Origin of the sequence: Herbaspirillum sp. C7C2, from assembly GCF_022627865.1 — a bacterium.
Lineage (GTDB): Bacteria > Pseudomonadota > Gammaproteobacteria > Burkholderiales > Burkholderiaceae_D > Herbaspirillum > Herbaspirillum frisingense.
In genome coordinates this window covers 1-57,671 of sequence record NZ_JABXGI010000013.1, presented here as the reverse complement: position 1 = coordinate 57,671, position 57,671 = coordinate 1, and the positions used below count along the sequence as shown (strand labels likewise).

Below are 57,671 nucleotides of genomic sequence, written 5' to 3'. Positions count from 1 at the left end.
TTCTGGAACGGGATCAGCACATTGTCCATCAGCGGCATGGTCATGTAGGGCGGCACCAGCGTCGCCGCCGTCGAGGCCAGCGTCAGCAGGAAGCCCAGCAGCAGCGACCCCTTGTAGGGCTTGGCAAAGCGCGACAGGCGGAACAGCGCCCAGGTGGACGGCGGCGCCTCCTTGGTCTCGGGGCAGATGGCACAGGTTTCCTGGCCTTCCGGCAGGACCGCCTTGCAGGTCGGGCAGACGTCGCCCTCTTCCTCGACCTGCACGCCCGAGGCCAGCAGGTCGCGTTGCTGCTCGAACAACTTGATCAGGCGCAGCGCCTGCGGGTTCTGCGCCAGCGTGTAGCGCCAGGCCGCCAGGCGGCCGGTGCCGTCGCACAGTTCCAGCGTGCCCACGCCGGCGTGGTCGTGGTGCTTCATTTGCAGATCGGGCCCGTAGGTCCATTCCTGCCAGACGCGACCGTCGGCAGAGCTGGAGAGCAGGCGGCGTTCGGTCGCCAGCACCAAAGAGCGGGAGAATTGCAACTGGGCGTCCAGGTCCAGCTCCAGCCAGGCCAGCACGGCTTCGCCGGGCGCCAGGCGGGCAGCAGTTTCCGTTTGCCAGCGCTCGGGCAGGCTGGCGGTCGCGGAAGGATGTGAGTCAGTAGTCATGTAACGGCAACGTTGAGGCCCGAAGTGAGCAGTTTGGCTATTGTTTTATGGATGAGCAGGTCTCGCCGGACCGCTTGCAACGCCTCAGCGGCGAGCAGCGCGCGATTATAGCGCAGCGCCCCGCAGCCCCTGCCTGCGTCGCGCACCCCGGATAGGCGACAAGCTTCACCCGATAACGCGAGAACCGGCAAAACGGTGCACCAGAGCAGAGATTCAGCGCAATTTTCCCGCCAAATGCGAATGCCGGGAGCGCCTGAACACCGCGTTTTTTGCGCCGGGCGTGCCACGGGGAGAAACAGTCTGCGACAATATCGTTCACTTCCCATCCCCCAGCATCAGCCTACAGATGACTTTTATGCCCTTTCTGCGCCCATTTGAGCGGTCTCCCGGATCGGGGCCAGGCCGCCAGCGTTCTTCCCGACAAGAAAATCCGGGGTCGTTCTGTCGTATCCAGTAAACCAAACGCCGCCCTGCGCGTTAGTGAACCATGCGTTATTCTGACAGAGTGCTGACCGGTCTGCGCCGGGCTTCATCTGAGGGCGGCGACAAATGCATCTGCAGTACAGGCAGCATGGGCAAAACGGACAAGCTCCAGCATTTCAGAATTTCAGCAGCTTCGGCAATCCAGGCTTAGGCCAACACAGCGGCACACCAACCACACATGAAAAATATCGAATTCCTCCGTTTCCTGAACCTCAAGGGTCCGAACATCTGGACTTACCGTTCCGCTCTCGAAGTGTGGATCGATATCGGCGAACTGGAAGACTGCCCCTCCAACACCATTCCCGGCTTCCCGGACCGCCTGACCACCTGGCTGCCGACCCTGATCGAACACCGCTGCAGCTATGAAGAGCGCGGCGGCTTCGTGCGTCGCCTGCACGAGGGCACCTGGCCCGGTCACATCCTGGAACACGTCACCCTGGAACTGCAGAACCTGGCCGGCCTGCCCGGCGGCTTCGGCAAGGCCCGCGAAACCAATGTGCGCGGCGTCTACAAGGTGGTGGTGCGCGCCCGCCATGAGACCGTCACCCGCGCCGCCCTCTTTGCCGCCCGCGATCTGGTGATGGCCGCCATCGAAGACCGTCCCTACGACCTCGACGGCACCCTCTCCAAGCTGCGCCGCATGGTCGACCGCCTGTGCCTGGGTCCCAGCACGGCCTGCATCGTGGACGCCGCCGACGAGCGCCGCATCCCCACCATCCGCCTGTCCGAAGGCAACCTGGTGCAACTGGGCCACGGCTGCAAGTCGCGTCGCATCTGGACCGCAGAATCAGACCAGACCAGCGCCATTGCCGAAGGCATTTCACGCGACAAGGATCTGACCAAGTCGCTGCTGGAAACCTGCGGCGTGCCGGTCCCTGAAGGTAGTCTGGTGGAAAGCCCGGAAGACGCCTGGGAGGCCGCCCAGGACATCGGCCTGCCGGTGGTGGTCAAGCCCTGCGACGCCAACCATGGCCGCGGCGTCTTCATTGACCTCAATACCCGCGAAGAAATCGAAACCGCCTACAAGGTCGCGCTGGAAGAAGGCAGCGGCGTGCTGGTCGAACGCTTCGTGCCGGGCCTGGAACACCGCCTGCTGATCGTTGGTGGCAAGCTGGCCGCCGCCGCCCGTGGCGAACCCATCTTCATCGTCGGCGATGGCAAGTCCACCGTCCAGGACCTGCTGGACGAGCTGAACCGCGACCCGCGTCGTGGCCTGCTGGAAGAACACCTGCTGGACCCGGTGCTGCTGGAACGCGAACCGGCCGCCGCGCTGGAACTGCAACGCCAGGGCCTGACCACCGAATCGGTCCCCGCCGCCGGCCGCCGCATCCTGCTGCTGCGCAACGGCAACGTCTCTTCCGACATCACCGATCTGGTCCACCCCAGCGTGGCCGCCGCCGCCTCGCTGGCCGCCCGCATCGTCGGCCTTGACATCGCCGGCGTGGACATCGTGGCCGAAGACATCTCGCGCCCGCTGGCCGACCAGGGCGGTGCCATCGTCGAGGTCAACGCCGGCCCCGGCCTGCTGATGCACTTGAAGCCCTCCGACGGCAAGCCGCGTCCGGTCGGCGAAGCCATCATCGACAACCTGTTCGGCCCGGAAGAAAACGGTCGCATCCCCATCGTCGGCGTCACCGGCACCCACGGCAAGACCACCATCTCGCGCCTGATCGCGCGCATCGTGCACCTCTCGGGCAAGCATGTGGGCCTGGCCTGCGGCGATGGCCTGTACTTCGGTGAACGCCAGATCGAGCGTGGCAACCGCGCCAACTGGGACGCAGCTCACCGCGTGCTGTTGAACCGTGCGGTGGAAGCCGCCGTGTTCGAGAACGGCAGCGCCTCCATCCTGGCCGAAGGCCTGGCCTATGACCGCTGCCTGGTGGGCGTGGTCGCCAACATCGACCCCGACGACAGCCTGCCCGAGTTCTACATCGAGAACGCCGAACAGATCGCCACCAAGGTCAAGCGCACCCAGGTGGACCTGGTGTTACCCGATGGCGCGGCCGTGCTCAATGCCGACGACCCGCTGGTGGCGGACATGGCCCAGCTGTGCGATGGCGAGGTGATCTTCTTCGGCACCGACCCGGCCTCCGAACTGCTGGTCGGCCATCTGAAGGAAGGTGGCCGCGCCGTGTTCCTGCGCGATGGCGACCTGATCCAGGCCGACGGTGAACGCGAATGCAAGGTCAGCTCGGTGGATGCCATTCCGCTGACCGAAAACGGCGCCGTCGCCTACCAGGTCGAGAACGTGCTGGCCGCCGTGGGCGCAGCCTGGGCGCTGGGTATCAGCCCCGAGGTCATCCGCGCCGGCATCGAGCTCTTCGGTACCGAACGGGCCGAAGAGCAAGGCCTGAAGTTCAAGAGCCAGGTGGCCTGAGCCATCGGCTTGGACTGCATCCGCACTGCAAGACAGACAGATTCAAGATCAAGAGACACCTAGGAAAACTTGTCCATGGACGTATCCCGCATTCGCGCCCTGCGCGGCCCCAATCTCTGGAGCAGACACACTGCCATCGAAGCCATCGTTTCCTGCCCGGAACACGAGCGCGTCATCGACGACATGCCCGGCTTCGAACTGCGCCTGCGCGCCCGCTTCCCGCAAATCGGCTTCCTCGAACCCGACGGCGGCAAGCAGGTGGTGTCGATGGCCCACGCGCTGGCTGCCGCAGCCCTGGCGCTGCAATCGCAGGCCGGCTGTCCGGTGACCTTCAGCCGCACGGTGTCCACCGTCGAGACCGGCATCTACCAGGTGGTGGTGGAATACAGCGAAGAGGAAGTCGGCCGCCTGGCCTTCGACCTGGCGCTGGAACTGGTGCAGGCAGCCCAGGCTGATGCGCCCTTCGACCTGACCGCCGCGCTTACCCGCATCCGCGAGCTGGACGAAGATGTCCGCCTGGGGCCCTCCACCGGCTCCATCGTCAATGCCGCCATCAAGCGTGGCATTCCCTATCGCCGCCTGACCCAGGGCAGCATGGTGCAGTTCGGCTGGGGCAGCCGTCAGAAGCGCATCCAGGCCGCCGAGACCAGCAACACCAGCGCCATTGCCGAATCCATCGCTCAGGACAAGGATCTGACCAAGATGCTGCTGCACGCCGCTGGTGTGCCGGTGCCCAACGGCCGCGTGGTCACCACGGCCGAAGACGCGCTCAAGGCGGCCGAGGAAATCGGTTCGGCCGTGGTCATCAAACCGCTGGACGGCAACCAGGGCAAGGGTGTGGCGGTCAACATCAGCACCCCGGAACAGATCACCCGCGCCTTCAACAACGCCGCCCTGATCAGCGATGAAGTGATCGTCGAGCGCTACCTGCCCGGCCACGACTTCCGCCTGCTGGTGATCGGCAAGACCCTGGTGGCGGCCGCCCGCCGCGACCCGCCGCAAGTCATCGGCGATGGCGTGCACACCATCCGCCAGCTGATCGACCAGGTCAACGCCGACCCGCTGCGCGGCGATGGCCACGCCACCTCGCTGACCAAGATCCGCCTGGACGACATCGCCCTGCTGGTGCTGTCGGGCCAGAACCTGGAACCCGAATCCATCCCCGCCCAGGGAGTACGCGTGGTCCTGCGCAACAACGCCAACCTGTCCACCGGCGGCACTGCCACCGATGTCACCGACGACGTCCATCCCGACGTGGCGGCACGCGCCATTGCGGCGGCCCAGATGGTGGGGCTGGACATCTGCGGCGTGGACGTGGTCTGCAACTCGGTACACATGTCGCTGGAAGAGCAAGGCGGCGGCATCGTCGAAGTCAATGCCGCGCCAGGCCTGCGCATGCATCTCTCGCCCTCCTACGGCAAGGCGCGCGATGTCGGTGAAGCCATCGTCTCGACCATGTACGACGATGGCGACGATGGTCGCATCCCCGTGGTGGCCGTGGCTGGTACCAACGGCAAGACCACCACCGTGCGCCTGATCACCCATCTGCTGGCCAAGACCGGCCTGCGCGTGGGCATGACCAATACCGATGGCGTCTATATCGACGGCCTGCGTACCGACACCGGCGACTGCAGCGGCCCGCGCAGCGCCCGCAACGTGCTGTTCCACCCGGAAGTCGATGCGGCCGTGCTGGAAACCGCACGTGGCGGCGTACTGCGTGAAGGCCTGGGCTTTGATCGCTGTGCCGTGGCCGTGGTCACCAACATCGGCATGGGCGACCACCTGGGCCTGTCCTACATCAGCACCGTGGAAGACCTGGCCGTGGTCAAGCGCGTCATCGTCGAGAACGTCGCACCGACCGGCACGGCCGTGCTCAATGCAGCCGATCCGATGGTGGCCAAGATGGCGGCCTCCTGCCCCGGTTCGGTGACCTTCTTCGCGCTCGATCCCAGCCACCCCATCATGGCCACCCATCGCGCCCAGGGCCATCGCATCGTCTATCGCGATGGCGACGCCATCGTGGCCGCCCAGGGCAGCTTCGAAAAACGCCTGAAGCTCGCCGGCATCCCCCTGACCCGTGCCGGCGCCATCGGCTTCCAGGTCGAGAACGTGATGGCTTCGGTCGGCGCGGCATGGGCCCTGAACCTGGACTGGGAGCAGATCACCGGCGCCCTGGCCAGCTTCATCAGCGACAGCGGCACCGCACCGGGCCGCTTCAATCTGTTCGATTACAAGGGCGCCACCCTGATCGCCGACTACGGCCACAATCCGGACGCCATCCAGGCCCTGATCAAGGCTGTCGACAGCATGCCCGCCAAGCGCCGTTCGGTGGTCATCAGCGGTGCCGGTGACCGGCGCGATGTCGACATCACCCGCCAGACCGAACTGCTGGGCGATGCCTTCGACGAGGTGGTGCTGTATCAGGACCAGTGCCAGCGCGGCCGTGAAGATGGAGAAGTAATCGCCCTGCTGCGCCAGGGTCTGGAAAAGGCCAGCCGCACCAGCGACATCAAGGAAATCGACGGCGAATTCATCGCCATCGATACCGCCCTGGCGTCGCTGCAACCGGGTGACCTGTGCCTGATCCTGATCGACCAGGTGGAAGAGGCGCTGGCGCACATCGACGCCCGCGTGAAGGAAAGCCACTGACCACGACCGTACACCCGCCTGGCGGGTGATGTAAAAGGCGAAAAAGCATCCCGGCGCCGTGCCGGGATGCTTTTTTTACGACTGCCTCAAGCGCAAGGCCGGGACTCAGTCGTCCTGATTGGGGTCAAGCTCGGGGAACAGCACTTCGGTAAAGCCGAACTGGCGGAAGTCGCGAATGCGCATCGGGTACAGGATGCCCTGCAGATGGTCGCACTCGTGTTGCACCACGCGGGCGTGGAAACCCTCCACGGTGCGGTCGATCAGCTTGCCGTTCTGGTCCACGCCTTGGTAGCGCAGACGGCTCCAGCGCGGTACCACGCCGCGCATGCCGGGCACCGACAGGCAGCCCTCCCAGCCCTCCTCTTCCTGGTCGGACAGGGGCGTCAGGATGGGGTTGATCAGTACCGTCTCGGGCACGGCCGGGGCGTCCGGATAGCGCTGGTTGTGGCCGAAGCCGAAGATCACCAGCTGCAGATCGATACCGATCTGGGGCGCCGCCAGTCCCGCACCGTTGACGGCGCGCATGGTCTCGAACATGTCATCGACCAGCCGCGCCAGCTCGGGCGTGCCGAACTCGGTCACCGGCTGCGCCTGGCGCAGCAGGCGTGGGTCGCCCATCTTGAGAATCTCGCGTATCGCCATTCATTTTCTCCATGAAAGACGCCCGGTCGGGCCGGGCGTCAGGGTGTGAGCACATCAAGGCATCATCATGGTCCCGCCATGCGAGCTCATCTTCAGCGCTGCTTGTTCGCCACTTCCTGCAGGTACTCGGAAAAGGCCGGGCCGGTTTCCGGGTGCTTCAGGCCCATGGCCACCATGGCCTTCAGGTAACCCAGCTTGGAACCGCAATCATAACGCTGCCCTTGGTAACGATAGGCCAGAACCGACTCGGCCTGCATCAGCTTGGCGATGCCGTCGGTCAGCTGGATTTCGCCGCCGGCACCGCGGGGGATGTTTTCCAGGTAGTGAAAGATGCGGCTGTTGAGCACATAGCGACCCACCACCGCCAGCGTGGACGGTGCCTCTTCCGGCGCCGGCTTCTCGACGATGGCGTTGATGCGTTCCAGATCGGGCTGGTAAGGCGTGGCACTGACGATACCGTATTGGCGGGTATCGCTCTTGGGCACTTCCTGCACGGCCAGCATGCTCATGCCTTCGCGGGCATAGATGTCGGTCATCTGCGCCAGCACCGGCTTGACACCGTCGTCGGTATCCATGAAGTCGTCGGCCAGCAGGATGGCGAAAGGTTCCTCGCCCACCACCGGACGGGCGCACAGCACGGCGTGGCCCAGGCCCAGTGGTTCGGACTGGCGGATGAAGATGCAATTGACGTTCTTGGGTACCACGTTCTGGACGATTTCCAGCAGCTTCTTCTTGCCGGCCGCTTCCAGTTCGCTTTCCAGCTCATAGGCCTTGTCGAAGTGGTCTTCGATGGCGCGCTTGTTGCGGCCAGTGATGAACACCATCTCGGTGATGCCGGCGGCCACCGCCTCTTCGACAGCGTAATGGATCAGCGGCTTGTCGACGATGGGCAGCATTTCCTTGGGCTGTGCCTTGGTGGCGGGCAGGAAGCGGCTGCCGAGACCGGCGACGGGAAAGACTGCTTTCTTGATCTTCTTGATCATCATGACTCCGAGGTAGGAATAGGTCTTGGTAGTGCGTTATCGTCTGCTTTGGCAGAGCAGCCCCGACTGAACGGGAATGTCATGGTGGCGCATTGTATATGAATAAAAAGACAAGGTAATTACGCCGGGTTGTCAGCGTTGTCAGCGTTGTCAGCGTCGCCGCCTTCACTGTCCGCATCGCCCGCACCACCCTCGCCTGCACACAGTGCCTTCAGAGCGTCCTCGTCCAGGATGGTCAGCCCCAGCTCTTCGGCCTTGGCCAGCTTGCTGCCTGCGTCGGCGCCGGCCACCACGTAGCTGGTCTTCTTGGACACCGAGCCCGACACCTTGCCGCCGGCCGCCTCAATCAACTGCGAGGCCTGGTCACGCGACAGGTTGGGCAGGCTGCCGGTCAACACGAAGGTCTTGCCGGCCAGATGCTTGGCGCCGGCCTCCACGCCCGCACTTTCGGGCCAGTGTACGCCGACTGCACGCAATTGCTCGACCAGTTCCACGTTGAGCGGATCACTGAAGAAGGCGCGCAGCGAACTGGCCACCACCGGGCCGATGTCGGCCACTTCCAGCAATTGCTCTTCGCTGGCCACCAGAAGCTTGTCGATGCCGCCGAAATGGCGTGCCAGCTCCTTGGCTGTGGCCTCGCCCACGTGGCGGATGCCCAGCGCATAGATGAAGCGCGCCAGCGTGGTGGTCTTGGACTTCTGCAGCGCGTCCAGCACGTTCTGTGCCGATTTCTCGGCCATGCGGTCCAGTTCGGACAGTGCCGACAGGCCCAGCCGATAGAGGTCAGCCGGGGTGTTGACCACCTTGCGATCAACCAGTTGTTCCACCAGTTGCTCACCCAGGCCTTCGATATCCATGGCGCGACGCGAGGCGAAGTGCTGCAGGCCGCCCTTGCGCTGGGCGGCACACTTGAGCCAGCCCCCGGAGCAACGCGCCACCGCCTCATCCTCCGCACGCACGATGGGCGAGCCGCACACCGGGCAGGCCGTGGGCATGACGAAGGCACGGGCGTCGGCCGGGCGCTTCTCGGGCACATAGGCGACCACTTCCGGGATCACGTCGCCGGCACGCCGCACGATGACGGTGTCGCCGATCTGGATGTCCTTGCGGCGCACCTCGTCCTCGTTATGCAGGGTGGCATTGGTGACCGTCACGCCGCCCACGAAGACCGGATTGAGGCGCGCCACCGGCGTGATGGCACCGGTGCGACCGACCTGCACCTCGATGTCCTGCACCACCGTCAGCGCTTCCTGCGCCGGGAACTTATGGGCCAGCGCAAAGCGCGGCGCGCGCGAAACAAAGCCCAGGTATTTTTGCTGGTCCAGCCGGTCAACCTTGTAGACCACGCCGTCGATCTCGTAGGGCAGGCTGTCGCGCTTGGCGCCGATGCCGCGGAAGAAATCCAGCAGCCCGGCCGCACCCGTGACCACGGCGCGCTCCTTGCACACCGGCAGGCCCAGTTCCTGGTACCAGTCCAGCAGTGCCGAATGCGAAGCCGGCATCTCGGCACCTTCCAGCACGCCGATGCCATAGGCGAAGAAGCGCAGCGTGCGCTGGGCGGTGATGCGCGAATCCAGCTGGCGCAGGCTGCCGGCAGCGGCATTGCGGGGGTTGGCAAACTCCTTCTGCCCAGCATCGCGCTGGCGCTGGTTCAGGCGGGCGAAATCGCTCTTGTACATCAGCACTTCGCCGCGTACGTCGATCACCTGCGGCACCTGTTCGCCATGCAAGCGCAGGGGAATGGCGCGCACTGTGCGGATGTTGGCGGTGACGTTTTCGCCGGTCGTACCGTCGCCCCGCGTGGCAGCCTGGACCAGCACGCCGTTTTCGTAACGCAGGCTGATGGCCAGGCCGTCGAACTTCAGCTCGGTGGCATAGCGCACTTCCTGCAGGCTTTCCAGCCCGTCGCGCACCCGCTTATCGAAGGCTTCGATGTCTTCATCGGAAAAGCCATTGCCCAGCGACAGCATCGGCACTTCATGGCGCACCGGCTCGAATTGCGGCAAGGGGCCTGCCCCGACGCGCTGGGTGGGCGAGTCCGGGGTGAGCAGTTCGGGGTGGGCAGTTTCCAGCGCCTGCAGTTCCTGGAACAGCCGGTCAAATTCGGCATCCGGAATGCTCGGCTGGTCCAGCACGTAGTAGCTGTGATTGTGGCGATTCAGGTCGGCGCGCAGCGCGAAGGCGCGCACCAGCCAGTCTGGCGCCCCTTGCGGGGGCCGGCCGGCGGAAAACAGATCTGCTTGCATCGTGGAGGAGTAGGAACGGGGCCTTAGCTGAACAGGCGCAAGGCACGGGTGGAGCCGGCTGCGATCTCGGCCGATTCCATGGCGCTGTAGAAGGCGGCGACCTGTTCGGCGATATCGGCCAGGGCTTCATCGGAAAGGGGCTGGTCGCTGTCGTCGACGATCACGCCACCCAGGCGCTGGGCCAGCGAACGGGCGCAGGCCACCAGGGCGCCATAGCCGTCACGTGCCGGGGACACCCGCGGCACATCCAGCAGCAGCGTCAGGCGGTCGGTGGTCTCGTCGGTCGGCGTGGCATTGGTGGAGAGTGCAAAGAGTACTTCGCCCTCGCCGTCCTGCATCACCAGGAAGCCTTCGGTGCGACGGTCGAAGCCCTGACGGGTCAGCGCCGCCAGCAGCGTCGCCAGGCTCCACGGCGCACCTTGCGAGCGCACATTCACCGACAGCTGGACATCATGGTCGGCGATGAACTGGTGCAGCGCCTGGGCGGTACGGATCACGTCGGGCATGTCCGGCAGTTCCGGTTCGCCTGAGAGCGAATCGGTCAGGTCACGCAGGCGCATGACCAGTTCCGAGTATTCGATTTCGTTGAGGGCATTGCTGCGGTTGGCCAGCTGCGCACCAGCCAGCAACGCGGTGTAGATGCCGCCATGGGCCACGGCTTCCCAGTCGCCCTCGGCGGTGCGGCCGATGAAGTGCACCGGCTTGTTGCCGACATGGCGCAGGTTCTGCAGCAGCGGCAGCAGCTTGTCGCCGCGCAGGGGGTTGTCCAGGGCGATGGGGATGTTGCAGTCGATGAGTTCATCGACCGGTAGCTCGCGGCGCGGCGCCAGGCGCGCCTGCATTTCGGGCGGCGGCGTGAAGGCGGGCGCGGCTTCGATCTGGTCTTCGGCACCGGCGATGACCTGGGCCACGGTCGATTGCGGGGCTTGCGCCAGGGCCTCGCCCAGCACCGCCTCGTCGGCGACGCGGGGCAGCTCGCCGGCCGGCGGCTCGCCCAGGAAGGGTTCACGCGGCTCGAACTCGGCCTGGTCCTGGTAAGCCTTCACCGGCGCCGGCACGGGCTTGCGCTCGGGAATATCGTAGAGGGAGGGCTCGGTGCGCTCGGCCGTTTCCTCGGCCAGGGCCGAGGAGCCGGCAGCGGCACGCTCGCCCTGCGGCGCGGCGAACACCGGTTCAATGGCCGAGGGCTCGTCCGGCGACATCAGCACATCGTCATGGGACGAAGAGAAGGCGCGCTCGACGGTCTTGCGCGCCTTGTGTTCCTGCCATTTGTTGTAGGAGATGACACCGACGACGAAGACGCCGCCGAGAATGATCAGGCTGGTCTGGAGATCCATCATCATGCTGCACGACCTTTCAGGCTATCTGGCTGGGGGGCGCCATCATGGGCGCCGCAGGGCATGGTCGGCTGGGAGAAGCTGCTCATCGAAGAAATCCGAATCCTATCAATCCAAGAAGGCCGACCGCGGCCGCCGGTAAATGCGCGTCCGTCGCTGCCACGCTCGGCATTGCTGCGCCGCCATCGGCGTCGGCCAGGCAGGCGGACATCGGGCGCGTCGGACAGAAGGAGTACGGCAAGATCGCGGTCAAGATATTGTTATTTTCCATGGCCCGTGGGGGCCGAGAATCGAAGCTACTGCGAACGCTGCGGCAAACGCAGCGCCGACCCGACACCGGCTGGGCAGACGCCCGGACCGGGCCGATCGACAAGTTTTTCAGGGTACGGTCGCGCCCCCTGCTTGTCAAGCCGACAAAGACCTTGGCACTGCTAGCAAAAGGCATCCCGCACCCGACATCAGGCCGCCTGCTCGGCGCTGGAGAAGTTGGCGGCCGACTCCATGTCCACCGCCACGATGCGCGACACGCCCTGCTCCTGCATGGTCACCCCGATCAGCTGCTGCGCCATTTCCATGGCGATCTTGTTGTGGGAGATGAACAGGAACTGGGTATGGTCGGACATGCGCTTGACCATGTTGGCGAAGCGTTCGGTGTTGGCATCGTCCAGCGGCGCGTCGACCTCGTCGAGCAAGCAGAACGGCGCCGGGTTCAGCTGGAACATGGAAAACACCAGTGCGGTCGCCGTCAGTGCCTTCTCGCCACCCGAGAGCAGGTGGATGGTGGCGTTCTTCTTGCCCGGCGGCTGCGCCATGACCTGTACGCCGGAATCCAGGATCTCGTCGCCGGTCATGATGAGCTTGGCCTGGCCACCGCCGAAGAGCACCGGGAACAGCTCCGAGAAGTGGTGATTGACCTTGTCGAAGGTGTCTTGCAGCAGGTCGCGGGTTTCCATGTCGATCTTGTGGATCGCATCCTGCAGGGTGGTAATGGCTTCGTTCAGGTCGGCATGCTGCGCATCCAGGAAGTGCTTGCGTTCGGAAGCCGTGGCCAGTTCATCCAGCGCGGCCAGGTTGACCGCGCCCAGTGCCGCGATGGCATTGGTCAGGCGGGTCACTTCGCCTTGCAGGTAGGACGGGCGCATGTCGCTGGTCAGCTTCTCGGACAGCGCGGCCTCGTCGGCCTGGGTCTGGGCCAGGGCTTCGGAGAACTGTTCCTGGTTCAGGCGCGCGGCCTGTTCCTTCAGCTGCAGTTCGGTGATGCGGTCGCGCTGCGGCTGCAGGCTGCGTTCGGCCTGCATGCGGCTTTCTTCATGCGAGCGCAATTGCTGGGACAGCTGGTCCAGTTCGTGACGGGCATCGGCCAGTGCGCGTTCCTGCTCGCTGCGACGGTCCAGCAACTCCTGCAGGCCGGCCTGGGCGGCCTGGTCGTCCAGGCTTTCCAGCTCCAGCGAGCCTTGCTGCATGCTGGCGAACAATTGCGCCGCCTGTTCCAGGGCGGTGGCGATGCCGCGCTTCAATTCCTCGATCTTGTTGCGATGCGACTTCTCGGCGAACTCGGTCTCCTGGGCCGCACGCTCCAGTTCGCGCAGGCGGGTCCGCGCGTCGTTGAGCTGCTGCTCCTTGTTCAGGTAATCGGTCTGGCCGTTTTCGTGCTGCTCCTGCAGCTCGGCCAGTTCGATATCGAGTTCCTCGAAGCGCGCCTCGGATTCGGCCTGGACCTGCTGCTGCTCGGTTTCCTGCATGCCGATTTCTTCCAGGTCGGTGGCGATCTGGGTGCTGCGCTGGTTGAAGCGCTCCTGCACCTCGGCCAGCTTCATCACTTCGATCTGCAGGCTGTGCGCCGACTGGGTCAGGGAGTTGACCCGCTGGCGCAGTTCCTGCAGGCGCTGCGAGGCGCCCGACAAGGCCGCCTCGGCGCGCACGGCGCGGCCCTTGGCTTCCTCGGCCAGCATGGACTGGGCGCGCTGCTGCTTGGTGATGTTCTCGATTTCCTGCTGGCGCGCCAGCATGCCGTCCTGCTCGGAATCGGAGGCATAGAAGCGCACGCTGGAATTGCTCACCACATGGCCCTGACGGGTCACGAAGAGGCCACCCAGCGGCAGCTTCGAACGTTCGGCAAAGGCGGTAGCCGTGTCGTCGGCGATGTAGATGTGGTTGAGCCAGTCGTTCATCAGGGCGCGCAGGCCCGGATCGTTCAGCTGCAGCAGGCCCACGAAGGGCTTCAGGCCGGCGACCGGCTGCGCTTCCGGCTGGGCCAGCCCGGCATTGGGGGCGTACAGCGCCAGCTTGGCCGGCGGTGCATCGCTGAAGAAGGCCTTGGCCCAGTCCAGGTTGGACATTTCCAGGGCCGACATGCGCTCGCGCAGCACCGCTTCCAGCGCGGTTTCCCAGCCGGATTCGATGTGCAGCTTCTGCCACAGGCGCGGCAGTTCGGCCAGGCCGTGCTTTTCCAGCCAGGGCTGGACCTTGCCTTGCGCCTGCACGCTTTCCTGCAATTGCTTCAGGGCGCTCAGGCGTGCTTCCAGCTGGGCGTTGGCCGAGGTTTCCTTGCTCACCAGTTCCTGGGCGGTGCGGCGCTCTTCTTCCAGGCGCGGCAACTGCTCCTGCGCCTCTTCGAGATACATGCTGGCCTCTTCCAGCGAGGCCTGCTTCTCTTCCAGCTGCATGCGCAGGTTGGACAGGTGCGTCTCGTCGGGCAGGGCCATGCCATTCTTTTCCTGCATCAGCCGCTCGCGGCGCACCGCCAGGCCGGAGAGGATGTTGGAGGCATTGCGCTGGTGCGTCGATTGCAGCTCGATCTGCTGCTGCACCTGCATGATCTTGCCGCGCGATTCGGTAGTCTTCAGTTGTGACTCGCGCCAGGCGGCTTCCAGCGAGGGCAGGCGGTCGCTGGTGTCCTGCACGGCGTGCTGGGCCTGCTCCACGCGCATGCCGAATTCTTCCAGCTGGATCTCGGCCTCGGCCAGTTCTTCCTGCTGCTGCGTGCCCTGGCGCTGCCACTGGTCACGCTGCGCGCCCAGGGAGTTCAACTGGGCCTGCAGGCGGTTGCGCGATTCGATGACGAACTTGATCTGCGCTTCCAGGCTGCCGATCTCGGAGTTGGTCTGGTATAGATGGCCCTGCGCCTGGTGCAGGCGATCGCCGGCGCCATAGTGGGCCTGGCGCATGTGTTCCAGTTCGGTCTCGACGTGGCGCAGCTTGGCGGTCTGCTCTTCCAGGTCGATCTGGGCGCGTTCGATTTCCTTGAAGAACTTTTCCTGCTCGGCCTTGGCTTCGTTCTTGCGCAGCAGCCACAGCAGCTTCTGCTTTTCTTCCTGGTCGTTCTGCAGCTCGTGGAATTTCTTGGCCACGGCGGCCTGGGCTTCCAGCTTTTCCAGGTTGGCGTTGAGCTCGCGCAGGATGTCTTCCAGGCGGGTCAGGTTTTCGGTGGTGTCGTGCAGGCGGTTCTCGGTCTCGCGGCGGCGCTCCTTGTACTTGGAGACGCCGGCGGCTTCTTCCAGGAAGATGCGCAGCTCTTCGGGACGCGCTTCGATGATGCGCGAGATCATGCCCTGGCCGATGATGGCGTAGGCGCGCGGGCCCAGGCCGGTACCGAGGAAGATGTCCTGGATGTCGCGGCGACGCACCGACTGGTTGTTGATGTAGTAGGACGAGGTGCCGTCGCGGGTCAGGGTGCGCTTGACGGCGATTTCGGCATATTGGCCCCATTGGCCGGCCGCCTTGCCGGCGGAATTGTCGAACACCAGTTCGACCGAGGCGCGCCCGGCCGGCTTGCGGTGGGTGGAGCCGTTGAAGATGACGTCCTGCATCGACTCGCCGCGCAGTTCCGAAGCCTTGGACTCGCCCAGCACCCAGCGCACGGCGTCGATGATGTTGGATTTGCCGCAGCCGTTGGGTCCGACCACGCCTACCAGCTGCCCCGGAACCTGGAAATGCGTAGGCTCGACGAAGGACTTGAATCCAGATAATTTGATGGAAGTTAGACGCACGTTATCGACAAATTAGAACAATTGAGGGAAAGCGGGAATTTTGCTTCCGGGAAGGCCGGTATCATAACATCGCCAGCCCCCGCCACGGCCAAAAACGGCCCTCGCCCAAGCCCTGGCCGGCGCTGTCACCGCCCCTTCCTCGCCCAATCAAAAACGCTGCGCCGACTTGCATCGGCACAGCGTCAAGCGCTATCTACGGCGGCAGCAAGGATCAGAAGGTTTCCCAGTCGCCGTCATCGCCGGTGGGCGCCGGCTTCTTCCCGGCAGCAGCCGGCTTGGCCGCCGGTATGGCCAGCGCGGCAGCCTTGGCGGGGGCTGCCGGGTTCGCCGGAGCGGCCGCCTTCGGGGTCGGCTTGAAGGCCGGAGCGGACGCCGGCTTGGCCGCCATTGCCGGGACCGGGCGCGCAGCAGCTTCCGCGGCGGAGGCCTCGCCTTCGACCTGGAAGGTGGCCACGGCCGCCTTCAGGCGTCGCGCCTGCTCTTCCAGCGAGCCGGCTGCGGCGGCGGCTTCCTCGACCAGAGCCGCATTCTGCTGGGTCACCTGATCCATCTCGCCAATGGCCAGGTTGACCTGTTCGATGCCGCGGCGCTGCTCTTCGGAAGCGGCCGAGATTTCACTGACGATATCGGTCAGGCGATGCACCGCCGAGACCACCTCGCCCATGGTTTCACCGGCGCGGGCCACCTGGTCGGAGCCACTGCCCACGCGCTGCACCGAATCTTCGATCAGGGCCTTGATTTCCTTGGCAGCCTGGGCACTACGCTGCGCCAGCGAGCGCACCTCGGAAGCCACCACGGCAAAGCCGCGGCCCTGCTCGCCGGCCCGCGCCGCCTCGACGGCGGCGTTCAGGGCCAGGATATTGGTCTGGAAGGCAATGCCATCGATGACGCCGATGATGTCCGAAATCTTGCGCGAACTTTCAGTAATCCCTTCCATGGTCTGCACCACCTGCCCCACTACCTCGCCCCCGCGCTTGGCGATTTCCGAAGCGTTGTTGGCCAGTTGCCCGGCCTGGCGGGCGTTGTCGGCGTTCTGCTTGACGGTGGCGGTCAGCGAATCCATGTTGGACGCGGTGGTCGCCAGTGAACCAGCCTGCTCTTCGGTACGCGAAGACAGGTCCAGGTTGCCGGCCGCGATCTCGTGCGCACCGACGTCGATGGCATCGGTGCCCTGACGGATGCCCTTGATCACCCCGGCCAGGCGTTCGCGCATGGTCGCCATCTCGTAGAGCAAGCTGCGCTTGTCACCGGGCCGGGTATCGACTTTCACGGTCAGGTCGCCATTGGCAATACGGGTGGCGATGCCCACCGCATAGGCCGGCTCGCCGCCCAGGCTGCCGGTGATGCGGCGGATGATGGCCAGCATCATCACCGACACCACCACGCCCACCACCAGCAGGATGCCCAGGAGCCGGATCAGGTCGCTGCGGAACTGTGCCTGTACGTCGCTCAGGAACACGCCGGTGACGATGAACCAGTCCCAGGTCTTGTTGTGCACGACATAGCTCATCTTGGGGGTGCGGTTGCTGTCATCGGTACCAGGCAGGCGCCCCATGTACTGGACGAAGCCTTGCTGCTTTTCCTGGCCGACCTTCATCATCTCGACGTAATAGGCCTTGCCCTCGGAATCCTTGCGATCGGCCACGTTCTTGCCGATCATGGCCTTGTTGGAGGGCAACATCAACACCACCGGGCGGGAATCGAAGATGAAAAGGTAGTTGTCACCGTCATAGCGCATGGCGGCGATGCGCTCCAGCGCGTTCTTCTGCGCCTCTTCCTTGGAAATCTTGCCGGCGGCGACATCGGCCACATAGCTGTTGACCACCCCATTGGCGGCCTCGACCACGCGACGCAGGCCGTCCTTGCGTTCGTCCATCATGTTTTCACGGGCGCTGAAGGCCGACCAGGCGGCCAGCAGCAACAGACCTACCCACATCACGACCAGCGCAGACAGTAGCTGCGCCTTTAGGCTTTTCATTCTTGTTCTCCGGGGTTCAGTGCCAGCCTTGTGAGCCGGCCAGTTTTGGCGAGCGCCCACAATACCCCCGAAAGCTTGCTGACAATCCGCTGAATACACCCGCTACGCAGGCCTGATTTTCGGGATTGCACATTTCATAACGTGGCCGCAACATGGACTGAACACCTGCGCAGCCCGCTTGCCGGCAACCGGACCTCTTGTCTCTCATGCATGTCATCGTATCAATTCGCCAGGCGACCATCGGCGCGGCAATGACGGTATAATCGCAAGCTTTCCCAGCCCTTTGCCGTGGCCGTCCTTCCTGCCTGATGATCGCGTTCTCGCTGATGATCCTGCCAGTTGCCGGCCCGGGCAGCTTTACTCCAGCCCCAGCGACGTGAATCCCCTACTCGACCAACTGCAGCCCTATCCCTTCGAAAAGCTCAAGAAGCTCTTCGCCGGCATCACGCCCGATCCCGCCTATCGTCCGATCAGCCTGGGTATCGGCGAGCCCAAGCATCCGACACCGGAATTCATCAAGCGCGCGCTGACCGACAACCTGGCCGGCCTGGCGTCCTACCCGGCCACGCTGGGCAGCGATGCCCTGCGCGGCGCGATTGCCGACTGGCTGCAGAATCGCTATGGCATCCCGCGCCCTGATCCGGCCACCGAAATCCTGCCGGTCAATGGTTCGCGTGAGGCACTGTTCTCGCTGACGCAGACCGTGATCGACCCCACCAGGCCCGGCGCGCTGGTGATGTGCCCCAACCCGTTCTACCAGATCTACGAAGGCTCGGCCTACCTGGCCGGGGCCCAGCCGTACTTCGTCAATTCCGACCCGGCGCGCAACTTTGCACCGGACTTCAGCCAGGTGCCGCAGGAGGTGTGGGAGCGCGTGCAGCTGCTGTTCGTCTGCTCGCCCGGCAACCCCACGGGCGCGGTGCTGACGCTGGAAGACTGGAAGGAACTGTTCGCCCTGTCGGATCGCTATGGCTTCGTGATCGCTTCCGACGAGTGCTATTCGGAAATCTACTTCAAGCAGGAGCCGCCGCTGGGTGGCCTGGAAGCCGCCCATAAGCTGGGCCGCGACTACCGCAACCTGATCGCCTTTTCCAGCCTGTCCAAGCGCTCCAACGTGCCAGGCATGCGCTCAGGCTTCGTGGCCGGCGATGCGGCGATCCTGAAGAAATTCCTGCTCTACCGCACCTACCATGGCGGCGCCATGAGCCCGGTGATCCAGGCAGCGTCGGTGGAAGCCTGGAAGGACGAGACCCACGTCCAGGACAACATCGCCAAGTACGTCACCAAGTTCTCGCAGGTCACCCCGCTGTTGCAGGAAGTGCTGGACGTAGCGCTGCCGGACGCGGCCTTCTACCTCTGGGCGAAGGTCGACAAGCTGGTCGCCATCAGCGACACCGAATTCGCCCGTCGCCTGTACGCCGAATATAATGTCACGGTGCTGCCCGGCAGCTACCTGGCGCGCGAGGCGCATGGCGTCAATCCGGGCGCCGGTCGCATCCGCATGGCGCTGGTGGCCGAAGTCGAGGAATGCCTGGAGGCGGCGCAACGCATCGTCGCCTTTACCAAGAAACTCGCCGGCAAGGGCTAAAAGCCCGCCGACAAGCGAGACCAATACCCCTTTCACCCAACCGTTCATAGATACCAACATGACACAGTCCATTCAGCAAATCATCGATCAGGCGTGGGAAGACCGCGCCAGCCTGTCCCCCAAGAGCGCTCCGGCCGACATCCGCAATGCAGTCGCCGAAGTGATCGCAGGCCTGAACGATGGCACCCTGCGCGTCGCCAACCGTCAAGGCGTCGGCCAGTGGGAAGTCAACCAATGGGTGAAGAAGGCCATCCTGCTGTCGTTCCGCCTGGAAGACAACGTGCCGATGTCGGCCGGTACCGGCTACCCGCAGTTCTACGACAAGGTGCCCACCAAGTTCGCCAACTACACCGCCGAAGATTTCGCCAAGGGTGGCTTCCGCGTGGTGCCGCCGGCTGTGGCCCGTCACGGTTCCTTCATCGGCCGCAACGTGGTGCTGATGCCCTCCTACGTCAACATCGGCGCCTATGTCGATGAAGGCACGATGGTCGACACCTGGGCCACCGTCGGCTCGGCTGCGCAGATCGGCAAGAACGTTCACCTGTCCGGCGGCGTCGGCATCGGCGGCGTGCTGGAGCCGGTGCAGGCCGGTCCGGTCATCATCGAAGACAACTGCTTCATCGGTGCCCGTTCGGAAGTGGTCGAAGGCGTCATCATCGAAGAAAACTCGGTGCTGTCCATGGGCGTGTACATCGGCCAGTCCACCAAGATCTACGATCGCGAAACCGGTGAAGTGCATTACGGCCGCGTGCCGGCCGGTTCCGTGGTGGTACCGGGCAACCTGCCCTCCAAGGATGGCAAGTACAGCCTGTACGCCGCGATCATCGTCAAGAAGGTCGATGCCCAGACCCGTTCCAAGACTTCCATCAACGAACTGCTGCGCGGCGAGTAATCCCGCCTTGCGGCTTCATTGAAGTCCTGCATCACCACGCGCCGCGCCGGTCGTCTCGTACACCGGCGCGGCGTCGTGTTCTAGTGGCCCCGATTGCAAAGCGCGAGAACGAGCATGAGCGACAAGATCACCCTCTACGGCATCCCCAACTGCGACACCGTCAAGAAGGCCCGCGTGTGGCTGGACGAGCAAGGGATCGCCTTCCATTTCCACGATTTCAAGAAGGCCGGCCTGGAGGCCGCACAGGTGCAAGCCTGGTTGAAGGACGTGGAGCGCGACGTGCTGGTCAACCGCAAGGGGACCACCTGGCGCGCCCTGCCTGACGAACGCAAGGCCGCCATCACCGATGACGCTGCCGCAGTTGCACTCATGGTGGAAAACCCCTCGGTGGTGAAGCGCCCGGTGCTCTTCGACGGCAAGCACTATCACGTCGGCTTCAAGGCCGATCAGTATCAACACATTTTCGAGAAATGATCATGAGCAAGACGCTGGCCCTGACCCAGGAATTGATGTCCCTTTCTTCCGTCACCCCTGAAGACAAAGGCTGCCAGGCGCGGCTGGCGGAATTGCTCGCGCCCCTGGGCTTCGTCTGCGAGACCATCCAGTCCGGCGACGTCACCAACCTGTGGGCGCGCAAGGGAACAGCCCAGCCGCTGGTGGTCTTCGCCGGCCACACCGACGTGGTGCCCACCGGCCCGCTGGAGAAGTGGCAGTCGCATCCCTTCCAGCCGACCCTGCGCGAGGGCCGCCTGTATGGCCGTGGCGCCTCCGACATGAAGACCTCGATCGCCGCCATGGTGGTGGCCTGCGAGGAGTTCACCGCGGCCCATCCGGATCATAAGGGCTCGATCGGCTTCCTCATCACCAGCGATGAAGAAGGCCCGGCCATCGACGGCACCGTGGTGGTCTGCAATGCCCTGAAGGCACGTGGCGAGCAACTGGACTACTGCATCGTGGGTGAGCCGACCTCGGCCAAGACCCTGGGCGACATGATCAAGAACGGCCGCCGCGGCACCATGTCGGGCAAGCTGACGGTCAAGGGCATCCAGGGCCACATCGCCTATCCGCAACTGGCGCGCAACCCCATTCACCAGGCCGCGCCGGCGCTGGCCGAGCTGGTCGCCGAGCAGTGGGATGCGGGCAATGAGTACTACCTGCCGACGTCCTGGCAGGTCTCCAACATCCACGGCGGCACCGGCGCCTCCAATGTGATCCCGGGTGAAGTGGTGATCGACTTCAATTTCCGCTTCTCCACCGCCAGCACCGTGGAGGGCCTGCAGCAGCGCGTGCATGCCATCCTGGACAAGCATGGCCTGGAATACGACCTGAAGTGGACGGTCGGCGGCCTGCCCTTCCTGACCCCGCGCGGCGACCTGTCGGACGCGCTGGCCAAGGCGATCAAGGACGAGACCGGGCTGGAGACCGAACTGTCGACCACCGGCGGCACCTCCGATGGCCGCTTCATCGCCCAGATCTGCCCGCAGGTGATCGAGTTCGGGCCGCCCAACGACAGCATCCACAAGATCGACGAGCACATCGAGGTGCGCTACATCGATCCCCTGAAGAACATCTACCGCAAGACGCTGGAAAACCTGCTGGCCTGAGTGCCCGGCATTGAAGAGAACATCATGACCCCCAACAATTTCTCCACCGTCCGCGACCTGCTGCGCTACGCCGTGACCCGTTTCAACACCGAACAACTGTTCTTCGGTCACGGCAGCAGCAATGCGCTGGACGAGGCAGCCTACCTGATCCTGCATACGCTGAAGCTGCCGCTGGACCAGCTCGATCCCTTCCTCGATGCGCGTCTGCTGCCCGAGGAAATTGCCTCCGTCATGCGGGTGATCGAGCGTCGCAGCAAGGACCGCGTGCCGGCCGCCTACATCACCAACGAAGCCTGGCTGGGTGCCTATCGCTTCTACGTCGATGAGCGCGTGATCGTACCGCGTTCCTTCATCGCCGAATTGATTCCGCAGCATTTCTCGCCGTGGATCCAGGACCCGGAAGCCATCGTGAATGCGCTGGACCTGTGTACCGGTTCGGGCTGCCTGCCGGTCTTGCTGGCCGACGCCTTCCCCCATGCGCAGATCGATGCCGTCGATATCTCCGCCGATGCACTGGCGGTGGCGCGCAAGAACGTGGACGAGTACCAGCTGCAGGATCGCATCACCCTGGTCGAGTCGGACCTCTACACCAAGCTGCCGGCCCGCAAGTACGACCTGATCATCAGCAATCCGCCGTATGTGAATTCCGGTTCCATGGCCAAGCTGCCGCAGGAATACCTGCGCGAGCCGCAGCTGGCGCTGGCCGGCGGCGAGGATGGCATGGACCTGGTGCGCAAGATCGTCGCTGGTGCCGCTGAACGCCTCACGCCCGAAGGCGTGCTGGTGGTCGAGATCGGCAACGAACGCGCCTTTGCCGAAGCCGCCTTCCCGGAACTGGAACTGACCTGGCTGACCACCAGCGCCGGTGACGACATGGTGTTCCTGGTCACGGCCGAACAACTGCAACTGGGCTGAACTGCCAGGCCCGCCCTGCTCCACCGCGTTCCACTGATTGTGAATCACCGATGATCCGTTTCCAGCAAGTCTCCCTCCAGCGCGGCGTCAAGCCGCTGCTGGAGAATGTCGACCTGACGCTCAACCCGGGCGACAAGATCGGCCTGATCGGCGCCAATGGCGCCGGCAAGTCCAGCCTGTTCGCCATGCTGCGTGGCGAACTGCACGCCGACCAGGGTAATATCGATTTCCCGGCACGCTGGCGCATGGCCTACGTGGCACAGGAAACGCCGGCGCTGGACCGTCCGGCCATCGAATACGCCATCGATGGCGACGCCCACCTGCGTCAGCTGGAAGCCGATCTGGCCCGTGCCGAAGCGCAGCCCGATGACAAGCACGACGGCAATCACATCGCCGAACTGCACACCGCACTGGCCGATGCCGACGCCTATACGGTGCGCTCGCGTGCCGAGCAATTGCTGCTGGGCCTGGGCTTTTCGCTGGAACAGATGGCGCGCCCGGTGGCCAGCTTCTCGGGTGGCTGGCGCATGCGCCTGAACCTGGCGCAGGCGCTGATGTGCCCGTCCGACCTGCTGCTGCTGGATGAACCGACCAACCACCTGGACCTGGATGCCATCATCTGGCTGGAAGACTGGTTGAAGCGCTACCCGGGTACCCTGCTGATCATTTCCCACGATCGCGATTTCCTGGATGGCGTGGTCAATGTCATCGTTCATATCGATGATCGCAAGCTCAAGCGTTATTCCGGCAACTACAGCGGCTTCGAGCGCCAGCGCGCTGCCCAGCTGGAACTGATGGCTGGCATGATCGAGAAACAGCAGCGCCAGCGCGCCCACCTGCAATCCTTCATCGACCGCTTCAAGGCCAAGGCTACCAAGGCGCGCCAGGCGCAGAGCCGCATGAAGGCGCTCTCCAAGATGGAAGAACTGGCGCCGCTGCGCGCGGCGGCCGAATTCTCCTTCGAGTTCCGCGAACCGCTGTCGGCGCCCAACCCCTTGCTGGTGATGGAAAAGGTCAATGCCGGCTATCACATCGAGGGCAAGAACGGCGCACCGGATGAAGACAAGATCATCGTGCACGGCATCGACTTTTCGCTGCAGAACGGCCAGCGCATCGGCCTGTTGGGCGTCAACGGCGCCGGCAAGTCCACGCTGATCAAGACGGTGGCAGGCGAGATCGATCCCTTGTCCGGCACGGCCCGCCTGGGCAAGGGGCTGGTGATCGGTTACTTTGCCCAGCACCAGGTGGAGATGCTGCGCCATGACGAATCGCCGCTGTGGCACCTGACGCGACTGGCGCCGGATGTGCGCGAGCAGGAGTTGCGCAACTTCCTGGGCAGCTTCAACTTCAACGGCACCATGGCCTCGTCCTCCATCGCGCCCTTCTCGGGTGGCGAAAAAGCGAGACTGGCCCTGGCGCTGATCGTCTGGCAGCGCCCCAACCTCTTGCTGCTGGACGAACCGACCAACCACCTCGACCTGGAAACCCGCGAAGCCCTGACCATGGCCCTGGCGCAGTTCGAAGGCACGCTGGTCCTGGTGTCCCACGATCGTCACCTGTTGCGTGCCACCACCGACCAGTTCCTGATCGTGGCAGAGGGCAAGCTGCAAGACTTCGACGGCGACCTGGACGACTACAAGGACTGGCTCTTCAAGACCAAGCTGGCCGCACGCAATGATGCCGCTGCCGCAGCGCCTCTGCCCACGACCAGCCAGGTGGTGGATGCTGCTTCATCGGCCAGCAATGTGGACCGCAAGGAGCAGAAGCGACTGGAAGCCGAGCAGCGCCAGAAGATGTCGGCGCTGAAGAAACCCATCGAGACGCGCATCAAGCGGCTGGACGAACAGATCGCCAAGCTCAATGCGCGCAAGGCTGACATCGATGCGCGGCTGGGAAGTGCCGATATCTACGATGCGGCCAACAAGGAAGAACTGAAGACGCTCATCACTGACCAGGCCTATTGCAGCAAGGAGCTCGAACAGCTGGAGAACGAGTGGCTGGAGCAGCAGGAAGCGCTGGAGCAACTGCAGGCCTGATGCCGCCTGGCTGGGGGCCGGCATAAGCTTTCTACATCAAAGTCTTAAGCCTGCCCTTGCAGTTCGGCAAAACGAAGGCATCATGGCGACCTGGCTGCATTTTCGTGGCGATTGTTTTCGAAAGGAAATCGACAAATGAACAAGAACATCAAGCAATGGCTGCTGGCTGGCGTTGGCGCTGCACTGCTGGCCTCTTCCCTGAGCGTTTCCGCAGCTGACCTGCTGCAATCGGTCAAGAGCAGCGGCACCCTGAAAGTGGCGCTGGAAGGCAATTACCCGCCGTTCAACTTCAAGGACGCCAAGACGGGCGAGCTGACCGGCTTCGAGGTCGACGTGGCCAAGCTGCTGGCGGCCAAGCTGGGCGTGAAACCCGTCTTCACCACCACCGAATGGAGCGGCATCCTGGCAGGCCTGGGCGCCGGCAAGTATGACGTCATCATCAACCAGGTGGGCATTACCGACGAACGCCAGAAGGCCTTCGACTTTTCCGATCCCTACACCCTCTCCAGCGCCCAGTTGATCGTGCGCAAGGATGAGAAGCGCGAATTCAAGAGCCTGGACGACCTGAAGGGCAAGAAGCTCGGCCTGGGCCAGGGCACCAACTTCGAACAGAAGGCCAAGGCCGTGCCGGGCATCGACGTGCGCACCTATCCGGGTTCGCCGGAATACCTGGCTGACCTGGCCGCTGGTCGCATCGACGCCGCCTTGAACGACAGCCTCCTGGTCGGCTACATCCTGAAGTCGACCAACCTGCCCTTGAAGGCCGGCAGCCCCATCGGCACCGTCGACAAGATCGGCATTCCCTTCCGCAAGGGCAACCCGGAATTCAAGGCCGCGCTGAACAAGGCCCTGGCCGACATCAAGGCCGACGGCAGCTTCAAGGCCGCTTCCGAGAAGTGGTTCGGCATTGACGTGAGCCAGGCGCCGAAAGCACAATAAGGCGCGCTCACCGGCGCTCCATGCCGCCCGGCGCTGACCGGGCGGACCGACTTATCCCCGCATTGCGGGGATAATTTTTTATATCGAATGCCTATGGAAATCCTGGAACTGCTACAGCAAGCCGCCCCCACCCTGGCCAAGGGCGTGGGCTATACCCTGCTTTTTGCACTGGCGTCCATGGTGGGCGGACTGGTGCTGGGTTTCGTGCTGGCCGTGGCGCGCATCGTTCCCTGGCGCCCAATCCACTGGCCGGCTGCGCTCTACGTCAGCATGATGCGCGGCACGCCCTTGCTGGTGCAGATCTTCGTGGTGTATTACGGCCTGCCGGGGATCGGTATCGAGTTCTCGCCGCTGACGGCCGGCGTCCTGACCCTGAGCCTGAACGCCGGGGCTTACCTGTCGGAAAGCCTGCGCGGTGCCATCCTGGGCGTTACCCGAGGTCAGTGGAACGCATCCTACAGCGTCGGGCTGACCTATTTCCAGACCTTGCGCTACATCATCGTGCCGCAGGCGGTGCGTATCGCCGTCCCCTCGATGAGCAACACCCTGATCAGCCTGATCAAGGATACCTCGCTGGTTTCCGTCATTACCGTCACGGAACTGATGCTGGCCACCAAGGAAGTGATCGCCGTGACCTTCCGCCCGCTACCGCTCTATCTGGCGGCAGCGGCGATCTACTGGATGCTCAGCCTGTGTTTCGAGGCCCTGCAGCATCGTCTGGAAAAGAAACTAGGCAAGGCGCACCAGATATAGATCGGGCGAGGTCTTGCGCAGGCGCAGCGAGCACTGCGATCAGTGAACGCAAAAAAGCCCGGATGTTGTGCATCCGGGCTTTTCGCATTTGTGGATCGGGGCGGGAATCTTTCCGTGCCGACGACATCCATGAATCAGCAATCAACTCTAGCGTTTGACGCGGTAGATGTCCTGACCGACCTCGTTGATCTGGCGCCGCAGTTCACGCCGTTCATCGGCGCTGAGCTTGCCGTTGCGGCGCTGATCCTGATCGCTGGCGATCTGATTGCGGTGATCCTGCGGGTTGAAATCACCCGCGTGCTGACGGAAGTCGCCCGGCTGCCCCGGCATCGGCCGGCCACCCTGTGGTGGGGCTGCCGACGCGGCCGCTCCCACACCGAGCGCCAGCATCACTGCCAGACATAGCTTGTTGACGACTGCAATCTTCATAATGTGCGTATTTTCCGAGGACAGAGAATCAAAAGGGAAAGCACTGACGACATGGCTTTCGTGCTTGATTCCAGTTTAGGCCGCAGGCCGCGATGGTATAAGATGATTAAGGTAAGGTATGTAACAGTTTGTAATGGATCATCCGCACTGACTTGCTCAAAATCGCCAAGACGCTACCATAGGCAACATGAATACAACTACTGGCAACAATAGTAATACGACAACATCCGCCAATCAATTCAAAGTATTGGTGGTGGATGACGATATCCGCCTGCGCGACCTGCTGCGTCGCTATCTGACCGAACAGGGTTTCAACGTGGTCACGGCCGAAAACGCCCAGGCCATGAACAAGCTCTGGATCCGTGAGCGCTACGATCTGCTGGTGCTGGACCTGATGCTGCCCGGCGAAGATGGCCTGGCGATCTGCCGCCGCCTGCGCGGCGCCGGCGACCAGACCCCGATCATCATGCTCACCGCCAAGGGCGAGGACGTGGACCGCATCATCGGCCTGGAAATGGGTGCCGACGACTACCTGCCCAAACCGTTCAATCCGCGTGAGCTGGTGGCCCGCATCAACGCGGTGCTGCGCCGCAAGGGCCCGGACGAACTTCCGGGTGCGCCTTCGGAGACGCCGGAAACCTTCGAATTTGGCGATTTCATCCTTGATCTGGGGACCCGTACCCTGAAAAAGAACGGCGAAACGATTTCCCTCACCACCGGCGAATTCTCGGTACTGAAGGTCTTTGCCCGTAACGCCCGCCAGCCGCTGTCGCGTGAAAAACTGATGGAAATGGCGCGCGGTCGCGAATATGAAGTCTTCGACCGCAGTCTGGACGTGCAGATTTCCCGCCTGCGCAAGCTGATCGAGCCGGATCCGGCCAATCCCTTGTACATCCAGACCGTCTGGGGCTTGGGCTATGTCTTCATCCCGGAAGGGAAACCGCGCTGATCGCCCGCTTCACCCCTGACCTGCAGGCCGTTTGCCGATGAAAGCCCGACCCCAATCAGGATGGTTCAGCAACGGCCTGTTCTGGCGTACCTTCTTCCTCCTGACCTTCCTGATCACCGCCAGCATGGTGGCCTGGGTGGCCAGTTTCCGCATGGTCGAACGCGGCCCGCGTGCGGAGCAGCTGGCCGCCCAGATCGTCTCGGTCGTGACCATCACCCGCGCTGCGCTGACCCACTCGGCGCCGGAGATGCGACGCGAACTCCTGTTCGACCTGGCCAGCAATGAAGGTATCCGCATCTATCCGCTGGAAAAGACCGACCGCATCGTCCCGCCGGAAGACTCACCCATCGTCCCCGAACTGGAGTACTACGTGCGCCAGTCGCTGGATGAGAACACCACCTTCGCCTCCAGCGTGAACGACGTCGAAGGGTTCTGGATCAGCTTCAACATCGATGACGACCAGTACTGGCTGATGCTCGACCGTGGCCGCCTGGATCGCACCTCCAGCCTGCAATGGCTGGGCTGGGGCTCGATTGCACTGTTCCTGTCGCTGATCGGCGCGGTCTTCATCTCGACCCTGATCAACCAGCCGCTGGCGCGCCTGACGGCTGCGGCCCGCGCCATCGCCAAGGGGCGGCAACCGGAGCCGCTACCCGAGTCCGGACCGACCGAGATCGAGGAAGCCAACCGCAGCTTCAACCAGATGGTGGCCGACCTTAATCGCATCGAGTCCGACCGGGCCCTGATCCTGGCCGGCATCTCGCACGACCTGCGCACCCCGCTGGCGCGCATGCAGCTGGAAGTGGAGATGGCCAACCTCTCCGACGAATCGCGCGATGGCATGCATTCGGATCTGGCGCAGATGGATAGCATCATCGGGCAGTTCCTCGACTACGCCAAACCTTTTGACACCAGCAATCTGGAAACCATCGACCTGGCCAGCCTGCTGGAAGACGTTGCCAGCAACTCCGGCCGGCTGTCCGACGTGAAGATCACCGCCCAGATCACCCCGGCCACCGAAGTCGCCGGCAATGGCACCGAGCTGGCGCGGGTCTTCAGCAACCTGGTGGAAAATGCCCGCCGCTACGGCAAGACGCCGGGCACCGATTGTGCGGAGATCCATCTGCGCAGTCGCATCGAAGGGCATCACGTAGTGGTGGATGTGTTCGATCATGGCCCGGGCGTGCCGGAGAATGAATGCGAGCGCCTGCTGCGCCCGTTTACGCGGCTCGATACCGCGCGCGGACAGGCCAACGGTTCCGGACTGGGCCTGGCGATCGTCAACCGCATCGTGCTCAAGCACAATGGCAAGCTGAGCTTGAAGGGTCATGAAGAAACCCGTGGCGGCCTGCTGGTGCAGATCACGCTGCCGCTGAAGGGGCATCGTCGCCATGCGTGAGCGCGCCGGGCTGGCCAGCATGATGCTGCTGGCCGGTAGCGCCCTGCTCCCTGCTCTGGCACCGGCCCAGAGCTATGCTGATCGCATCCTGAGCCTGCCGCAGGGCGGCACGGAAAACCGCCGCCCCATCATCATCGTATCGCCCGTCACGCCGACAGCGCCCTCACCCGTAGTACCAGCCGCCGCCACGAATGGCCCCAGCGGCGCCTACGCCTCGGACGAAGCGGGTCCGGACATCCGCGCCCGCAATGCCGACTATCTCACGCAGTTCAAGGTGGTGGGTCAGATCCCGCCGGGCGCCACCATCAGCAAGGTCAGCTGGCGCTACACGGTAGCGCGCAAGCCGGCCGGCTTTGAAGCCCGTCTCTGCTGGAAGGATGCGGCCCTGTGCTGGGATGTCAGCCATGCCGACAGCGGCAGCACCGACTTCTTCAACGGGCGCGATGCCAGCCTGCCTTTCCAGCTCTACTACGGCGTACGCGGCAGCACGCGCACCGGCGAAGCGCCGGTCAAGGGCGAGGTCAACCAGGTCATCGTGACCTTCGATATTCCCCGCTGAGCGCTGCCTTATCGGCCTGGGCAAGCGACTCAGGCCGCCAGATCGTCGATCTCGCGTGCCTTCTGCAGGGCATCGTCGATGCGTTCCACCGCAATCACCTTCAAGCCCTCGATAGGCTGCTTGGGTGCGTTGGCCTTGGGAATGACGGCGATCGAGAAGCCCAGTTTGGCGGCCTCGCGCAAGCGTTCCTGACCACGCGGTGCCGGACGGATTTCGCCGGCCAGCCCTACCTCGCCAAAGACCACCAGGCCCCGTGGCAGGGGTTTGTTGCGCATCGATGAATTGATCGCCAGCAGCACCGCCAGATCGGCCGCGGGCTCCGTAATCTTCACTCCACCCACAGCATTGATGAACACATCTTGGTCAAACGCTGCAACTCCCGCATGACGATGCAGCACGGCCAGCAACATGGCCAGCCGGTTCTGCTCCAGGCCGACCGAGAGACGGCGGGCGTTGGGCACATGCGAACTGTCGACCAGGGCCTGGATTTCCACCAACAGTGGACGTGTACCTTCCTGGGTCACCATGACGCAGGAGCCAGGCACCTGATTCTCGTGCTGCGAGAGGAACAGGGCGGACGGGTTGGACACGCCCTTCAAGCCCTTCTCCGTCATCGCGAACACGCCCAGTTCGTTGACCGCGCCGAAGCGATTCTTGAAGGCACGCACCAGGCGGAAACTGGAATGGGTATCGCCCTCGAAATACAGCACCGTATCCACGATGTGTTCCAGCACGCGGGGGCCGGCCAGTGCACCTTCCTTGGTCACGTGGCCAACCATGATGATGGTGATGCCGGAGGTCTTGGCAACCCGCGTCAACTGCGCCGCGCATTCGCGCACCTGCGCAACCGAGCCGGGCGCCGACGTCAATGCATCCGAATACACGGTCTGGATGGAGTCGATCACGGCCACTTCCGGCTTGTGTTCGGCCAGGGTGGCGAGGATCTTTTCGAGCTGGATCTCGGCCTGCAGTTGCAGTTCGCGCGCATCCACCGCCAGCCGCTTGGCGCGCAGGGCAATCTGCGAGCCGGATTCTTCTCCGCTGACGTAGAGCACCTTCTTCAGCTTGGAGATATTGGCCAGCGCCTGCAGCAGCAGGGTCGACTTGCCGATGCCGGGATCGCCACCGATCAGAGCCACCCCGCCCGGCACCAGGCCGCCGCCCAGCACCCGGTCGAATTCCTCGATGCCGGTGCCGAAACGCGGCACGTCGATGGCCTCGATGTCGGCCAGGCTGAGCACCGGGGCGGTCTGCGCCAGGCTTTGCGGCGTCGAGGAGTAACGATTGCCACCGGCCGGCTCCACCAGGGTCTCGACCAGGGTGTTCCACTGTCCGCAGGACGGGCACTGGCCGGCCCATTTGTTGCTGATCCCGCCGCATTCCGTGCAGGTGTAGTTGGTCTTGAGCTTCGCCATTGTCGCCTTGCTGTTCCTTATTGCGTCCCGGGCACCTGTCTCGGCTTTTTCCGGTCTGTTTCCGGTCTATTCCCGATCTGTTCCCGGATTACTCTACTTCGCGCACGGCCACGCGTGGGGCCAGCGCGCACATCAACTCGTAACCGATGGTGCCCGCAGAAAACGCCACCTCGTCGATGGGCAGGCCTTGCCCCCACAGCTCGACATGGCTGCCCACGCCTGCACCGGGGATAGCGGTCAGGTCGACTTCCAGCATATCCATCGATACCCGGCCCACGGTGGTCGTCTTCACGCCATCGACCAGTATCGGTGTACCCGTGGGTGCGTGGCGCGGATAGCCATCGGCATAACCGCAGGCCACCACCCCCAGCCTCATCGGCTTGTCGGCCACGAAGCGGCTGCCGTAGCCGACCGCCTCCCCGGGCTGGACATCCTGTACGCCGATGATCCGGCTTTCCAGCGTCATGGCTGCGCGCAGTCCGAAATCGGCCGCCGTGCCGCCACCCGGGGTACCGCCATAGAGCATGACGCCCGGCCGGATCCAGTCATGCGCGAGTTCGCCATGCATCAGGTCGGCCGCCGAATTGCACAGGCTCCTGGCACCGACCAGGCCCTCCGTGGCGGCCTGGAAGCGCCGCACCTGTTCCTTCAGCGGCAGCGCCGGGTTACCGGCATCGTCGGCGTTGGCGAAGTGGGTCATCATGGTGATGCTGCGCACCCCGGCGATCTTCTGCAGGCGTGCATAGGCAGCGCGGAAGACGTCGGGCTGGAAACCCAGGCGGTTCATGCCGCTGTTCATCTTCAGGTGGACATGCCAGTTGGCTTCACCCGCGTAGGCCTCCAGCAGGGTGATCTGTTCTTCGCAGTGGACGGCGAACTGGATGTCGTGACGCGCCAGCACCGGCAGGTCATCGGCATCGAAAAAGCCTTCCAGCAGCAGGACGGGCTTGGTCCAGCCGAGTTCGCGCAGGCGCACCGCATAGTTGGGTTCCACCAGTGCCAGACCATCGGCGGCTGCAAATCCGCGCATGACGCGCTCCAGTCCGTGACCATAGCCATTGGCCTTCACGACGCCCCAGACCTTGGCCCCGGGAGCATGGGCGCGGGCAACGGCCAGATTGTGTTGAAGAGCGGAAAGGCTGATGGAGGCAACGATCGGTCTTGGCATGATGTCGGGGTAGGCTGATGACGGTGGGCAAATGACAGGCAACGCATGCGGCGAGGCGACAGGCCCGCCAGGGGCCTGCTTCTCGCGCTTGGCCCGGAAGTTTTTGCCTGGCGCGGAACAAGCGGGCATTTTACCGGACGAACATCTTTCTGGTTTGACTTATGACGGAGAGCTCATGGTTTCATGGTATAAAGCTAGCCGGACATCATTTGTTATACATCTTGGACAGGGATGAATCGCGGTTTCTATACCATCATGGCGGCGCAGTTCTTTTCGTCGCTCGCCGATAACGCGCTGCTGATCGCCGCCATCGCCCTACTTGCCGAAATGCATTCGCCAGCGTGGATGACCCCGCTGCTGAAGCTGTTCTTCGTGCTTTCCTACGTGCTGCTGGCGGCTTTCGTGGGCGCCTTTGCCGACGCCTTCCCGAAAGGCAAGGTCATGTTGATCACCAACATGATCAAGATCGTCGGCTGTTCACTCATGTTCTTCACCGTCCATCCGCTGCTGGCCTACGCGGTGGTGGGCTTCGGCGCGGCGGCCTATTCGCCGGCCAAGTACGGCATCCTCACCGAATTGCTACCACCTGAGAAACTGGTCGCCGCCAACGGCTGGATCGAAGGGTTGACGGTGGGCTCCATCATCATGGGCACGGTCCTGGGCGGAGCGCTGGTCAACCCGAAGATTTCCGCGGTAATCCTCAGCTTCGATTTCCCGATGGTCGATTTTCCCATCGATACCCCCACCGAAGCAGCACTGTGCATCATCTCCTGCATCTACGTCATCGCCGCGCTGTTCAACTTCTACATTCCCGACACTGGCGCCCGCTACGAAAACCAGCAACGCAATCCCATCCGCCTGATCGTGGACTTTGCCGGTTGCTTCACCACCCTCTGGAAGGACAAGCTGGGCCAGATTTCGCTGGCCGTGACCACGCTGTTCTGGGGTGCCGGCGCAACCCTGCAGTTCATCGTCCTGAAATGGGCCGAGAAGTCACTGCACATGCCGCTGGACAAGGCAGCGATCCTGCAAGGGATCGTCGCCGTAGGCGTGGCACTGGGTGCAATGGCCGCCGCCCGCTTCGTGCCGCTGAAGAAATCGCTGTCCGTCATGCCGCTGGGCATCATCATGGGCATCGTGGTCATGCTGATGACCACCACCACCTCGGTCTGGGTCGCCTATCCGCTGCTGGTGATCGTGGGAGCGCTGTCAGGTTACTTCGTGGTACCGATGAATGCCCTGCTGCAGCACCGGGGCCATGTGCTGATGAGCGCCGGCCACTCGATCGCCGTCCAGAACTTCAACGAAAACCTCTCGGTGCTGACCATGCTGGTGCTGTATGCCTTCATGGTGCGCATGAACCTGGATGTGAATACCGTCATCATCATCTTCGGCACCTTCGTGGCCGGCATCATGTACCTGATCATGCGCCGTCATGCGGCCAACCAGCGCGAGCATGATTCCCTGGCCCTGATCGGCGAGGACAAGCATCCCCACCACTGAGCCTGAAGCTGCACTGCAGCCGATTCAGACCTGAACGATGGCGTGCTGCTGGATTGCGGCGGCACGCTGCTCCCACTGCGGCGGCACGATAAAACCCCGCGCCGTTTCCAGCAGTTCCGGCTCCATGGATTCGCCCGGGCGACAACGGGCCACCATGACCGGGCTGTCGTCAGCCTGGAACAGGTTTTCCAGGCGCAACAGCAACTGCGCCAGCGTCAATCCCTCGGCCAGCGGCAGCCTTGCCGGCGCCAGCCAGGACAGGCGCGGCAGCAGCACATAGCGGTCTGCCACATCGTCGCGCTCCCTCAGGAACTGCACATCCCCCCAGAAACCCCGACAGTGGTCCGGCGCGATTCCCATCGCCGCCGGCAGCACCAGTGCTTCATCGTGCCGATAGAACAGCCAGCCCTTCACCAATGCACGGGCCGCCACCACCGGCGCCGGCAACACCGCCTGGGCTGCCGGGTGGGCCGACAGCATCAGTTGCTGCTGCATGATCTTGCGCATCTTGCGCCCCAGGGAGTCGGCCAGGTTGGGGCCGACAAAGGCATCGGCCTGGCAGGCATCGCGTGCCTGCAGCAGATAGAACTTGGTCGCGAATTCCCAATGTACGACTCCGCCCTGCTCGTCCGCCTCCGGCGAACTCACCAGGAAATCGAACTCTCCCAGCGTCTCGCGCGTCGGCCCCTGGTTGCGTACCTGCAAATTGGCAGCAACCAACCAGTCGTGCTGGCGCAGGTAGAAGCCGAGCAGTTTCTCGGCATAGCGGCCCAGGCGCGCAGACGGTTGCCGCACCATCTCGGCATGCAGCTCGGCGTTGAGGACGGGATCGTATTGCAGGTCGTGCAGCCAGCCCGCCACGGCGGGTGAGACGGGACCCAGGGTTGCAATGCTGCCCTCCCAGCTGGCCGCATCGGCCGCCAGCAGGTCCGGAGCATAGAGCAACCAGGCCAGTGCCCGCACGTGTGGGTCGCGTAGCTCAGGCCAGCGCTGGTGAAAGCCGGCCTGATGCGTGGCGAGCTGCGTCCTCAGGGCGGCGCCGATGTGCATCGCTCCGCCTGCCTAAGCCTGGTACGTGCTCATGGCCAGGCACAGGTCGGCCCAGGCCTTGCTCTTGTCGTTGAGCGTACGCAGCAGATAAGCCGGGTGATAGGTCACCACCAGCGGCAGGTCCTGATAGCGGTGCACGCTGCCGCGCAGGCGCGAGACCGGCGTGGCCGGGTCCAGACCCAGCAGCGAGAGTGCCGCCGTCTTGCCCAATGCCACCAGCACGGTGGGCTGGATCAGTTCGATCTGGCGTTGCAGATAAGGCAGGCAGGCCGCCACCTCTTGCGGCGAAGGCGGCCGGTCACGACCATTGTCATCGGTCGGCCGGCATTTGACGATGTTGGCGATGTAGGCGTTGGCACCCCGCTTGACACCCATGGCCAGCAGCATGTTGTCCAGCAGCTTGCCGGCCGGTCCGACGAAGGGCTCGCCCTGGATATCCTCGTTGCGCCCCGGCCCCTCACCGATGAAGAGCCATTTGGCCTTTTCGTCACCGACGCCGAAGACGGTATTCTTGCGCCCGTTGCACAGCCCGCAGCGGCGGCATTCGGATACCTGCTGCTTTAGCTGCGGCCAGTCCATGGACTTGATCCTGGCGATCACCGGATCGACGGCGGGGGCGTCCTCTTCCTCATCGCCATCCGGGATGGGCATGGGTTCCATCGACGTAGCGAAATTCATGTCATCCAGCCAGGACGGAGGACCACCGTCCTCATCGACCGGCGCACGCACCCGCGGCGCGCTCGGTGCCGGAACGGAGGGCGCCGCGGCAGGTGGCATTGCTGCCGCATCACTGGTCACCGGCGCCCGGGCAACGGGAGCGACGGCCGGGGCCTCCGGTGGCGGCACAGGGACTTGGCGCTGGGTGGCAGAGGCAACTTCTGGCAGCGCGACCGCATCTTGCGCTGCGGACGCTTCCACCGCTTCTTCCACGGCCAGTTCGCGCCTCACCCATACCGGGCCGATCCCCAGTGCATCGAGCAGGGCCAGGGAGGAGCCGAAGCTGGGATCTTGTTTCATTTCTTCACTCATAAAGGCAGGCTCATGACGATAGCCCCTTCCCGGGTCTGGTTGGCGGCGGGATAGTAATTCTTGCGGCGGCCGATTTCCGTGAATCCATAACGACGGTAGACCTTGGCCGCACGCGTATTCGATTCACGCACTTCCAGCAGCATGGTCCGCATCTGCTGCTGGCGGGCCACCGCAGTGGCCTGATCCAGCAACATGCGCCCCAGCCCCTGGTGCTGATACGCTGCCGCCACGCTGATGTTGAGCAGGTGGGCCTCATCCACGGCCAGCATGACCAGGAAATAGCCAAGCAGCAGGCCACTGGCGTCGCGCAGGGTCTGCGCCTGGTAGCCGCTGTAGAGCGAATCCTGGAAGTTGCCACGGCTCCACGGGTGGGAATACACGGCATCTTCGATCTGCACGACCGCATCCAGGTCACCCGCACCCATGGGGGCGAATTGCAGGCGGCCCAGCTGCGGATGCGAGAGCGCCGACAGCGGCAAGACCCCTGCACTCATGCAGCGCCCTTGGCAGCGTCGCGCAGCTCGCGCTCGGCGGTGGTCAGGGCCACCTTGTTGCGCAGGTAGAGCGGTTGCGCCTCCTGCGCCGGCAATCCGCGTCCCTGGCCGAAATAGACCTGGCCCAGTTGGGCCACCTGACGTGCGTGGGGCATGGCTTGCGGATGCGTCGCCGCGAACTGGCTGGCACAGAATGGCGCCGCGAAATGGGCCGCATAGACCGACAAACCATTGCCGCAGGCAGTGGGGCGTCCCTCGGTACGCACCTGGTCGGCCGCTGCCAGGGCGGGTTCGGCCAGCACCTCCCAGCCACCCGCGGCGCGCGCCCGGTAACGCGCCCAGTAGACTTCACCCATGCGGGCGTCCAGGATGGCCAACACCTCGGTGGCACCCTCATCCAGGGCACGACAGGCCTGGGCTGCGGCCTCCAGCGTGACCACCGGCACCACCGGCCGGTCACAGCCGAAGGACAATCCCTGCACCACGCCGCATGCGGTGCGCACGCCGGTGAACGAGCCCGGGCCGACGCCGAAGGCCAGGGCATCGCACTGGGCCAATGTCAGGCCGGCGTCGGCCAGCAGTTGCTGGATCATGGGGAGGATGGCATCGGAGTGCGTCTGCGTGCCGGCCGACTGGCGCGAGATCAGTTCGCCCCGGTGCAACAAGGCGGCCGAGGCCAGCTCGGTGGAAGTTTCAATAGCAAGAATCGTGGACATCCCGCTATTTTACCGTGAGGTGAGCAATTGTTCGGTTCCTTTGCCGCGTTCCGGCAGCTTCCGGCAGCTTCATGCGGCGGCGCAAAACAACGGCACGTGAAGCGAGTAAAATAGCCACGCCATGTCCTATCAGAAACTTGACCAGACCAACCGCCGCCACCTCGCCGAGGCGCTGCGCAACGACACGTGGGTCGTTGCCTGCCTGTGCGCCAACTGGTGCGGCAGTTGTCGCGAATACGAGGCCGCCTTCCAGGCCTGGGCCGAACGCTACCCTCAACACCACTTCACCTGGATCGACATCGAAGACCAGGCCGACCTCGTTGGTGACCTCGATATCGACAACTTCCCGACCTTATTGATCGAACGTGGCGCCACCGTGGCCTTCTTTGGCCCCATGGAGCCCGACACCCGGCTGGCCGAGCGCATTTTGCTGGCACAGGTCGACAAGAGCGACGCCGAACTGCAGCGCGAAGCCGCCAGCAGCGCCGAGCGCCGTACCTGGCAGCAGGAGTGCAGCCTGCTGGACAAGCTCGCCGACGTCATCGGCTGAAGCCCATCCCCTACTGTTTCAGGTCAGCCAGGGATCGCTCTCCGGATGGGGGAAGCGTGCGCTGATGAAATCGGCGAAGCTGCGCACCTTGGCCGAGAGCAGGCGGCGACTCGGATAGACCATGGAAATCACCACCTGCCCCATGTCGAAGCCAGGCAGTACCTGCACCAGCTTGCCGCAGCGCAGATCATCGCCCAGCGAGTAGGACGGCCGCAGGACGATGCCCATCCCGGCCAGGGCCAGGTCGCGCAGCAGCACGCCACTGTTGGATACCGCCTTGCTCACGATGGGCACATCCAGGACCCCCGCCTCGGTATTGACGTGCCAGTGATGACGCAGATATTCATGCGAAAAATTCAGGCAACTATGACGCGACAGGTCTTCCGGTTGCTCCGGGGCGCCAGCGCGCTCCAGATATGCCGGCGACGCGCACAGGACCACCCGCGCCACGCCGAGCTGGCGCACGATCATGCTGGCGTCGAATTTCTGCAGACTGCTGAAAAATCCGATGTCGATACCCTCCTCCACCAGATCGATGGAGCGGTCGGACAGGTTGATATCCAGCGCCACGTCCGGAAATGCCTGGGCGTAGCCTGCCAGCAACTCGCCCAGTTGCGACTGCCCGAAACCGGCATTGGCATAGATGGCCAGGGTACCCGCAGGACGCTTGGTTTCCAGCGACACCAGCGCTTCCGCGTCATCGATCTCACCCAGGATCATGCGCACCCGCTCCAGGTAGGCCTGCCCCGCCTCGGTGAGCGACAGCCTGCGCGTGGAACGATTGAGCAGACGCGTGCCAAGATGCGCCTCGAGATCGGCAATGAAACGCGTCGCCACGGCGTTGGAAATTTCCAGCAACTCGGCGGCGCGCACGAAACTTCCCTGCTCCACCACCTTGGCAAACACCCGCATTGATTGCAGACGATCCATTTTTCAAGTCCCCGATTGTTCCATAAAGAGAAATAGTCAATTCCGATTAGACCTATTTTTCTTTAGCTTCGCAATATTTACACTTCAGTCATCGGTTGGCGCAATGCAGCATCTGCCCCAACCGCCTGCTCCAGTTGGCCCACGAGTGGACTTTCCCACAAGGAGAGTGCCTTACTCGCCGGCATCTGGGCAAAGTAGTTCCACCCACTTACCAAACAGAGGACCCTATCATGAACATCAAGAATATTGTCGTTGCCGCCTCCCTGCTGGCCGCTGCCGGTGCCGCCATGGCCGAAGCCCCGTATCCGCCGGAAACCCCGTTCCATTCGACCCAGACCCGCGCCGACGTGAAGGCTGAACTGCAACGCGCCCAGGCCAACCATGAGATCGTCTCGCGCAACGAGTACCCGGTGCTGCGTCAGGCGCCCTCCAAGCTGAGCCGCCAGGAAGTCGAAAGCCAGGTGCAACAAGCCAACAACGCAGCGCAAAACCTGTACAGCGGCGCCTGATCGACAGACTCCGCACCCGGTCGATGCATTGACCGATTCCGCACAGGCAGTGTTCCGCACGGCGCATCCCCCGCGTTTGATCATCAATGAACGCGAATGAGTGCCCCGATAGCGTCCGAACCGCCCGCCCTGGAAATCAGGTCCGCCGTCGCCGCAAAGCTTCACCCGCAGTACCGATGCTTCACAGTACCGCAGCACCACCTGCCATGCCGCCAGTCGTTACCGGGCGCATGACAGCTGGTGCGCCAATCATTCCTGCCCTACGTCCCGCCCCTCCTGAATCGCCCCCGCATCCTCCCGCCCTTTTCCTGCTTCAGCCGAATTTAACGCACGGAGTACGCATTCCCATGCCGTGAGTCTCCAGATTCATGCATGCGGCGGCCCGCCCATGCTCATTTCTGCTGCGGCGCGACATGCCTCAATTGCCATCCCGGCCTGGTGCAAACGCAAGCCAGAACCAGCTTTCCCTTGAGATTTTGGCGCGCCGCATGTAAAGTCAAGGGTTTGTTCCTTCCGGCCTAGCTAAGGGTTTCTTGTCAAAGTCGGGCCACCTTTTTTTATCCCCCTATGGCTTTATACGTTCACAAATACGGCGGCACTTCGATGGGCTCGATCGAGCGCATCCAGAATGTCGCAAAGCGCGTTGCCAAATGGCACGACGCAGGCCATCAGATCGTCGTCGTACCTTCGGCGATGTCTGGTGAAACCAACCGTCTGCTGGGCATGGCCAAGGAAATCATGGCCCAGCCCGACGGTCGCGAACTGGACATGCTGGCCTCCACCGGCGAACAGGTATCGGTCGCCCTGCTGGCCATTGCCCTGCAGGCCCTGGGCAAGCAGGCCGTGTCCTACGCCGGCTGGCAAGTGCCGATCAAGACCGACTCGGCCTTCACCAAGGCCCGCATCCGTTCCATCGATGACGCCAAGGTCCGCAAGGACCTCAATGCCGGCAAGATCGTCATGATCACCGGCTTCCAGGGCGTGGACGCCGACGGCAACATCACCACCCTGGGTCGTGGCGGCTCGGACACCTCCGCAGTTGCGGTGGCTGCGGCCATCAAGGCGGCCGAATGCCTGATCTACACCGACGTCGACGGCGTCTATACCACCGACCCGCGCGTGGTCAGCGACGCCCGCCGCCTCAAGACCGTGACCTTCGAAGAGATGCTGGAAATGGCCTCCCTGGGCTCCAAGGTCCTGCAGATCCGCTCGGTGGAATTCGCCGGCAACTACAAGATGCCGACCCGCGTGCTGTCGTCTCTGACCGACCCGCTCACGCCGCTGGCCGAAGAAGCCGCCTCCGGCACCCTGATTTCGTTTGAGGAAGACAAGAACATGGAACAAGCAACCATCACCGGCATCGCCTTCAGCCGCGACGAAGCCAAGATCACCGTGCTGGGCGTACCGGATCGTCCGGGCATCGCTTACCAGATCCTGGGCCCGGTGGCCGATGCCAACATCGAAGTGGACATGATCATCCAGAACCAGTCGGTGGAAGGCAAGACCGACTTCACCTTCACCGTCCCGCGCGCGGAATACGCCAAGGCCGTGGAAGTGCTGAACAGCAGCGTGAAGGCGCACATCGGCGCGGCCGCCATCAACGGCGACACCAAGGTCTCCAAGGTCTCGGTGGTCGGCGTGGGCATGCGCAGCCACGTGGGCATCGCCTCGCAGATGTTCCGCACCCTGTCCGAAGAAGGCGTCAACATCCAGATGATTTCCACCTCCGAAATCAAGATCTCGGTGCTGATCGACGAGAAGTACATGGAACTGGCCGTGCGCGCCCTGCACAAGGCTTTCGACCTGGACAGCGCCAAGTAATCTGCATCACCCATACTATCCCAGCAGCGAAGACGGCACCGGTAAAAAACAGTGATTATTTGCAAGACGACTGTTGACCGGATGCAAATGAGAAGATATTATCTCGGTCTTCGCTGAGGAAACGCAGCAATGCGATAACAGCCTTCAGTGTGGAGACGTGGCCGAGTGGTCGAAGGCACTTCCCTGCTAAGGAAGCATACGGGCTTAAACCTGTATCGAGGGTTCGAATCCCTCCGTCTCCGCCAAGCATTACTAAGCCCCTGTTTTTACAGGGGCTTTTTTATTGCTTCCTCGACATTGGCACCCCTCCCCGGGGGCAGCTGCTAAGTTGTCGCAGCATGGACGGCTAACAGGAGAATCAGGCGCCCGGCATCTGCGCGGCTGGACGCGGTCGTCAGGGTATTGTCAGACAGTGTTTTGTGCACCGCGGCATAATATCCGCCATGGAAAAAATCATTGTCTACATCATTCCCGTCTTCCTCTTGTTGATCGTGGCGGAATTCACCTATGGCTACGTTCGCGGCCGCAATACCTACCGCCTGCCCGATGCCCTGGCGAGCATGTCGCAAGGAGTCATCAGCCAGTTGGTGGCGCTGCTCACCCAGTTGTTCCAGGTCGGGCTGTATTCGCTCACCTATCGTGCCGTGGCCGTCTTCCCGGCGGCGCGCTTCTGGCAAGGCGCGTTCGGCTGGATCGCGGCCATCTTGCTGTTCGATTTTTTCGATTACTGGTTGCACCGCTTCGGCCATGAGAACGCATTGGGCTGGGCGGCACACTCGGTGCATCATCAGAGCCAGGACTTCAATCTCTCCACTGCGCTGCGTCAGGAAAGCACCGTGGCGCTGCTTGGCTGGGTGTTCTACCTGCCCATGGCGATCCTCGGCGTGGAGCCCGAACAATTCGGCATCGCCGGACTGGTGGTGCTGACCTACCAATTCTGGATCCATACCGAGCACATCGGCAAACTGGGCTGGTTCGATCGCGTGTTTTCCTCGCCCTCCAATCACCGGGTACATCATGCGGTCAACGAGCAATACCTGGACAAGAACTACGGTGGCATGCTGGTGATCTGGGACCGCATGTTCGGCACCTTTGCCGAGGAAAAGGAGAAAGTCGTCTACGGCACCCGTACGCCCCTCAATAGCTGGGATCCGCTGTGGGCGGTCCTGTCCGGCTACTGGCAGCTATTGCACAGCGCAGCAACGATGCCGCGCTGGCAGGATAAGTTGAAGATCTGGTTCAAGGCGCCAGGCTGGCGCCCCGCCGGGATGGAACCTTACCCGCCCTTCGACCTTGAGGCCGCGCGTCGCCGTTACGACGTACAGCTGCCGCGCGTGAGGCAGTGGCTTTCCGGACTACAGTTCGTGGGTTTGTTGGCAGCAGCCTCGGCGTTGCTGTGGCAGGCAGACGAACAGCCCTACCTGCACCTTCTGGCGATCAGCACCGCCCTGCTGGCCGGATTCTGGGCGCTCGGTGCGTACATGCAGCGCCGCCTGGGCGGCGCGCTGGTACTTGCCATTGACGTGGCGGCAGCGGTGGCCGTCTACGCTTTGATCTGAGCGCTCTGCTTACTGGATGATGCCGCAGGCCAGGCGCACCCCGCCTCCACCCAGCGGCGCAGGATGGTCGGCATGGTTATCGCCGCCCACGTGGATCATCAGGGCATGGCCACGGACCTCAGCCAGTGTCTTGATGCGCGGCGCCAGGACCGGGTACTCGGCCTTGCCGGCGGCATTCACGTAGAGCGCCGGCAAATCGCCCTGGTGCCCCTCGCCATACGGGCCCTCATGCTTTCCGGTTTTTTGCGGGTCCCAGTGACCCCCTGCGGCCAGGGCCGGTTCCATCTTGCCGTCTTTCTCAAGCGGTGCGCAGGATGCATTCTGATGCACGTGGAAACCGTGCTGCCCGCCCGGCAGGCCGCTGATGGCCGGCGTGAACAGCAGACCGTAGGGAGTCTCGCTGATGGTCACCTCACCCACGGCGGCGGCCACACCATTGGCATCGACCAGGTTCATCGGCACCTTGATCGCCGCCGGAGAGGCAGCCATAGCGGTTCCACAGGCCATCATGGCCAATGCTGCAATGTGTCGTTTCATGCTTGTTTCCTTCCGAAAATGAAAAGGATGGAGGATAGGTCGTCCGCAAGCGCAGCGGTGGGAGTGACGGATTCTCGCCGCCAGAACTGGACGAAGTTCGAGATTTTTATCCCAGAAAACTTCGAAAATCAAAGCTGAATTGCTCTACCACACGCCGACAGGACTACATCACAAACCGGTGCCGCCTTCCTGACAGCGGACTCAGGCGTGCGGCGTGTGGCCGGTTTCGCTGCCCTCACCTGTATCGGCACCACCCAACGCCACCTTGAGCTTACGCCCCTCCAGCAGCATCGCATGGAAATCCACGGCGGGAATCGGTCGCGAGAAGATATAGCCCTGCAACTCGTTGCAACCGGCTTCGCGCAGGAAGTTGAACTGCTTTTCGGTTTCCACCCCTTCGGCGATAACCTTGTGGCGCAACTGCTTGGCGATACCGATGATGGCGCTGGCGATGGCGCAGTCATTGGTATCGTCCGGGATGCCCATAGTGAAGGAGCGGTCGATCTTGAGGGTATTGATAGGGAAACGCTTGAGGTAGGACAGGCTGGAATAGCCAGTCCCGAAATCGTCCAGCGAGATGGTGATACCCAGGCTGCAGATCTTTTCCATGATGGAAATGACGCGATCGGTGCTATGCATCAGCATGCTCTCGGTGATTTCCAGCTCCAGCCAGTCGCCGCTGAGCATGTGGCGGCTCAGCGCGGCGCGCACGCGGTCGGGCAGCGAACGAGTGAACTCACGCGCCGTCACGTTCAGGGCGATACGGATCGGCGCCATACCGGCTTCCTTCCAGGCCCTTGCCTGCCGGCACACGGCATCCAGCACCCAGTCGCTGAGCTGGACGATCAGGCCGGTCTCTTCGGCGATGGGGATGAACTCGCCCGGCAGCAGCAGGCCGCGCTCCGGATGCTGCCAGCGCACCAGTGCTTCGGCCCCGTTGATGGCAAGGGTGTTCATGTCCACCTTGGGCTGGTAGTACAACAGCAGCTCGTTGTATTCGAAGGCATGCAGCAGACCGGTCTCGATGCGCAACAGATCCAGCGTGTTGCGGTTCATCTCTTCGCTGTAGTAGACGTAGCCGCCTTCATTGTTGTCCCCGCCCTGCTTGGCGCGGTACATGGCGATGTCGGCCAGGCGCAGCAGGGTCTCGGTGTCGCTGGCGTCTTCCGGATACATGCTCACGCCGATGCTGGCGCCCACGCGCAGCTCATGACCATCGATGAAGAAGGGATCGTCGAACACCGCCAGCAGCTTCTGGGCGACAAAACCGGGGTGGTAATCCTTATCGATATCGAACAGGGCCACCGCAAACTCGTCGGCGCCCAGGCGCGCCACCACGTCCTGCTCGCGCAAGGCGCGGCGCAGACGGATGGCCACTTCCACCAGCAACATGTCCCCGGCCACGTGACCCAGGGTGTCGTTGATGGGCTTGAAGCGGTTCAGGTCGATGAACATGACGCAACCATGCATGTTTTCATGCTTGGCTTCCATCAGCGCCTGGTCCACCGTGCGGGTGAGCAACGTGCGGTTGGGCAAACCGGTCAGGGCGTCGTAGTAGGCCAGGTGATGAATCAGCTTTTCAGCGTTCTTGCGTTCCGTGATGTCGCTCAGATAGCCGATCAGGCCGATCGGATGCCCGCTCTGGTCGCGCATCACCGACAAGGAAAGGCTGGCCCAGAATACCTCTCCGGACTTCTTGCGGCGCCGCACCTCCATCTCGCGGCCGCCCTGCTCCAGGAATACGTCGTGCAGCGAATCCTCTTCTTCCTCGTTCTCGTAGAGGAAGAGCACGTTGCGGCCGATGGCTTCCAGGGCGGTATAGCCGAACAATTGCTCAGCGCCGCGGTTCCAGCTGGTGATGAAACCGGCCGGATCCATCGTGATCACTGATTCGTGCATCTGGTGCAGGATCTGCGCCTGCTCTTCCAGCTTGGCTTCGATCTGGTCCAGGGAGCGGGCGCGCTTTTCCGTCTCGGCGCGGCGTTGCATCAGGCGGCCAAGGAAGGCGCCGAGCATTGCCAGCCGGTTGCGCTCAAGCTCGGTATAGGGCCGCGTCAGGGAAGGAAAAACGAAATAGCCGAACTGCGCGTCTTCATACGCCACCGGCTGGCACAGGCCATTACCGGCGTCTCCCGGCATGCCGATCACGTAGCGTCCGCCGGGGCGCTTGAGGAAACCCGATGCGATTCCTCCCAGCGCGGCATGCAATGCCATGCCGTGCAGGTTTTGCATGGCGTCCAGCAATGCCGAACAGCATGCCAGATCGTCACTGCCCACGGAGGAGATCATCGTAATCACGCCTCGGTACTGACGCGTGTGGCCCAGCTGAAGGCCTGGATCAGACAGCGGCAATACACCTCAGCGTCCAGACCGGCGGCATCCAGGTCGACATGGCGCAAGGGGATGCGGCCATCTTCGGAGCGTTCCACCACGTCCAGCAGCTTGCCCAGCCGGCCGCTGCGATAGACCAGCGCATTGCAGATGTCCACCGGCAGCTTCAAGGGCTCGATGATGTCGTTGAGCGGCATACCCAGGAGGATATCCAGCAGCGAGAACATGCCGGTGATGAAAGCCCGGTCCAGTTCCTCGGGCGTGCACTCCACCCGCTGCGCCATCGCCTCCATCATGGCCGCACGGGCTGCCGCACGCGGCAGCAGCGGATTGGCCGATTCGTCGCCGGGGAAGCGCGCATACAGCAACAGCTGCAGCCAGCGCTGCAACTGCCGGCGCCCCAGCAGATTGATGGCCTGGGTGAAATTGGTGATATGGGCCGAGAAGCCGAAAGCGGCCGAACTCACCAGCTTGAAGAGCTGGTAGGACAGCGCCGGGTCCTGCTTGAGCAGGGATTCCAGCTCATTGGCATCGGCGTCGCGCGCCACCAGTTCCAGTAACTTCAGCAGGCGGGCGCGGGAAATCGAATTCTTTTGCGACAGGCGGCTGTCGGGATGCAAGGCATATTCGCCCGAGAACCAGCGGAAACCCTCCACCCGGCAACCATCGAACTGCAGGGCATCGGCCACGTTCTCGGCCAGGTGGGGTCCGCGCAGGCGGTGCAGCCACTGGGTGGTTTCGGGCAGGTTGCCGATGCTGGCATCCAGCGCCACCGATTCCACGAACGGGAATACGCTGGCACCTTGTGCCGGCAAACCGTCGGCGATGATGGCAAAGCCGCGGCTGTAGAGCCAGTCCAGCGCATCGATCTTGCCGGGGTCCACGCAATGCTCGACCGGTACGCGCAGGGCCAGCTGGCCCTGGGGAATCTCGTGCTTGAACTCCGGCGCAAAGATCGCCGGGTCGCGCACCGGGATGATGCAGGTCAGGCCACCCAGGGCGTCATGCAGGTCGAACTCGTTGAACAATCTCGACAGCAAGGCGCTGCCGTCTTCGACCGCCGGCGAAATATGCAGCGACAGCGCCGTCCAGACGTGATGAACGTCGGCGACGGGCTGCAAAAACACGAGTGGAAACGAAACGCTTTTATCCTGAACAGCCATATTTTTATCGTGGCGCGCTCCGTAGCCTGCCGAAACGCTCTTGGGTGTCGAAAAACTCTAAATAAGTTTCCCAGCAGAATACTTAATTAAAATTAAATTTTTTCTAAATATACCCGATAAAAGCATGCTTGCAACCAGCTTTATCCTGACAGGAAGATTTCCTGCAGGTCATTCAGAAAACGGCGCCCCAGATCGGTGGGCCGGATCACAGCGTGGTCGCGATACAACATGCCCTTTTGCTCGGCCAGGTCGAGTGGCTTGCCGATCTGGTTCAGGCTCATGCCGGTGCGTTCGGCGAACAGGTTGGGCGAAAAACCCTCGGTCAGGCGCAGGGCATTGAGCATGAACTCGAAGCCCAGCGCGTCGCGGCCGATTTCGGCCTCTTCCTGGATCGGCCGGCCGGCGCGGGTCTGATCCAGATAGGCCTGCGGATGCTTGTAGCGCATCTGGCGTACGATGCGATGCGGGAAGGACAGCTTGGAATGCGCGCCGGCGCCGATGCCCAGGTAATCGCCGAATTGCCAATAGTTAAGATTGTGCCGGGCGCGTCTGCCCGGTTGGGCATAGGCCGAGACCTCGTAATTGGCGTAGCCGTCAGCACTTGTCAGAGTTGCGATCATGTCCTGCATGTCCGCACTGGCATCCTCATCGGGTACTGCCGGCGGGAAACGCGCAAAGAGCGTGTTGGGCTCCAGCGTCAGGTGGTAGAGCGACAGATGCGGCGGCGCAAACGCGAGTGCCGTAGTGATGTCGGCCTGCGCCTCGGCCAGGGTCTGGCGCGGCAAGGCATACATCAGGTCGAGGTTGAAATTGTCGAAATTGGCGTGGGCGATCTCCACCGCCTTGCGCGCCTGGTCACCGTCATGGATGCGCCCCAGCGCTTCCAGATGCTGCGCATTGAAGCTCTGGATGCCGATGGAGAGCCGGTTGATGCCACTTTGCCGGTAGGAGCGGAATTTGTCGGCTTCGAAGGTGCCGGGATTGGCCTCCATCGTGATCTCGATGTCGGCGTCGAAAGGCAGCAAGGTGCGCAGGTCCGACAACAGGCGGTCCAGACCGGCCGCCGACAGCAGGCTGGGCGTGCCGCCCCCGATGAAGATGGTATTGATCTTGCGGCCCCAGATCAGCGGCAGGGCCTGCTCCAGGTCCAGGCGCAGCGCGTCCAGATAATCCTGCTCGGGGAAGCTGCCCTTGACCTCGTGCGAATTGAAGTCGCAATACGGGCACTTGCGCACGCACCACGGAAAATGCACATACAGGGACAGCGGCGGCAAGGCCGTCAGTTGCAGGCTGCCGGGCTTGAGGAAAGCCAGTGCCGCCTGCGCCGGGCCAGCGCTGGCCTGGCCGGCCGGAATGTCAGCCGGAACCGGTTTGATGGGGATCATTTCAGCTTCTCGATCAATGCGCGCAGGGCCTGGCCGCGATGGGAGACGGCGTTCTTCTCGGCGTGGCTCAGCTCGGCTGCAGTCTTGCCCAGTTCAGGCAAGAGGAAATACGGATCGTAGCCAAAACCGCCCTCCCCGCGCGCCTGGGCGATGATTTCGCCCTTCCAGACGCCGTCGGCGATGACCGGTTGCGGATCATCGGCATGGCGCACATAGACCAGCACGCAATAGTAATAAGCTGACTTGTCGGCATGAGCCGCCAGGTCAGCGATGAGTTTGGCGTTGTTGTTGGCGTCGGACTTGGGTTCGCCGGCATAGCGCGCCGAATAGACGCCGGGCGCACCGCCCAGGGCATTGACGCAGACGCCGGAGTCGTCGGCCAGTGCCGGCAGCCCGGTCAGGCGCGCCGCATGGCGGGCCTTGGTCAGGGCGTTTTCGACGAAGGTGCCGAAAGGCTCTTCCGCTTCGGGGACGTCGAACTCGCCCTGTGGGCGCACGTCCAGGCCAATGTCGCCCAGCAGGCTGGCGAATTCCTTCAGTTTGCCGGCGTTGTTCGACGCCATGACGATCTTTTGCTTGGTGTGCATGCTTGGTCCGAATGGGTGGCAGGAGTCGCGACAATGAAAAACGCCATGTCCTGGCTGCAACATGGCGTTTTCCCTGTGTCTGGTGTAGGCCGCATTGTAATGCGATTTGCCCCGGGCCGCCCGATGGTGCGACGGTGGCCGGTGGACTGATCGCCTTACAGGCCCAGGGCCTGCTTCTGCAGACCGTTGAGGGTGGCAATGCCTTGCTGGGCCAGGTCCAGCAGGCTGTTCAGGGTGGCCCGGTCGAACGCCGCACCTTCAGCCGTGCCCTGCACCTCGACGAAGTGGCCGGCATCGGTCATGACCACGTTCATGTCGGTATCGCAGTCCGAATCCTCCAGGTAATCCAGGTCCAGCACCGGCACGCCGCGATAGACGCCGACCGAGATCGCTGCCACGAACTGCTTGACCGGAATGGTCTCGATCAGGCCACGCCCCTGCAGCACCGAGAACGCATCGTAGGCCGCCACCATGGCGCCGGTGATGGCCGCGGTACGGGTACCGCCATCGGCTTGCAGGACGTCGCAGTCCAGTTGCAGGGTGCGCTCGCCGAAGGCCTCCAGATCGAAGGCGGCGCGCAGGGCGCGCCCGATCAGGCGCTGGATTTCCTGGGTGCGGCCGGACTGCTTGCCCTTGGCGGCTTCGCGGTCCATGCGGGTGTGGGTGGAACGGGGCAGCATGCCGTATTCGGCGGTGAGCCAGCCCTGGCCCTTGCCCTTGAGGAAGCCCGGCACCCTTTCTTCGATCGAGGCGGTGCACAGCACGCGGGTGTCACCGAACTCGATCAGCACCGATCCTTCGGCATGCTTGGTGTACTGGCGGGTCAGGCGAACCTCGCGCAACTGCGAAACGCTACGGCCGCTGGGGCGATGGGAAGCTGTCATGGTGATCCTTGTCTATGTTTGTAGGGTCTTGGCTAAGCTGGTAGCGGTGAAGGTTGAGGGAAATCGGCGGCGGCAACCGGGTACCGGGCCGGTCGATGACCGTCAAAACCGCTCATTTTGATGTTTTTGATAGCGCGGCGCCGCCAATCTTCATTAAAATGCGGGCTCCGACCGGGCGACATCCCGGGCAGACCGCACAGGCGCTGCCGGAACGTTCAAGTCCGGCATTGTAATGGATCAGCAAGACTGCCGTCGCGGCAGCAGCCGAGTTTGCCCCGTCACTGCCCGCACCGCCCGCAACCCGACCTGTCAGCGCGCCCTACCCGGCGCCGCGCCCGCTTATGGAGCCCCGACCTTGACCATCTACAGCATGACCGGCTACGCCGTCACCACCCGTGAAACCACCGCCGGCACGGTCACCCTGGAAATGAAGAGCGTGAATTCGCGCTTCCTGGACCTGCAATTCCGCATCAACGACGACCTGCGCGCGGTCGAACCCATGCTGCGTGAGGCCATCATGGGCCGCCTGGTGCGCGGCAAGGTGGAATGCCGCCTGTCCTTCGGCCGCAAGGTGGCCAGCGGCAACAGCCAGGCGCTCAACACCAATGTGGTGGCGCAACTGGCCAACCTGCAAGACCAGCTGCGTGCGCAATTCCCGGATGCAGCGCCGCTGTCGGTCAACGAACTGCTGCGCTGGCCGGGCGTCATGGAAGAAGCCGAGATCAGCCAGGAAACCCTGCAGGCCGACATCCTGGCGACCCTGCAGCAGACCCTGGACGCCTTCGTCGACAGCCGTGCCCGTGAAGGCGCAGCGCTGCAGGCGGTGATCCTGGCGCGGGTCGATGCGATGGAAGCCATCGTGGCCCGCATCACCCCGCTGGTGCCGCAACTGGTCGAGCAATTCCAGCAAAAGGCCACCGAACGCATGACCGAAGCCCTGGGCCTGGCCCTGCAGACGCAGAACGGCGCCGCGCCGGTGGCCACCCGTGAGGAATCGCTGGAACGCATCCGCCAGGAAGTGACGCTCTACGGCATCCGCATCGACATCGCCGAAGAACTGGCGCGCCTGTCGGCCCACCTGGGCGAAACCCGCCACATCCTGAAGAAGGGTGGGCAGGTCGGCAAGCGTCTGGATTTCATGATGCAGGAACTCAACCGCGAGGCCAACACCGTGGGCTCCAAGGCTGCCGTCAAGGAACTGGCCGACGCCTCCATGGAGCTCAAGCTGCTGATCGACCAGATGCGCGAGCAGGTACAGAATCTGGAGTAACCCCAGGCGCCAGCATTGCCCGACCTGTCGGGCAGAGATTCACGATATCAAGATATTCACGACATTTTCAGCGAGGACCCCATGCCCGTCCAAAAACCCACTTCCGGCAGCCTCTTCATGGTGGTTGCGCCCTCCGGCGCCGGCAAATCGACCCTGGTCAACGCCCTGTTGAAGCAGGAGCCGGCCATCAAGCTGTCCATCTCCTACACCACCCGCGCCCCGCGCCCGGGCGAAGAACATGGCCGTGAATACTATTTCACGGATGCGGAGGATTTCCTGAAGCGCCAGGCCGAGGGCGAATTCCTCGAATGGGCCGAAGTCCACGGCAACTACTACGGCACCTCGCGCCTGATGATCGCCGACCAGATCGCCAACGGCACCGATGTGCTGCTGGAAATCGACTGGCAAGGCGCGCAGCAGGTCAAGAAGCAGTTTTCCAATGCCATCGGCATCTTCATCCTGCCACCGTCGATTGCGGCGCTGGAAGAGCGCCTGAAGAAGCGCGGACAGGACGAACCGCACGTCATCACCCGCCGCATCCTGGCCGCCGGCGGCGAAATCGCGCACTCCCCGGAGTTCGAATATGTTATTATCAATCAAGAGTTTGCCGTCGCTTTATCCGAGTTGACGGCCATTGTCCAGGCAGCCCGCTGCCGATTCCCGCAACAAGCCGCCCGCAACGCCTACCTGTTCACACAGCTGGGCATCCACGCGAGCTGAGCCTGTCAGGGCGCCGGACCGATCCATCCACACGCAAGACCGTCATTCAGGAGTTTTACATGGCCCGCATCACCATCGAAGATTGCCTCAAGCAGATCCCCAACCGTTTCCAGTTGACCCTGTCGGCCACCTACCGCGCCCGCCAGCTGCTGCAAGGCCACACCCCCAAGGTGGAAGCCAAGGACAAGCCGACCGTGACCGCCCTGCGTGAAATCGCAGCGGGCAAGGTCGGCATGGAAATGCTGAAGAAGGTTCCGGCCTGATCCTGGTCCGTCAATGAAGCTGATAACGGACAAGTATGAGCCTCACCACTACCGACTCCACCTTATCAGCCGCTCCTAGCCCCAAACGTGCCACCGGTTCCGGTCGCACCGCACCTCCCAACGAAGTCGCCCCCGCCGCTGCCCACAGCGGCGTGGCGACTTTTGCGCATCTGATTCCCAAGCTCGAAGAGTACCTGACCCCTTCCGAACTGAAGAAGGTCAAGGAAGCCTATCGCTTCGCCGATGAGATGCACCTGGGCCAGATGCGCAAGTCGGGCGAGCCCTACATCTCGCACCCGCTGGCGGTGGCCGAGATCTGTGCCGAATGGAAGCTGGACGCCCAGGCCATGATGGCGGCCTTCCTGCATGATGTGATGGAAGACCAGGGCGTCAAGAAGGAAGAGCTGATCGAACGCTTCGGCGCCTCCGTGGCCTCCCTGGTGGATGGCTTGTCCAAGCTGGACAAGATCGAATTCCAGAGCCAGGTCGAGGCGCAGGCCGAGAACTTCCGCAAGATGCTGCTGGCGATGGCCCGCGACGTGCGGGTGATCCTGGTCAAGCTGGCCGACCGCCTGCACAACATGCGCACGCTGGGCTCCATGCCGCCCGAGAAGAAGCGCCGCATCTCGCGCGAGACCATGGAAGTCTATGTGCCCATCGCGCACCGCCTGGGCCTGAACAACATCTACCGCGAGCTGCAGGAACTGTCCTTCTCGCACCTCTACCCGCTGCGCCACCGCACGCTCTCCAAGGCCGTCAAGGCTGCGCGCGGCAACCGCCGCGAAGTCGTCACCAAGATCATGGAATCGGTCACCTCGACCCTGATCGCCGCCGGCATCCCGGCCCAGGTCGACGGCCGGGAAAAGACCCTCTACGGCATCTACCGCAAGATGCGCAACAAGCACCTGACGTTCTCCCAGGTGCTGGACGTCTATGGCTTCCGGGTGGTGGTCGACAGCTTCGCCAACTGCTATGTGGCGTTGGGCACCCTGCACTCGCTGTTCAAGCCCATGCCGGGCAAGTTCAAGGATTACATCGCCATTCCCAAGCTGAATGGCTACCAGTCGCTGCATACCACCCTGATCGGCCCCTATGGCACGCCGGTCGAGTTCCAGATCCGCACCACCGAAATGCATCGGGTGGCCGAGTCCGGCGTGGCCGCGCACTGGTTGTACAAGGATGACGAAGGCAGCCTGACCGACCTGCAGCAGCGCACCCATGCCTGGCTGCAATCGCTGCTGGACATCCAGAAGCAGACCGGCGACTCGGCCGAGTTCCTGGAGCACGTCAAGGTCGACCTGTTCCCCGATTCGGTCTACGTCTTCACGCCCAAGTCCAAGATCATCGCCCTGCCCCGTGGCGCCACGGCGCTGGACTTTGCCTACAGCATCCACACCGATATCGGCGACCAGACTACCTCGGCCATCATCAATCACGAACCGGCGCCGCTGCGTTCCGAGCTGCACAACGGCGACATCGTCGAGATCATCACCTCGCCGACCTCGCGCCCCAGCCCTAACTGGCTGGGCTATGTACGCACCGGCAAGGCCCGCTCGGCGATCCGCCATCGCCTGCGCACGGCCAACAAGGTCGAGTCGCAAGCGGTCGGCCGCCGCCTGCTGGGTAATGCCCTGCACACCCTGGGTATTGACCCGGAGCTGCCATCCCACATCGTCGAGCGCCTGCTCAACGAATCCAGCGCCAAGACCATGGACGACCTGTATGCCGAGATCGGCATCGGCACCCGCATGGCGCCGCTGGTGGCACGCCACATCATGACCATGATGGATACCGGGGTGAGCGTGCCGCAGCTGGATCCGGAAGGCCACATGCTGCCCAACAAGCCGGACCCGGTGGTCATCACCGGCAGCGAAGGCGCATCAGCGCAGTTGTCCTCCTGTTGCATGCCGATCCCGGGCGACCGCCTGACCGGCTACCTGCGACCGGACCAGACCCTGATCGTGCATACCCAGGAATGCGAGACCGCCAAGCGCCTGCACGAGAAGGAACCGGAACGCTGGATCGAGCTGGTCTGGGGCCACGACCTGAACCGCCGCTTCGATTGCCGCATCACCATCCTGATCCACAACGAGCGCGGCACGCTGGCGCGCATCGCGGCCGAGATCGGCGAATCGGACGCCAATATCGTCTCGGTGGCCATGGATGATGAAGGTGGCAATGCCTCGATGAAATACCTGCGCTTCACCATCCAGGTCGAAGACCGGGTCCACCTGGCGCGCATCATGCGCGGCATCCGCAAGATCGACAGCGTCGCACGTATCCTGCGCGACCGGGGCTGATGCCGGTCATGCCATGAGATGTCGCCATGAAGAACGCCCGCAATCGCGGGCGTTCTTCATTTGGGGCATCAGGGTGAACATCCAGGGCCAGTCAGGCGGCCGCCTTCTCCTGCGCCAGGCCGACCTGCACCTCTGCTTCCAGATGACGTTGGCAGGCCTGCGCCCCCTTGTCGGCGATGCCGCGTTCCAGCTTGTCGGCAAAGAACTCGATCAGGGCACTGACTGCACTGGGCAACTGGCGGCGGTGCACATAGACCGCATAGAAGCCCATGGTGTCGCGCTGGTAATCCGGCAAGATGTTCACCAGGGTGCCATTGCGCAGGTCTTCGGACGCCAGCATGGTCGGCAGCAAGGCAATCCCCAGGCCGGCCCGCGCAGCCCGCAACTGGCCCTGTGCGGTATTGACGCACAGGCGCGGCACCACCCGCACACTCTCGGGACCATGTGGCCCCTCCAGCTTCCAGACCGTGTGCTGGGGCGCCTGCGAGGTCGCCAGACAGGCGTGGGCGACCAGGTCCGACAGGGCCTGCGGGGTACCCTGCCGCTCCAGATAACGTGGACTGGCAATGAGCGCCAGATGGCTTTGCACCAGTTTTCTGGCCACCAGGCTGGAATCAGGCAATACCCCGCCGCGGAAGGCCAGGTCGATGCCCTCGGCAATCAGGTCGGCGCGCCCATCGTTGAGCACGAACTCCAGCTGCACCTTGGGATAGAGATGCATGAACTCATGCATCCACTCGATCGAAAAATTGTCGAAGAAATCCACCGGCGCCGCCACCCGCAGGCTACCCGTCGGCTCGCCCTGGCTCTCGGTCAGGCTGACGCTGGCGTGTTCGATGTCTTCCAGGCCGGGCGCGCAGCGTTCGAAGAATTCCCGACCCGCCGCAGTCATGTTGAGCTGGCGCGTGGAGCGTTGCAGCAGCCGCACGCCCATGTTGGCCTCCAGGGTCTGCAGGCGCCGGCTGATGGTATTGGGTGGCATGGACAGCTTGCGGCCGGCGGCGGCAAAGCTGCCGGCACGCACCACATGCACGAACAGCCAGATGTCGTTCAGGTCTAGCATGGCGATGGCCTTCTTCCTCTATGTCCGTCTCGATCCCATTACTTCCAAAACTGGATCAGTGAAATGCGATTCTCGCATCTATTGGAAGAAATGAAAACTGGGTATTGTTCATCCCAATGCAAACGCCTTCCTGTCGAGGCGATGCCAACCGAACAATGTAAAGGAATGACCATGAGCACCCTGCTGCATATCGACTCCAGCGCCCGTACCGGCGGTTCCATCTCGCGCCAGCTGACCGCCTCCTTCGCCCAGCAATGGCAGGCCAAGAATCCCGGCGGCAAGGTCGTTCATCGCGACCTGGCCGCCAACACCCTGCCGCACCTGAGCGAATCCATGATGGGTGCCTATTTCACCCCGGCCGATGCCCGCAGCGCCGAGCAAGCCGACGTGATCAAGCAATCCGACGCCCTGGTCGATGAGCTGCTGGCCGCCGACACCATCGTCATCGGCGTGCCGATGTACAACTTCGCGCCGCCCTCAACCCTGAAGGCCTGGATCGACCACGTCTTCCGCGCCGGCCGCACCTTCAAGTACGGCGAAACCGGCCCGGTCGGCCTGGTCACCGGCAAGAAGGCCGTCATCATCCTGTCCCGTGGCGGCAAGTATTCCGAAGGTCCGATGGAAGCGCTGGACTTCCAGGGCAAGTACCTCAAGAGCGCCCTGGGCTTCATCGGCATCACCGATGTCGAACTGGTGATCGCCGAAGGCGTCTCCATGGGGGAAGAGGCCGCCAAGCAAGCCGTTGCCGGCGCCGAAGCGAAGATCAACGCCACCGTCTGATCGCGCCAGCGGCCTGGCCCGCTCTCGCGCTGCCCATGTGAACGGGGCGCACCGCCAACAGCGGTGCGCCCCGTTTGCCGTGTTGCGTGCCAGGCTCAGTGGCTGCCCAGCCCCTTGTGCATGCGCCGCAGCCCCAGCCAGACGCAGGCCGCCACCACCGGCACCACCAGGCCGGTGGCCAGATCCGGATTGATGGGCAGGCCCGCCGCCTTGGCCGCCTTGCCGGCATACCCCAGCAGACCGATCACGTAATACGAGATGGCCGCCACCGACAGGCCTTCCACCGCCTGCTGCAGCTTCAGTTGCTGGGCGGCGCGGGCATTCATGGATTCCAGGATCTGGCGGTTCTGACGCTCCTGCACGATGCCGATCCGGGTGCGCAACAGGTCGTTGGTATGGGCGATACGTTCGGCCAGGGCTTCCTGGCGACGGGCGATGGCCTGGCAGGTATCCATGGCCGGCGCCAGCCGGCGCTCCATGAATTCACCGATGGTCGGCACGCCTTCGATGCGCTGCTCGCGCAATTCCTCGATGCGCGCCTGTACCAGCCGGAAATAGGCCTGCGAGGCCGAGAAGCGGTAGCTGTTCTCCAGCGAGAGCTTTTCGATGCGTGCCGCCAGACCGGTGATCTTGCGCAGCACGCGCTCATCTTCGGCCTGTTCCTCCGGCGTGCCGGCGGTGGACTGCTCGGATTGCACCATGGCGGCGGTCAGCGCCGCCAGGTCGCCCTCGATCTGGTTGAGCAGCGGGCCGGATTGCTGGGCGTGCGGCAAGCCTAGCAAGGCCATCATGCGATAGGTCTCGATTTCCAGGATGCGCTGGGCCAGGCGCCCGCCTTGCAGCTCGCGCAGGCCAATGTCGCGCACCACGAAACGCGAAAATCCATCCGACTGGATCTGGAAATCGGTCCAGATTTCCCCGCCCTGCAAGACCTTGCTGGAACTCATCAGCTTTCCCTCGAAGATGCGCTGCATCTGGCGTGCGGTCGCAGCCGGGTCATCGTCGCCGGGCTCCACCACCACATGCGCAGCCACCATCAGCTTACCCTTGAGCGAGAGCTGCCACTGCTGGGGGATGTGCGCCAGCGGCGCGCGGGCAAAGGCCTGGTCGGTGGAGAGCGGCTCCTCATGGGCCTGGGCGAAGGTATAGGTGGCGAACTCGGTGTGGCACTCCCACTTCAGCCGGAAGCGGCCGAAGTCGTGATAGAAGTGCTTGGCCTCGCCACCCGGAGCGACCACGCCGAAATGGGCGCACAGGTCGTCCAGCAGCGCATGCTGGGCACTGGCATGGCGACCGCCATTGCCTTCTTCGCGCACATAGACGGCCAGGTGGGTGAGCGTTTCCGAACGTGTCAGCTGCAGGAAGGGGCGCGAATGCACCTCGGCAGCCAGGACGACGCGCTGCGGGTGGTTCAGGCTGGCAAAAACGATGGACATGGGACTTTCTCGTGGATGATTGCAATGCTGTGCGCCGGTCGCGCCTGATGACGACCGACTAACTGCCGGCCGGCCTGCAAGTCAGGCCCGGCCGCGGCGAAAACGGGTGGTGAGCCGGCGCGCCTACTGCGGCTGCGGCGGCGGATACGTGACGTCGAGGATGGTCAGCTGCTCCACGCCCGAAGGGGTCTGCAGCACCACCTCATCCCCTTCGCGCGCCTTGGTCAGCGCCCGCGCCACGGGCGAAATCCAGCTGATGCGCCCCTTGAGCGGATCGAGCTCGTCGATGCCGACGATGGTCACCGTATGTTCTTCGCCGCGCTGGTTTTCGTAATGCACCGTGGCCCCGAAGAAGATCTGGTCGCTGCCGTGATGCACCGAGGGATCGACCACCTCGGCATTGTCCAGCCGCTTGGTGAGGAAGCGGATACGCCGGTCGATCTCGCGCAGGCGCTTCTTGCCGTAGAGATAGTCGCCGTTCTCGGAGCGGTCGCCATTGGAGGCGGCCCAGGAGACTACACGCACCACCTCCGGCCGCTCTTCGTCGATCAGGTGCAGCAGCTCATCCTTGATGCGCTGATGGCCCTGGGGTGTCATGTAGTTCTTGGCCCCGGCGGGGATGGCCGGCAAGGCGATCTCGTCATCGTCGTCGGCGCCGTCGGATTCTTTTACAAATGCCTTGTTCATGTGCGAATGGATGGGTATGCAGGTTCGTTCTTATTGTAGCCGCATGCGTGCGCTCGCAACGGTACAGTTGGGGCGATTAATCCTTGCATCAGTGAGCGGGCCGTATGCCCGGCGCAAGACCCTGCCC

Annotated in this window: 47 protein-coding genes and 1 tRNA gene (1 of these 48 running past the window's edge); 24 read left to right on the top strand and 24 right to left on the bottom strand. The window is 63.5% G+C overall.

From position 1 onward, the window contains the following. Positions 1–647 carry the start of a cyanophycin metabolism-associated ABC transporter gene (locus HWE04_RS16530; protein ID WP_241813088.1) on the bottom strand. The gene continues 1,630 nt to the left of window position 1, outside the view, so the window shows 647 of its 2,277 coding nt (coding positions 1–647); it begins with the start codon at positions 645–647; its stop codon lies beyond the left edge, outside the window. A 661-nt stretch (positions 648–1,308) separates the two neighbouring features. Here HWE04_RS16530 and HWE04_RS16525 point away from each other — a divergent pair. Then, positions 1,309–3,507, top strand: coding sequence for a cyanophycin synthetase (locus HWE04_RS16525; RefSeq protein WP_241813087.1), 2,199 nt, complete (start codon positions 1,309–1,311; stop codon positions 3,505–3,507). A 75-nt stretch (positions 3,508–3,582) separates the two neighbouring features. Then, positions 3,583–6,156: a cyanophycin synthetase gene (gene cphA, locus HWE04_RS16520; RefSeq protein ID WP_102662895.1), complete on the top strand. Its 2,574-nt coding sequence runs from the start codon at positions 3,583–3,585 to the stop codon at positions 6,154–6,156. A gap of 105 nt (positions 6,157–6,261) precedes the next feature. Here cphA and def read toward each other — a convergent pair whose 3' ends face one another. The 6 genes from def to HWE04_RS16490 all read right to left on the bottom strand — a co-directional run bounded on the left by def (position 6,262) and on the right by HWE04_RS16490 (position 17,331). After that, entirely contained in the window at positions 6,262–6,798 is a 537-nt protein-coding gene (def, locus tag HWE04_RS16515; RefSeq protein ID WP_241813086.1) for a peptide deformylase, read from the bottom strand. Between the two features lie 92 nt (positions 6,799–6,890). Beyond that, positions 6,891–7,781 carry a UTP--glucose-1-phosphate uridylyltransferase GalU gene (gene galU / locus HWE04_RS16510; RefSeq protein WP_039874777.1) on the bottom strand — a complete coding sequence of 297 codons (891 nt, stop codon included), beginning with the start codon at positions 7,779–7,781 and terminating at the stop codon, positions 6,891–6,893. A 119-nt stretch (positions 7,782–7,900) separates the two neighbouring features. After that, entirely contained in the window at positions 7,901–10,027 is a 2,127-nt protein-coding gene (gene ligA, locus HWE04_RS16505) for an NAD-dependent DNA ligase LigA (RefSeq protein ID WP_241813084.1), read from the bottom strand. Positions 10,028–10,050: 23 nt separating this feature from the next. Continuing rightward, positions 10,051–11,370, bottom strand: a complete 1,320-nt coding sequence (locus tag HWE04_RS16500) for a cell division protein ZipA C-terminal FtsZ-binding domain-containing protein (protein WP_241813083.1) — start codon at positions 11,368–11,370, stop codon at positions 10,051–10,053. A gap of 452 nt (positions 11,371–11,822) precedes the next feature. Continuing rightward, on the bottom strand, positions 11,823–15,353 hold the full coding sequence (smc, locus tag HWE04_RS16495) for a chromosome segregation protein SMC (protein WP_241813081.1): 3,531 nt from the start codon (positions 15,351–15,353) through the stop codon (positions 11,823–11,825). Positions 15,354–15,564: 211 nt separating this feature from the next. Continuing rightward, on the bottom strand, positions 15,565–17,331 hold the full coding sequence (locus HWE04_RS16490; RefSeq protein ID WP_241813080.1) for a methyl-accepting chemotaxis protein: 1,767 nt from the start codon (positions 17,329–17,331) through the stop codon (positions 15,565–15,567). Positions 17,332–17,707: 376 nt separating this feature from the next. Between HWE04_RS16490 and dapC the strand changes: the two genes are divergently transcribed. The 8 genes from dapC (at position 17,708) to HWE04_RS16450 (ending at position 26,058) form a co-directional block, all read left to right on the top strand. Then, complete coding sequence (gene dapC / locus HWE04_RS16485) at positions 17,708–18,919, top strand: succinyldiaminopimelate transaminase (RefSeq protein ID WP_241813079.1); 1,212 nt, start codon at positions 17,708–17,710, stop codon at positions 18,917–18,919. A gap of 58 nt (positions 18,920–18,977) precedes the next feature. Further along, positions 18,978–19,811: a 2,3,4,5-tetrahydropyridine-2,6-dicarboxylate N-succinyltransferase gene (gene dapD / locus HWE04_RS16480; RefSeq protein ID WP_006462557.1), complete on the top strand. Its 834-nt coding sequence runs from the start codon at positions 18,978–18,980 to the stop codon at positions 19,809–19,811. A 114-nt stretch (positions 19,812–19,925) separates the two neighbouring features. Then, complete coding sequence (locus HWE04_RS16475; protein ID WP_006462558.1) at positions 19,926–20,285, top strand: ArsC family reductase; 360 nt, start codon at positions 19,926–19,928, stop codon at positions 20,283–20,285. 2 nt (positions 20,286–20,287) lie between these two features. After that, a complete protein-coding gene (dapE, locus tag HWE04_RS16470; protein WP_102663001.1) occupies positions 20,288–21,415 on the top strand; it encodes a succinyl-diaminopimelate desuccinylase in 1,128 nt (375 codons plus the stop codon). A gap of 24 nt (positions 21,416–21,439) precedes the next feature. Next, on the top strand, positions 21,440–22,330 hold the full coding sequence (gene prmB, locus HWE04_RS16465) for a 50S ribosomal protein L3 N(5)-glutamine methyltransferase (RefSeq protein ID WP_241813078.1): 891 nt from the start codon (positions 21,440–21,442) through the stop codon (positions 22,328–22,330). Positions 22,331–22,380: 50 nt separating this feature from the next. Next, a complete protein-coding gene (locus HWE04_RS16460) occupies positions 22,381–24,366 on the top strand; it encodes an ATP-binding cassette domain-containing protein (RefSeq protein ID WP_241813076.1) in 1,986 nt (661 codons plus the stop codon). Positions 24,367–24,501: 135 nt separating this feature from the next. After that, positions 24,502–25,305, top strand: a complete 804-nt coding sequence (locus HWE04_RS16455; RefSeq protein ID WP_241813075.1) for a cystine ABC transporter substrate-binding protein — start codon at positions 24,502–24,504, stop codon at positions 25,303–25,305. Between the two features lie 93 nt (positions 25,306–25,398). Next, a complete protein-coding gene (locus HWE04_RS16450) occupies positions 25,399–26,058 on the top strand; it encodes an amino acid ABC transporter permease (RefSeq protein WP_006462563.1) in 660 nt (219 codons plus the stop codon). Between the two features lie 147 nt (positions 26,059–26,205). On the opposite strand, the gene HWE04_RS16445 is transcribed toward HWE04_RS16450, so the two are convergent. Then, the gene (locus tag HWE04_RS16445) at positions 26,206–26,487 is read right to left on the bottom strand and encodes a hypothetical protein (protein WP_006462564.1); all 282 of its coding nucleotides are present in this window, start codon (positions 26,485–26,487) and stop codon (positions 26,206–26,208) included. A gap of 187 nt (positions 26,488–26,674) precedes the next feature. Here HWE04_RS16445 and ompR point away from each other — a divergent pair, with 187 nt between their 5' ends. Genes ompR through HWE04_RS16430 form a run of 3 tightly spaced genes read left to right on the top strand, consistent with a single transcriptional unit; the run spans position 26,675 to position 29,394 of the window. Further along, positions 26,675–27,436: an osmolarity response regulator transcription factor OmpR gene (gene ompR / locus HWE04_RS16440; RefSeq protein ID WP_039874787.1), complete on the top strand. Its 762-nt coding sequence runs from the start codon at positions 26,675–26,677 to the stop codon at positions 27,434–27,436. A gap of 37 nt (positions 27,437–27,473) precedes the next feature. Beyond that, entirely contained in the window at positions 27,474–28,835 is a 1,362-nt protein-coding gene (locus tag HWE04_RS16435) for a sensor histidine kinase (RefSeq protein ID WP_006462566.1), read from the top strand. Then, entirely contained in the window at positions 28,828–29,394 is a 567-nt protein-coding gene (locus HWE04_RS16430) for a flagellar protein FlhE (RefSeq protein WP_241813073.1), read from the top strand. The genes HWE04_RS16435 and HWE04_RS16430 overlap by 8 nt, the downstream gene beginning before the upstream one ends. Positions 29,395–29,423: 29 nt before the next feature. Here the strand turns inward: HWE04_RS16430 and radA are convergent, their stop codons facing one another. Both radA and alr read right to left on the bottom strand, forming a co-directional pair. Then, positions 29,424–30,809 carry a DNA repair protein RadA gene (gene radA, locus HWE04_RS16425; protein ID WP_006462568.1) on the bottom strand — a complete coding sequence of 462 codons (1,386 nt, stop codon included), beginning with the start codon at positions 30,807–30,809 and terminating at the stop codon, positions 29,424–29,426. Positions 30,810–30,897: 88 nt separating this feature from the next. Then, positions 30,898–31,977, bottom strand: coding sequence for an alanine racemase (alr, locus tag HWE04_RS16420; protein ID WP_241813072.1), 1,080 nt, complete (start codon positions 31,975–31,977; stop codon positions 30,898–30,900). Positions 31,978–32,208: 231 nt separating this feature from the next. Between alr and lplT the strand changes: the two genes are divergently transcribed. Further along, positions 32,209–33,480 carry a lysophospholipid transporter LplT gene (lplT, locus tag HWE04_RS16415; protein WP_241813071.1) on the top strand — a complete coding sequence of 424 codons (1,272 nt, stop codon included), beginning with the start codon at positions 32,209–32,211 and terminating at the stop codon, positions 33,478–33,480. Between the two features lie 24 nt (positions 33,481–33,504). On the opposite strand, the gene HWE04_RS16410 is transcribed toward lplT, so the two are convergent. The 4 genes from HWE04_RS16410 to tsaB are packed head-to-tail and all read right to left on the bottom strand — an operon-like array spanning position 33,505 to position 36,769. Beyond that, a complete protein-coding gene (locus HWE04_RS16410) occupies positions 33,505–34,530 on the bottom strand; it encodes a DUF1853 family protein (protein WP_241813069.1) in 1,026 nt (341 codons plus the stop codon). Positions 34,531–34,542: 12 nt separating this feature from the next. Further along, entirely contained in the window at positions 34,543–35,559 is a 1,017-nt protein-coding gene (locus HWE04_RS16405; RefSeq protein ID WP_241813067.1) for a uracil-DNA glycosylase, read from the bottom strand. Next, positions 35,556–36,053: a ribosomal protein S18-alanine N-acetyltransferase gene (rimI, locus tag HWE04_RS16400; RefSeq protein WP_241813066.1), complete on the bottom strand. Its 498-nt coding sequence runs from the start codon at positions 36,051–36,053 to the stop codon at positions 35,556–35,558. The genes HWE04_RS16405 and rimI overlap by 4 nt, the downstream gene beginning before the upstream one ends. After that, positions 36,050–36,769, bottom strand: a complete 720-nt coding sequence (tsaB, locus tag HWE04_RS16395) for a tRNA (adenosine(37)-N6)-threonylcarbamoyltransferase complex dimerization subunit type 1 TsaB (protein WP_241813065.1) — start codon at positions 36,767–36,769, stop codon at positions 36,050–36,052. Before tsaB ends, rimI begins: the two co-directional genes overlap by 4 nt. A 121-nt stretch (positions 36,770–36,890) precedes the next feature. Here tsaB and HWE04_RS16390 point away from each other — a divergent pair, with 121 nt between their 5' ends. Continuing rightward, positions 36,891–37,319, top strand: coding sequence for a thioredoxin family protein (locus HWE04_RS16390; protein WP_006462575.1), 429 nt, complete (start codon positions 36,891–36,893; stop codon positions 37,317–37,319). 18 nt (positions 37,320–37,337) lie between these two features. Here HWE04_RS16390 and HWE04_RS16385 read toward each other — a convergent pair whose 3' ends face one another. After that, positions 37,338–38,249, bottom strand: a complete 912-nt coding sequence (locus HWE04_RS16385; RefSeq protein ID WP_006462576.1) for a LysR family transcriptional regulator — start codon at positions 38,247–38,249, stop codon at positions 37,338–37,340. 230 nt (positions 38,250–38,479) lie between these two features. Between HWE04_RS16385 and HWE04_RS16380 the strand changes: the two genes are divergently transcribed. From HWE04_RS16380 to HWE04_RS16365, 4 genes are all read left to right on the top strand, one after another. Then, positions 38,480–38,758, top strand: coding sequence for a DUF4148 domain-containing protein (locus HWE04_RS16380; RefSeq protein WP_077237099.1), 279 nt, complete (start codon positions 38,480–38,482; stop codon positions 38,756–38,758). 567 nt (positions 38,759–39,325) lie between these two features. Then, positions 39,326–40,579 carry an aspartate kinase gene (locus HWE04_RS16375; RefSeq protein WP_006462578.1) on the top strand — a complete coding sequence of 418 codons (1,254 nt, stop codon included), beginning with the start codon at positions 39,326–39,328 and terminating at the stop codon, positions 40,577–40,579. A gap of 151 nt (positions 40,580–40,730) precedes the next feature. Then, positions 40,731–40,824, top strand: a tRNA-Ser gene (locus tag HWE04_RS16370). Positions 40,825–41,022: 198 nt separating this feature from the next. After that, positions 41,023–42,138, top strand: a complete 1,116-nt coding sequence (locus HWE04_RS16365; RefSeq protein WP_241813064.1) for a sterol desaturase family protein — start codon at positions 41,023–41,025, stop codon at positions 42,136–42,138. 9 nt (positions 42,139–42,147) lie between these two features. Here HWE04_RS16365 and sodC read toward each other — a convergent pair whose 3' ends face one another. The 6 genes from sodC to rph all read right to left on the bottom strand — a co-directional run bounded on the left by sodC (position 42,148) and on the right by rph (position 49,025). Next, the gene (gene sodC, locus HWE04_RS16360; protein ID WP_077237097.1) at positions 42,148–42,675 is read right to left on the bottom strand and encodes a superoxide dismutase family protein; all 528 of its coding nucleotides are present in this window, start codon (positions 42,673–42,675) and stop codon (positions 42,148–42,150) included. A 201-nt stretch (positions 42,676–42,876) separates the two neighbouring features. Next, positions 42,877–44,964 carry a putative bifunctional diguanylate cyclase/phosphodiesterase gene (locus HWE04_RS16355; RefSeq protein ID WP_241813062.1) on the bottom strand — a complete coding sequence of 696 codons (2,088 nt, stop codon included), beginning with the start codon at positions 44,962–44,964 and terminating at the stop codon, positions 42,877–42,879. A 5-nt stretch (positions 44,965–44,969) separates the two neighbouring features. Further along, positions 44,970–46,169, bottom strand: coding sequence for an EAL and HDOD domain-containing protein (locus HWE04_RS16350; RefSeq protein ID WP_039874801.1), 1,200 nt, complete (start codon positions 46,167–46,169; stop codon positions 44,970–44,972). Between the two features lie 140 nt (positions 46,170–46,309). Next, positions 46,310–47,554 carry a radical SAM family heme chaperone HemW gene (hemW, locus tag HWE04_RS16345; RefSeq protein ID WP_241813061.1) on the bottom strand — a complete coding sequence of 415 codons (1,245 nt, stop codon included), beginning with the start codon at positions 47,552–47,554 and terminating at the stop codon, positions 46,310–46,312. Next, positions 47,551–48,141 carry an RdgB/HAM1 family non-canonical purine NTP pyrophosphatase gene (gene rdgB, locus HWE04_RS16340; protein ID WP_006462586.1) on the bottom strand — a complete coding sequence of 197 codons (591 nt, stop codon included), beginning with the start codon at positions 48,139–48,141 and terminating at the stop codon, positions 47,551–47,553. Before rdgB ends, hemW begins: the two co-directional genes overlap by 4 nt. A gap of 155 nt (positions 48,142–48,296) precedes the next feature. Beyond that, entirely contained in the window at positions 48,297–49,025 is a 729-nt protein-coding gene (gene rph, locus HWE04_RS16335) for a ribonuclease PH (RefSeq protein ID WP_006462587.1), read from the bottom strand. Positions 49,026–49,380: 355 nt separating this feature from the next. On the opposite strand from rph, the gene HWE04_RS16330 reads away from it, so the two are divergent. The 4 genes from HWE04_RS16330 to HWE04_RS16315 all read left to right on the top strand — a co-directional run bounded on the left by HWE04_RS16330 (position 49,381) and on the right by HWE04_RS16315 (position 53,578). Beyond that, the gene (locus HWE04_RS16330; protein ID WP_241813059.1) at positions 49,381–50,295 is read left to right on the top strand and encodes a YicC/YloC family endoribonuclease; all 915 of its coding nucleotides are present in this window, start codon (positions 49,381–49,383) and stop codon (positions 50,293–50,295) included. Between the two features lie 81 nt (positions 50,296–50,376). After that, the gene (gene gmk / locus HWE04_RS16325; RefSeq protein ID WP_006462589.1) at positions 50,377–51,015 is read left to right on the top strand and encodes a guanylate kinase; all 639 of its coding nucleotides are present in this window, start codon (positions 50,377–50,379) and stop codon (positions 51,013–51,015) included. Positions 51,016–51,074: 59 nt separating this feature from the next. Beyond that, positions 51,075–51,278, top strand: a complete 204-nt coding sequence (rpoZ, locus tag HWE04_RS16320; protein WP_241813058.1) for a DNA-directed RNA polymerase subunit omega — start codon at positions 51,075–51,077, stop codon at positions 51,276–51,278. A 35-nt stretch (positions 51,279–51,313) separates the two neighbouring features. After that, positions 51,314–53,578, top strand: coding sequence for a RelA/SpoT family protein (locus HWE04_RS16315; RefSeq protein ID WP_006462591.1), 2,265 nt, complete (start codon positions 51,314–51,316; stop codon positions 53,576–53,578). A 91-nt stretch (positions 53,579–53,669) separates the two neighbouring features. On the opposite strand, the gene HWE04_RS16310 is transcribed toward HWE04_RS16315, so the two are convergent. Then, positions 53,670–54,641 carry a LysR family transcriptional regulator gene (locus tag HWE04_RS16310; RefSeq protein WP_241813057.1) on the bottom strand — a complete coding sequence of 324 codons (972 nt, stop codon included), beginning with the start codon at positions 54,639–54,641 and terminating at the stop codon, positions 53,670–53,672. A gap of 171 nt (positions 54,642–54,812) precedes the next feature. Here HWE04_RS16310 and HWE04_RS16305 point away from each other — a divergent pair, with 171 nt between their 5' ends. Then, on the top strand, positions 54,813–55,421 hold the full coding sequence (locus HWE04_RS16305) for an FMN-dependent NADH-azoreductase (protein WP_241813056.1): 609 nt from the start codon (positions 54,813–54,815) through the stop codon (positions 55,419–55,421). Positions 55,422–55,516: 95 nt separating this feature from the next. Here the strand turns inward: HWE04_RS16305 and HWE04_RS16300 are convergent, their stop codons facing one another. Both HWE04_RS16300 and greB read right to left on the bottom strand, forming a co-directional pair. Next, the gene (locus tag HWE04_RS16300) at positions 55,517–56,857 is read right to left on the bottom strand and encodes a DUF3422 family protein (RefSeq protein ID WP_077237090.1); all 1,341 of its coding nucleotides are present in this window, start codon (positions 56,855–56,857) and stop codon (positions 55,517–55,519) included. Between the two features lie 123 nt (positions 56,858–56,980). Further along, positions 56,981–57,544 carry a transcription elongation factor GreB gene (gene greB, locus HWE04_RS16295; RefSeq protein WP_006462595.1) on the bottom strand — a complete coding sequence of 188 codons (564 nt, stop codon included), beginning with the start codon at positions 57,542–57,544 and terminating at the stop codon, positions 56,981–56,983. Positions 57,545–57,671: the final 127 nt, after the last annotated feature.

Coding starts and splice junctions, on each gene's coding strand:
- HWE04_RS16525 (WP_241813087.1), top strand. CDS start 1,309: ATGAAAAATATCGAATTCCTCCGTTTCCTGAACCTCAAGGGTCCGAAC.
- cphA (WP_102662895.1), top strand. CDS start 3,583: ATGGACGTATCCCGCATTCGCGCCCTGCGCGGCCCCAATCTCTGGAGC.
- def (WP_241813086.1), bottom strand. CDS start 6,798: ATGGCGATACGCGAGATTCTCAAGATGGGCGACCCACGCCTGCTGCGC.
- galU (WP_039874777.1), bottom strand. CDS start 7,781: ATGATCAAGAAGATCAAGAAAGCAGTCTTTCCCGTCGCCGGTCTCGGC.
- ligA (WP_241813084.1), bottom strand. CDS start 10,027: ATGCAAGCAGATCTGTTTTCCGCCGGCCGGCCCCCGCAAGGGGCGCCA.
- HWE04_RS16500 (WP_241813083.1), bottom strand. CDS start 11,370: ATGATGATGGATCTCCAGACCAGCCTGATCATTCTCGGCGGCGTCTTC.
- HWE04_RS16490 (WP_241813080.1), bottom strand. CDS start 17,331: ATGAAAAGCCTAAAGGCGCAGCTACTGTCTGCGCTGGTCGTGATGTGG.
- dapD (WP_006462557.1), top strand. CDS start 18,978: ATGACACAGTCCATTCAGCAAATCATCGATCAGGCGTGGGAAGACCGC.
- HWE04_RS16475 (WP_006462558.1), top strand. CDS start 19,926: ATGAGCGACAAGATCACCCTCTACGGCATCCCCAACTGCGACACCGTC.
- dapE (WP_102663001.1), top strand. CDS start 20,288: ATGAGCAAGACGCTGGCCCTGACCCAGGAATTGATGTCCCTTTCTTCC.
- prmB (WP_241813078.1), top strand. CDS start 21,440: ATGACCCCCAACAATTTCTCCACCGTCCGCGACCTGCTGCGCTACGCC.
- HWE04_RS16460 (WP_241813076.1), top strand. CDS start 22,381: ATGATCCGTTTCCAGCAAGTCTCCCTCCAGCGCGGCGTCAAGCCGCTG.
- HWE04_RS16455 (WP_241813075.1), top strand. CDS start 24,502: ATGAACAAGAACATCAAGCAATGGCTGCTGGCTGGCGTTGGCGCTGCA.
- HWE04_RS16450 (WP_006462563.1), top strand. CDS start 25,399: ATGGAAATCCTGGAACTGCTACAGCAAGCCGCCCCCACCCTGGCCAAG.
- HWE04_RS16445 (WP_006462564.1), bottom strand. CDS start 26,487: ATGAAGATTGCAGTCGTCAACAAGCTATGTCTGGCAGTGATGCTGGCG.
- ompR (WP_039874787.1), top strand. CDS start 26,675: ATGAATACAACTACTGGCAACAATAGTAATACGACAACATCCGCCAAT.
- HWE04_RS16435 (WP_006462566.1), top strand. CDS start 27,474: ATGAAAGCCCGACCCCAATCAGGATGGTTCAGCAACGGCCTGTTCTGG.
- HWE04_RS16430 (WP_241813073.1), top strand. CDS start 28,828: ATGCGTGAGCGCGCCGGGCTGGCCAGCATGATGCTGCTGGCCGGTAGC.
- radA (WP_006462568.1), bottom strand. CDS start 30,809: ATGGCGAAGCTCAAGACCAACTACACCTGCACGGAATGCGGCGGGATC.
- alr (WP_241813072.1), bottom strand. CDS start 31,977: ATGCCAAGACCGATCGTTGCCTCCATCAGCCTTTCCGCTCTTCAACAC.
- lplT (WP_241813071.1), top strand. CDS start 32,209: ATGAATCGCGGTTTCTATACCATCATGGCGGCGCAGTTCTTTTCGTCG.
- HWE04_RS16410 (WP_241813069.1), bottom strand. CDS start 34,530: ATGCACATCGGCGCCGCCCTGAGGACGCAGCTCGCCACGCATCAGGCC.
- HWE04_RS16405 (WP_241813067.1), bottom strand. CDS start 35,559: ATGAGTGAAGAAATGAAACAAGATCCCAGCTTCGGCTCCTCCCTGGCC.
- rimI (WP_241813066.1), bottom strand. CDS start 36,053: ATGAGTGCAGGGGTCTTGCCGCTGTCGGCGCTCTCGCATCCGCAGCTG.
- tsaB (WP_241813065.1), bottom strand. CDS start 36,769: ATGTCCACGATTCTTGCTATTGAAACTTCCACCGAGCTGGCCTCGGCC.
- HWE04_RS16390 (WP_006462575.1), top strand. CDS start 36,891: ATGTCCTATCAGAAACTTGACCAGACCAACCGCCGCCACCTCGCCGAG.
- HWE04_RS16385 (WP_006462576.1), bottom strand. CDS start 38,249: ATGGATCGTCTGCAATCAATGCGGGTGTTTGCCAAGGTGGTGGAGCAG.
- HWE04_RS16380 (WP_077237099.1), top strand. CDS start 38,480: ATGAACATCAAGAATATTGTCGTTGCCGCCTCCCTGCTGGCCGCTGCC.
- HWE04_RS16375 (WP_006462578.1), top strand. CDS start 39,326: ATGGCTTTATACGTTCACAAATACGGCGGCACTTCGATGGGCTCGATC.
- HWE04_RS16365 (WP_241813064.1), top strand. CDS start 41,023: ATGGAAAAAATCATTGTCTACATCATTCCCGTCTTCCTCTTGTTGATC.
- sodC (WP_077237097.1), bottom strand. CDS start 42,675: ATGAAACGACACATTGCAGCATTGGCCATGATGGCCTGTGGAACCGCT.
- HWE04_RS16355 (WP_241813062.1), bottom strand. CDS start 44,964: ATGATCTCCTCCGTGGGCAGTGACGATCTGGCATGCTGTTCGGCATTG.
- HWE04_RS16350 (WP_039874801.1), bottom strand. CDS start 46,169: ATGGCTGTTCAGGATAAAAGCGTTTCGTTTCCACTCGTGTTTTTGCAG.
- hemW (WP_241813061.1), bottom strand. CDS start 47,554: ATGATCCCCATCAAACCGGTTCCGGCTGACATTCCGGCCGGCCAGGCC.
- rdgB (WP_006462586.1), bottom strand. CDS start 48,141: ATGCACACCAAGCAAAAGATCGTCATGGCGTCGAACAACGCCGGCAAA.
- rph (WP_006462587.1), bottom strand. CDS start 49,025: ATGACAGCTTCCCATCGCCCCAGCGGCCGTAGCGTTTCGCAGTTGCGC.
- gmk (WP_006462589.1), top strand. CDS start 50,377: ATGCCCGTCCAAAAACCCACTTCCGGCAGCCTCTTCATGGTGGTTGCG.
- rpoZ (WP_241813058.1), top strand. CDS start 51,075: ATGGCCCGCATCACCATCGAAGATTGCCTCAAGCAGATCCCCAACCGT.
- HWE04_RS16315 (WP_006462591.1), top strand. CDS start 51,314: ATGAGCCTCACCACTACCGACTCCACCTTATCAGCCGCTCCTAGCCCC.
- HWE04_RS16310 (WP_241813057.1), bottom strand. CDS start 54,641: ATGCTAGACCTGAACGACATCTGGCTGTTCGTGCATGTGGTGCGTGCC.
- HWE04_RS16305 (WP_241813056.1), top strand. CDS start 54,813: ATGAGCACCCTGCTGCATATCGACTCCAGCGCCCGTACCGGCGGTTCC.
- HWE04_RS16300 (WP_077237090.1), bottom strand. CDS start 56,857: ATGTCCATCGTTTTTGCCAGCCTGAACCACCCGCAGCGCGTCGTCCTG.
- greB (WP_006462595.1), bottom strand. CDS start 57,544: ATGAACAAGGCATTTGTAAAAGAATCCGACGGCGCCGACGACGATGAC.